This is a genomic window from Streptomyces niveiscabiei (assembly GCF_033794345.1).
Classification (GTDB): Bacteria; Actinomycetota; Actinomycetes; order Streptomycetales; family Streptomycetaceae; genus Streptomyces; species Streptomyces niveiscabiei.
In genome coordinates, this window is sequence record NZ_JARAYJ010000043.1 from 1 (window position 1) to 57671 (window position 57671).

Here is a 57671-nt window from a genome sequence, read left to right on the forward strand (position 1 = left end):
CAGACGGCGCAGGGTGTGGGGGTGCGGCACGGACACGGTCCCGAAGAGCGGGTCGGTGGGGAAGCCGAGAACCTGGCAGGCCCACGCGGGGACGTCGCCAATCCGTTCCGTGATCGCGGTGAGCGAGCGGGCACCGGCCAGGACACTCGCCGCGGCGACCAGGGCGGACAGCCGGTAGCAGCAGCCACGGACGCCTCGCGGGTCGGGCACCAGCTCCAGGAAACCGGACAGTGCGACCACGTCCGCCAGCGGGACCGGCGCGGCAGTCCGGCCCGGTTGGGCCAGCGCGGTGGGCATGGGCGGAAGATGCAGAAGCGGGCACGGACTCGCCAGGTGTTCATGGGACTTCGACACTCACATGATCACCGAGACCGTGCCTGCACTGCGTTCGCCCCCTGTCCGAACCGGGGTGCCCCCTCCAAGGGCGGGCCAGCACGGCACTCCGGACGAATCGTGATCATGCAACGGCCCCTGCCTTCACAGGGCGGAAGACCATGTCGGCCGTGCGGTGCACCTTCGGGAGCAGCTTTGCAGCCACGCGGTAACGGAGTCCAGCAGCGTGGACAAGCGAGCGGAGGAGCTGCTCGGGTGCGGTATCGCGATGCCGGCTGCCGAGCATGCTCCGCCGGTTGGCGGCCGACGACGCCCACGACCCTTCCGGAGGTGTCCACTGCTCCGCAGGTGCTCGCTCATCTCTCCGGCAGCTTAGGACTGCTTTCTCCCGGGCCATCCGGCTTGGCGAGAACCCGTTCCCGTCCGTCCAGCTCCACTCTCGGCGCCTCCCCTTGGATAGGCGGCCGCAAGCCTCGCACTGACCGAATCACCTGAGCCCAGTACGGGCAACCCACGTGCCTCAGCGATCCAGCAATGGAGTAGTACCACGCCGCCGCCCTCGGCAAAGCCGGATTCCCGCTGGGAGCCGACCTGCTCCCGAAACCCCCTCCATGCCGCCGGAGACCAACCAGCACCACCCACCTGACCTGGGCAAGTCAGCAACCGAACCTCATTCAGCGGCAGCAGACCCCATGCCAGAGAGAAGACGGCGCCGCAGTGACTGCGCTGCACGGTGAAAGCGTCCACGTCACCGGGACCGGCAGGCACGGAACCTGTGTCATCCCCTCACCATGACCCCCACCAGGCGCTCCATCTCTCCCCGGCCGACTCCACCCGGAAGGCTCCCGTCGATAGGGTGCGAAGCGCTGATGGCTGCCAAGCCACCGAACTGCGGAGGACACACGGGGGACAAGGGGTATGGGTTACACGATTCCTGGCTGGCTGGACGACGTTCTGGACTTCATCGGGATCAACTTCCCCAACGTGGACGAGGACGACTACCGCGAGATGGCCGAGGCCATGCGGGAGTTCGCGGACCAGTTCGAGGGCCAGGGCGGCAGCGCACACAAGGCGATCACCCGGATCCTGTCCTCCTCCGAGGGCTGGGCCGTGGACGCGTTCGAGAAGCACTGGTACCAGGTGAAGGCCAGTCACCTGGAGAAACTCCCGGAACTCGCACGGCTGTTCGCGGACGCCTGCGACATCCTCGCGGACATCATCTACGGGATGAAGACCAAGGCCGAGATCGAACTCGGGGTGATGGCGGCCTCGGTGGGCATCTCGGCGGGGCTTGCCGTCGTGACCGGCGGTCTGTCCGCCCTGATCGGCGCGGCCGAGGTCACGGCGATGCGGCAGGTGGTCAAGCGGATCATCGACGAGGCGGTGGACCGGATCGTCGACGAGGTCACCGCCAAGCTCACCGAGCCGGTCAACGCCAAGCTGGAGGCGATGGTCGAGGACATGGTGCTCGACCTGGCCGAGGGCGCGTTCTCCATGCCGGCCGGTGGCGGCCAGGGCGGGCACGGCAAGAGCGGGATGCAGCTCGCCTCGGCCGGCGGCGAGGGCAGCGGCGGCCCCGCGCCGGTCACCAGGATCGACCACGTCGAGTTCGAGGACGGCGCGGGGAAGGTCTCGCGGCACGGCAACGACCTGCACACCGCGGCGAGTTCACCGCTGGAAAGGGCCAGGAACGCGTTCGGCCGGAGCAAGGGCCGCGACCCGTTCACCCAAGCGTTCGACAGCGTGCTGCACGGCGCGCTCAAGGGCACGGACAGCGCGGTCGGCAAGATCGTCAAGCATGTCACCGAGACCGTTCCGGACCGGGTCAAAGCCACCTCCCGGCTGCACAAGGGCAACGACCACGGCGTCGGGGACAAGGCCAACAGCATCGACGTGGGAAAACACAGAGACGGCAGAGGCGGCGGTGACGGGCTGCCCGGCTCAGGCTCCCGGCTCACGATCGACGCGAACGCCAAGCACGATCCTGACCTGCCGCAGCGTGCCAAGGACGCCCGAGCCCTGGCGAACAAGGAGACCTGCGGCGACCCGATCGACATGGCCACCGGCCAGCTGGTCATGGCGCAGACCGACGTCGACCTGCCCGGCACCCTGTCGCTGACGCTGCGCCGCACCCACCTGACCGGCTACACGCACGGCATCTGCTTCGGCCCGTCCTGGGCCTCCACCCTCGACGAGCGGCTGGAGCACGCCCCCGGGGCCGACGGCGTGTGGTGGCGCAGGGAGGACGGCTCCAGCCTGTACTACCCGCGCACCCCGGACATCGTCGGCGACCGCGTCGACCCGGTGGCGGGTGCGCGCCTGCCGTTGACCTACCGGTCCGACGGCGCCCGGTACGTACTCGTGGTGCAGGACCAGCACTCCGGCCTGACCCGGTACTTCGAGCCCGCCGAGGCCGCCGTCGGCATCTGGTGGCTGACCAGGATCGAGGACCGCAACCACAACCACATCGTCTTCGAGCGCGACGCGGACGACACCCTGCGGGCGGTCTCCCACTCCGGCGGTTACCGTCTGACGCCGACCTGCGCCGAGGGCACCGGCCGGGTGACCGCCGTGCACGCCCTCACCGAGGACGGCTCGCTGCGCCTGCGCGGGTACCACTACGACGAGAGCGGTGATCTGACCGAGGTGGTCAACGCCGTCGACGCGGCCACCCACTTCACCTACGACGACGCCCACCGCATCACCGGCTGGCGCGACAGCAACGACACCGTCTTCACGTACACCTACGACGACCTGGGCCGGGTCATCGCCACCCACGGCAGTGGCGGGTTCCTCGACTCCCGGGTCACGTACAGCGGTCCGGACGCCGACGGCACCACCACCGCCACGTACACCGACTCCCTCGGCCACGACACCGTCTACCGGGCCAACCCGCGCGGCCAGATCGTCGCGATCACCGATCCGCTCGGGAACACCACCACCCAGACCTGGGACGACCGCGACCACCTCCTCAGCCGCACCGACCCGTTGGGCCACACCGTGGTCCACCGCTACGACGACGTGGGGCACCTCGTCGCGGTCGTACGCTCCGACGGCAGTGAGACCACCGCCGAGTACGGCGAATTCCCGCAGCCCCTCAGCGTCCGCACCCCCGACGGCAACGTCACCCGTCACACCTACGACGACCGCGGCAACCTCGCCTCCCTCACCACTCCCGCAGGCCACACCACCAGGTTCACCCACGACGAGGCGGGCCGCCCCACCGAGGTCGTCGATCCGCTCGGCAACGTCACCACCATCCGCTGCAACTCGGCAGGTCTGCCGCAGGAGATCACGGACCCGCTCGGCGCGGTCACCCGCCAGACCCACGACGCTCTCGGCCGTCCCGTCACGCGGACGGACCCGACGGGCGCCACGACTCGCCTGGAGTGGACGCCCGAGGGCCAGTTGGCCCGACGCGTCCGGCCGGACGGCACCAGTGAGTCCTGGACCTACGACGGCGAAGGGAACTGCACCACTCACGTCGACCCGCTCGGCGGCGAAACCCGTTTCGAGTACACCCACTTCGACCTGCTCACCGCCCGCACGACCCCCGACGGCGTACGCCATGAGTTCGGCCACGACACCGAGTTGCGTCTCGCCCAGGTCACCAACCCCCAAGGACTCACCTGGAGTTACACCCGCGACGCGGCGGGCCGTCCGGTGGCCGAGACCGACTTCGACGATCGCGTACTCACCTATCGGTACGACGCCGCAGGTCGCCTCGCCGCCCGCACGAACGGCCTGGGCGAGACCACCACCTTCGAGCGCGACGCACTGGGCCGACTCCTCCGTAAAGACGCCGCAGGCCAGGTCACCACCTGTACCTACGACGGCAACGGCCGACTCACCGAGGCCGTCAGCCCCGACGGCACCCGGCTGGCCGTGACGCGGGACCAGTACGGTCTCGTCCGCTCCGAGACCGTGGACGACCGGGAAATCACCTACAGCTACGACGAGTTGGGGCGCCGCAACGGGCGCACGACCCCTACCGGCGCGACGACCACGTGGTCGTACGACGCGGCGGGCCGCCGCACCCGACTGGTCGCCTCCGGTCGCTCCGTCGACATCGCGTACGACGCGGCGGGCCGCGAACTCACCCGCCATGTCGGCGACTTCCTCACTCTGCACAGCACCTACGACACTCAGGGCCGACTCGCCACCCAGTCCGCCGCCGGCCGGGACGGTTCCACCCTCCAGCGCCGCGCCTACACGTATCGCGACGACGGGTATCTCGCCCTCCTCGACGACCAGTTGAACGGCCCGCGTCACTTCGGCCTCGACGCTGTCGGCCGCGTCACCGCGGTCCACGCCGAGGACTGGACCGAGTCCTACGCCTACGACGCGGCCGGCAACCAGGCCCATGCCTCCTGGCCCGCCCCGCATCCCGGCCAGGAGGCCATCGGCGACCGTGCCTACACCGGTACCCGCATCACCCGCGCCGGCAGCGTCCGCTACGAGCACGACGCCCTCGGCCGGATCACTCTGCGTCAGAAGACCCGGCTCTCGCGCAAGCCGGAGACCTGGCGCTACGAGTGGGACACGGAGGACCGGCTCGTCCAGGTCACCACCCCGGACGGCACCCGCTGGCGGTACACCTACGACCCGCTGGGCCGCCGCGCCGCGAAGCTCCGTCTCGGCGCCGACGGTGAAACAGTCGTCGAACGCGTCGACTTCACCTGGGACGGCACCACGCTGTGCGAGCAGACGACGCGCTCCGCCGACCTGCCGAACCCGGTCACCCTCACCTGGGACCACCAAGGGCTGAAGCCCATCGCCCAGACCGAGCGCATCACCGCGGCCGAGGCACCCCAGCAGGAGATCGACTCCCGCTTCTTCGCGATCGTCACCGACCTCGTCGGCTCGCCCCGCGAACTCGTCGACGAGCAGGGCGACATCGCCTGGCGCACCCGCACCACCCTCTGGGGCTCGACCACCTGGAACACCGACGCCACCACCTACACCCCGCTGCGCTTCCCCGGCCAGTACAGCGACCCCGAGACCGGCCTGCACTACAACTGCTTCCGCCACTACGACCCGGAAACCGCCCGCTACCTCACCGCCGACCCCCTGGGCCTGGCGCCCGCGCCCAACCCCGCGTCGTACGTGCACAATCCGCACACGTGGGCGGACCCCCTGGGGCTCGCGCCCTGTGACGAGGACACGATCTCGGTCTACCGCAAGCAGACCGACCATCCGCTGAGCCAGCGCATTCACATCGGTGAGAACGGTGAGGTGACTCTCACCGGCAAGGGCAAGCTCTATGTGAACATGAGCGACGACATCAGGCACACCATCGAATACCGGGGTGACGGCGGCCAGATCGTCTCCTTCGACGTCTCCAGGGAATACCGGGACTGGATCAGAGAATCCGCTCTGCCGCAGAACAAGGACGATCACCCGGACGGCGACTCCTTCACCCGGGGAGAATGGAAGGAACTACTCAAGGAATACCCGGAGATCTCCGATCCGACCAAGGGAAGCGACCTCTACGGAATTCCGCACAAGCTCTTCGACGGCCTGCGTTCCGAGATCATCCGCAACTCCGGTCGCGTCGTGCAGGACGGGTAGGCTTGCGCCATGATCCATAGCGAGGAGAGCATCGCCGCCGAACGGGACCGAGTGCGGCAACGGCCTGGGATCGAAGCGGCTCCGCCTGTTCTGGCGGTCTTCACCGTCGATGTCGCCGAGGGCTCCGCAGAGGTGTATGTACAGCGGGTGCGTGATGTCCTTTCGGCGGCGCTCCAGCTGGCCTGTACGGCGGAGTTCGACGACGATGATCTACCGGTGGACGAATTCCCCGAATGGTTCACGGAGATCTCCACCCGGGACGGCGAGACTTCGCACGAATTCTCCCGGAACGGCCGTGCCGCTTTCCTGGCGACGAGCGGCGAAGCCAATCCCTGGCGCCTCCAGAACTGGATCTACCGGTTCGATCCGGACGAGGAGTCCCGCGGCTGGGAATTCTGGGACGCCATCTCCACGGGCCCTGCACGGGTCCATGTCTGGGTGGACAGTTGGGGAGAGTCCTTCTTCGGCTCCCTGGAGCTGCGGTGGCTCCTGTACGTGGCCGGCGCCGCGCACGTCGAAGGGCCGGAGGTCCACAAGGCGGGCAGGTGGGCGTCGGAGACGGGTGGCCTGTGACGGGGCAGAGCGGGTCGCGCGGAGGTCGCAGGCCCGCCTGGTCCGCCAGCCACTGCGAGGCCCTTCAGCACACGATTCCGGGTCACCGCACGCCGATACGCTCCCCAGCACACAGGGCACGTACAGGTCATGTTGGGCTGTTGGGGACACATCTGTCGAGGTCGAGGGATCCGGGGCCGGGTCATCGGCATCTGGCTGCTGTTTGTGGCATCAAGTCACAACAGGCACAGGACCTGTTCGACAGGAAGATGCCGGCCACCGCGGCAGGCGCCGCGCGTATCGTCATGGCCACTCCCGTCGACGGCAAGATCACCGCCGACGACGGGCAGGCCGCCGTCGGCCACGTCCAGTTCCGCCGGCCGGCAGGAGATGTCTCGGACGCGTCCAAGGACGTCCTGAAGGACGCGACGGCCCCGGCGCGCGGTGCCGGCTGACCGTCGCGTTCGACGGCTGCGTCAGGGATTCCGTACTCGAGGGGGGCGAGGCGGTCGGAATCGTCTTCGGCGTCCTTGCCTTGGACATCGGCGTCCTCATCGACGCGTTCGTCGTGCGGATGGCCTCGGTGCCGGACGCCGTGGCCCTCCTCCGCCGCCGCGCCTGGCACTCGACCGCATCAGTCCCGACGTAGACGTCGAAGGAGCACGGCTTCCCGAGGCCGGCCGCGGCAACACCCGCCGACGAGCCCTCCGCCCCCGCGGCGCCCCGCCGATAACCACCCCGCCCGGCCTCCGCGCACAACGGCCGGCCTGGCTGGGGCCTTCCAGGAGCCGGAAAGCCCGCCTCGCGCATACGGCGGACCGCCCCTTCCGCATCGCAGCCACCACCCCGCCGACCGGCGGCAGGCCGACGGGCCCCGGTACCTTGGCGGCCCCGAACGGCCCCGGAGCAGAGGAGCAGCCCCCATGACACTCCACATCGGACTGGCCTCGGCCGCCGAAGTCACCGTCTGCGCCCGCGTCATCGCCGAGGCCCTGCGCCAGGACCCCGTCCTGTACGCGGTCCTGCCCGGCGAGGAAGACCGCGTCGCCCGGCTGGCCGCGCTTTGCGCCACCGTGCTGCGCACCGGGCCGCTCCTGAACGGCGTCATCGATGTCGCCCGCGTACGACCGGGAGGGGAGATCATCGGGGTCGCTGCCTGGGAGGGGCCGGACCGCCGCAGCAGCCTGTGGGCCGGCCTGCGGGAACTTCCCCGCCAGATCCGCGCCGTCGGACTCGGCCACGTACCCTCCGTCCTCGCGCAGCTCAGGGCCTACGAGAAGGCGCGTCCGAAGCGACCGCACTGGTACCTCGCCGACATCGCCGTCAGCGACACCGCGCGCGGCCTCGGGGTGGGCTCCGCCCTGTTGGCGTACCGGCTGGCCGCCGTCGACGCGCAACAGCTCCCCTCCTACCTCGAAGCGACCGCGCAGGCCAACCAGCGGCTCTACGAACGATTCGGTTTCCGCCCCACCGCCCCCATCGAGACCGGCGGCGTGGCACCTATGGGGATGCTGCGCCCGGCGGATGGGCACCCCTGAGCCACCGGCCTCAGCGCGGCGTGACCGCTCGCGGGCGGTCGGGAGCGGGCGGGCCGGGAGCGGTCGGGCCGCGGGCCCTCGGTGCTCGCGGGGAGGGGCATCAGGCGTCGCGCGCGGCCGGGTTCGGTGCGTGCGGTTTTGCGCGGTGCGTGCAGTCGTGTGCGGTGCGTGCGGTCTCGCGCGGTGCGCGCGGTTTCGCGCGGCCTGAAGGCGGGACGACGGCAGGCCGAGGGCGAGCATCGTCGCGTACCCGTACGACAACGGCAGCACCCGCGAGGCGGTCTCGGGCGCGCCCAGCCCCAGATGCCTTGCGGCCTTCGGGTCCGGAGGGGGAGGTAACGCTCGAGGTCGCCGGGCCCGGAACCGTTCGACAAGGCCGGCGCGGGTTGTCGACGTAGTCACGGATGTGGCTGCGGCTCCTGCCGCAGGAACACCCTGAGGCAGACACGTCAGAGGAGCGCGAAGCCGCACGCAGCGTCGCCCCGCCCCGAGGGCGCCTCCCCACCGGGCGGTGCCGCCTGGGTGTCCGCCTTCCGCGACCGGCCACGCGACGCTCCGCTTTTCGCTTCGTCTATTTCCTGTTCTCGAGTACTGCCGCTCGGTCGATGGCTTCCTCGACCGCCGTAATACGCTCAGCCAGCAGCGCCAGGGCGGAAATGGCTTTATCCATCGGATCGGTTCCACCTGGCGGAACGTAAGCTGCTTTCACCGCTTCCCATCGCTCCGCAAGATCTCCGGAAAGCGTTCCCCTCAACCCGGCGAGTTTCAGAAGGTTAGCCTCGGCCCCGGTGGTCAATGTCTGGGCCTCGGCCAGGAAGTGGTCGTCTATCGTGGCGTCGAGTTCGCTGTCGTTCATGGCGGGGCGTATGCGTTGGGTGATGCGGTTCATGGTTCGGTAGGAGCCTTGGAGGCGGAACGGGGGTTCGGTTCGGGTTGTGGTGGATTGGGCGGCGGATTCGATGTATGCGGTGTTGACGGCCAGGACTGTTTCCCGGGTGCGTAGGACGTGGCGGATCACGGAGACGATCTCGTCGATCTCGGCGGTGGTGTAGGGGTGGCGCAGTCGGTCCGGGGTCGCTGAGGGGTCGTTCTGGGCAAGGCGGGTGAAGAGGGTGAGGTCGGCGCGGTCGCGGCCGGAGAGGGGGGCCAGGACGGGGTTCGAGGTGAGGGCGTTTTCGAGGAAGCTTTCGGCGAATGCGGCTTCTTTTCCGGTGAGGACGTCGCCGAGGTTCCATACGTCGGCCCGGTTCGCCAGCATGTCGGGTACGCGGAATTCCGTGCCGGACTCCGTGAAGGGGTTACCGGCCATGCAGACGGCGAAGCGTTTGCCCCGGAGGTCGAAGGTGCGGGGTTCTCCGTTCCATACTCCGTCCATGCGGCGGGTCGCGTCGCAGAGGGGGATGAATTTCTGGAGGAACTCGGGGGAGACGTGTTGGACGTCGTCCAGGTACAGGAGTGTGTTGTTTCCTGCGGCCAGGGCGAAGTTGACTTTTTCCACTTCCTGTCGGGCCGTTGCGTCGGGGGCCTCTGCGGGGTCCAGCGAAGTGACGTGGTGGCCCAGTGCCGGTCCGCTGATTTTCACCAGCATCAGGCCGAGCCGGTCCGCCACGTATTCCATGAGGGTCGTTTTCCCGTATCCCGGTGGGGAGATGAGGAGGAGAAGTCCGCCGGTGTCGGTGCGTCTCGTTTCTCCGGCGGTGCCGAGTTGCCGTGCGAAGCTGTCGCCGATCAGCGGCAGATACACCTCGTCGATCAGGCGGTTGCGGACGAAGGCCGTCATGGGGCGGGCCCGGTGCTCGGACAGGCGCAGGCGGGAGCGCTCGGCCGCCAGGAGTTCGCCGCGCCGCTGCTGGTAGGCGCGGAAGGCGGGTACGTCGTGCTGCTCGAACTCGGCGGTCCTGGCGAGGAATTCGTCGAGGCGGAGTGTCAATTTGCCGTCGGTGACGCGTGGATGGGCTGCGAGGAGGCCCTCGATCGTCACGGCGGGCGAGGCGTCCGTCGAGTACCGCGTCAACTCCGGGCACAGCTCGGCCGCCACGGCCTCGGCCAGCTCACCTTCCGTGAGTTCCAGGCCGCTTGAGGAGGCGTACGCCGACAGCCAGGACCCCACGAGCTGTCGGCGCTCCGACAGTGCGGGCAGGGCCGCGAAGTCGTCGTGGGCGGAACTCCCCACGGCGGAGCGGAACTTGTCGAGGAGGGTCCGGGCGGGCTCGCTCAGGACGAAGCCCTCGGGGCCGGAGGTCAGTTCCTCGAAGAGGTAGTCGGCGGCGGGGCGTGATCCTCCGAGGGCGGTGGCCAGCTCGTCGAGCAGGTCGGGGAGTCCGGGGGCCGTGCCGAACATCTGGCTGACGCGGGCGAGGGAGACGGCTCGTCGGGTCCAGGTCCGGCGGGCGTCGTCGCCGAGGCCGTGGGTCCAGGCGAGGTGGGCGGCGGCGCGGACGGCGGGTTCGTGGCGGAGCGTACCCACGTGGTCGTACACGGGTAGTACCGCGCGCAGGATCGCGGTCGCGTCGTGGTCGTGGACACCGCGCTCGTACCCCTCGTCGTACGACTCCTGGGCTACCCGGCGTACGAGGGCGGGGAGGTCGTCGGTCGTGGTGAGGGTGGTGGGGCCGGGGTCGCGCAGGAGCCGGGCGGCGAGGTGCTCGGCGCGGCTGACCTGCGGGGATTCGGAGGGGAGGGTGCGGTCCCAGTAGGGGCGGGCGGCGGTGAGGGCGGGGTCGGTGACGGGGGCGCGGTAGTCGGTGCCGGTGAGGGCGAAGGCGAGGCCGTCACCCTGGGGTACGAGGGTGAGGTCGAGGGGCTGGGCGGTGACGGTGAAGCGGTGGGCGCCCAGGCGCAGGGTGCGGCCGTCGTCGGCGTACAGGTCGGTGCGGTCGCGGAGGGCGCGGGTCGCTTCCTGGCGGGCGGCGCGCAGGCGGCCGTCCAGTTCCTCCGCCCGTACGGAGTCGCCGAGTCGGCGGAGTTCGTCGGCCGTGCGGCGGATCTTCGCGACCATCGGGTCGGAGGCGAAGTGGGTGCTGACGGCGTCCGCGTCGGGGAGGGTGGCGGCGCGGCGGGCGATGGTCTCCAGGATGCGGGCGGCTGAGGCGGCGAGGTGTTCGGCGCGGCGGGCGCGGGCGTCCAGGAGGCGCTGTCTGCGGGCGGCGAAGGCGTCGGACAACTCGGCGCGCTGGTCGTCGAGTTGGGTGAGGAAGTCGTCGAACTCGGCGAAGCGGGACTCCAGGTTCTCCAACCGGACGAGGACGCCCGCGAGTTGGGTGTCGCAGGCGTCCGGCGTGTCCGCCGCCGCGAGTGCGCCGGTGACGGTCTGGCCCAACAGGGCGAATTCGGCGGCGAATTCGGCACGGCCCTCGCTGTCGCGCAGGGTGCGGCGGCGGGCGTCGAGGACGGCGCGGGCGCGGTTGACCCCGCCGAGGACGTCGGCGACACGCTCCAGCACGGACGTCCGTACGGTCGCGTCCCCGATGTCGAGGCCCGCCACGACCTCGGTGACGGTGCGCAGTCCCTCCGCCAGGGCCTCGATGCGGTCGGCCACGGGGCCGGCCTCCGCGACGGTCGTGATGGCGCCCGCGTCGGCCGACAGCCTTTCCACGTCGGCCTGTTGGGCGTCGAAGGCGTCCGTTCGGGCCAGGAACTCGACGGCACGCCGCCCGAACCGGTCGAGGTCGGCGCCGGCCTCCTCGGACAGCGCGTCGATGCGGGGCAGGTCGGCGTACCGAAGCTCCTTCAGCGTCAGCAAGTGGCCCTGGGCGTGGCGGAGTTCGGTCAGTCCGGTCACCCAGCCGGCGGCCGTGCGCGGGGCCTCGCCGCGCAACCTCCGTACGACGGAGGCGAGTTGTCCGGCGGCATCGTCGAGGGCGTCGGCGGCCTGCCGGGTGAGGGCGCGGACGGTGCGGAACTCGGCGAGGACCTGTTCGGCGGTGGCCCGGACGTCCGCCAACCGGGCGCCGAGGCCGCCGAGTTCGTCGTCGGCGAGCCAGTGGTGGGCGTCAACCGCCTTGGCGCAGGCGGCGACCAGGGCCTCGTGCCCCTCGACCGTCGCGGTGGTCTCCCCCACCGACCGCGCGATCGAGAGGCAGTCGGCGATCCCCCGCACCAGGTCGGCGTTCCCCACCCGGCCCAGCGCCCCGCCCCCTCCCCCGGCCTGTGCGTGCAGGTCGGAGACGTACGGCGACGCCCAGCGCCGCACGGCGTGCACGTGCCCCGGCTCCTCGCCTGCCCGCAGGACGAGCAACTCGCCGTCGCTCCACCGCCCCCACCCCTGGCAGGGCAGCGGCGCGGCGAACTCCTCGCGGAGCATGTTGTACGACAGCAGCAGCGCACGGCCGTCGCCGGCGAAGGCGTAGAGGACGTCCTCTCCGTACGGCGAGCGCACCTCGCGCTCGAACTCCAGCCCCCCGGCGTCGAGTTCGAAGGTCTTGTGCGCGCCGGAGGCCAGGCAGTAGCCGCCGGGGAAGACGATGCCCTGGTCGTCGGGGAGGCGTCGGCAGGACTGCCCGATGCCGTCGAGGCGGACGACGGTCCGGGTCAGGGTGTTGACGACGAAGTACCGGTGGGCGGGCTCGCGGTAGGGGCGGACCCGGACGAGGATCAGGGGGCCTACGCGGGCGTGCGCGATGTCGGCGTCGGCGAGGGACTGGAGGGGTTCGGTGACGGGCTCGGTGTGGAGGGTGTCCCCCACGTCACCCTGGTCCCGCCGGTTCTGCCGGTCCCGCCTGTCCTGCCGGTTTTGCTGGTTCTGCCGGTCACCCCGGTCGACCGTCTCCCCCGCGTCACCCATGTGCTCCCCGTCGGCCGCGAGCGTGAGAACGCCCTCCGCCGTCGAGATCCGCAGCCCCTCCGGAAGCCGCGCGTACCGCCCCTGGACGTGGTCCTCCCGTACTACCTCCGTCCACCGGAAGTCGTACCTCTCAGGCCGTACGAGGTCCCGGTCGCCTCGTGCGTCGAGGAACTCCGGCCGGCCGGCCGGCGTGAGAGCCCACCGCAGGACGCGGATGTCGTCGGCCTTCTCGCCGGTCCGGAAGACGGCCAGCAGGCGGTCGTCGGTGAGGCGGAGGCGCAGGAGGCGGGCCTGGCGGTAGTAGCGGTGGAGGTCGGTGAACTCCCGCACGAAGTCCGGGGAGTCGAGGAGTCCGGGCAGGGCGTCGGCCGGGACGCGGGTCAACTCGCGGTCGTACAGGGCGAGTACGTCGGCGACCTGGCGTCCGGCGCGGTGGTCGCCGTCGGCTCCCGTGTCGTGTCCGGCGTCGTATCCGAACAGGAGGAAGTCGCCGATGCCGACGATGTCCCGGGGCAGGGCGGGGTGTTCGGTGCGCAGGGCGTCCGTGCCGGTGAGGGTGAGGGCGGTGGCGCCGAACTCCGTGACCCGGCGGGCGTTCAACTCCTCGGTGCACCCGGCGAGTTCGGCGGCCTGAGCGGCGAGTCGGTCGCGGAGGAGTTCGTAGGTGCCGGGGTCGACACCGTCGTACGCCTGTGAACTCAACGTCTCCCCCAGGGGTGTTGGCAGGTCGGTGGGTCGGGAAGGTGGGCGGGACGCCGGAGCTGCTGCCCCCCGCGCGGCAGCTGCGGCGTCCCGCCGGGGGTCAGGGCCTGGTGGCGCCGTTGAGTTCGGCGTGGCCCGACTCGGTCGCGGTGTCGAGGAGTTGGCGGAGCGGGGAGAGGTCGGCGCCGGACGTCATCAGCTTCGTCAGGAGCGCGGAGACGGTGAGGTTCTGGACGTCGGAGGTGGTGACCGAGCCGAGCATCCGGGTGAGGTCGTCGGTGAACGAGGCGCTGCCGTCGAGCCAGGGCTTCGTCAACGCCTGTGCGGTGTCGGAGTGTTGGACGAAGCCGTCGACGCCCTTGCCGAGTCCGATGGAGCCGACGAGGCGGTCGAGGAAGACCGAGTCGCCGCCGACGATGTCGATGTCGGCGTTCTCCAGGCCGGTCGCGAGGACGGTGGCCTGCGCCTCGGCGACCTGGCGCTGCACGTCGAGCCCGGCGAGGCGGATCTCCTTCTCCGCCGCGAGCCGCAGCCGGTACTCCTCGTGGGTGCGGGACGCCTCGTCGAGGGCGGCCATCGCGGCGGCCTTGTCGGTGAGCCCGGCGGCCTCCGCCTTGAGTTTCTCGCCGATGGCCTTCGCGTCGGCGAGGGCCTGCGCCTCGGCGCCCTCGGCACGGGCGAGGGCGGTGGCGCGGGTGCCCTCGGCCTCGGCGCGCAGCCTCGCCGCCACCGCTTCGGCCTCGGCTCGGCCGGCCTTCTCGATGACCTCGGCCTCCTTGTCGCGCACCTGCACGGCGGCGAGTCCTTCGGCGGCGGCCTCGGCCTGGATGCCCTCCGCGAGCCGTAGTCTGGCGCGCGCGTCGAGGTCGGCGCTCTTCAACCGGGCTTCGGCGAGGGTGAGTTCCTCGGCGGCGCGGTGAACTGCCGCCACCTCGGCGGCTTCCGCGGCCTTGATGTCCTTGACGAGCTTCTCCTGGGCCTGGGCCTCCGCGGCGATGACGACGGCCTGGCGGTCCCGCTCGGCCTCCTCGACGGCCCTCAACTTCTTGATGGCTTCTTCCTGTTCGGCGACCGTGCGGTCCACGGCGACGCGTTCGCGCACCACCTCGGCGATCTCCCGGCGTTCCGCCTCGACCTCCTTGTCGGCGGCGATCCGCGTCAGCTGGGTCTCCCGCTCGCGCGCGATGACCTCCAACAGCCGGTCCTTCTCGATGCGTTCGTTCTCGACGGCGATGACCCGCTCGCGGTTCTTCGCGGCGACGGCGACCTCGCGGGCCTGGTTCTCGCGCTGGACGCCGAGTTGTTCCTCGGTGCGCAGGAACGCGCCTTGGGAGCGCAGGCGTTCCTCCTCGACGACCCGCGCGGTCTCGGCCTCCTCACGCGCCCGGCTGGTCTCGATCTCGCGGCGCTGCTTGATCTCCGCGTCGGCCTGGCGGCGTTCGAGTTCGAGGATCGCCTCGCGCGCGTCGACGTTCTGGCGCGTGATCTCCTTCTCCTCGGTGCGCTGGGCCTCGTTGGTGCGGACGTGCTCGGTGGCGGTGAGTTCGGTGATCTTCCGAATGCCTTGCGCGTCAAGGACGTTGGCGGGGTCGAGCTGGGTGAGCGGCGTCTGCTCCAGGTAGTCGATCGCCGCGTCCTCCAGGTGGTAGCCGTTGAGGTCGACGCCGATGACCTCGATGATCCGGTACCTCAACTCCTCGCGCTTGGTGTAGAGATCGGTGAAGTCCAGTTGTTTTCCTACGGTCTTGAGCGCCTCGGAGAACTTCGCGTGGAAGAGTTCCTGGAGGGTCCTCTGGTCGCTGGCGCGGGCCGTGCCGACCGCCTGCGCGACCTTGACGACGTCCTCGGCCGTCTTGTTGACCTTGACGAAGAACGAGATGCGGATGTCGGCGCGGATGTTGTCCTTGCAGATCAGCCCTTCCTTGCCGGCGCGGGTGATCTCGATCGCCTTCACCGAGATGTCCATCGTCTCGGCCTTGTGCAGGACCGGCAGCACGATCTGCCCGGTGAACGTCACGTCCACCTTGCGCATCTTGGACACGATCAGCGCCTTGCCCTGCTCGACCTTGCGGAAGAGCCGGGAGACCAGGAAGAGCGCGAGCAGCAGCAGGATCAGGCCGACGGCTGCCAGCACGACGACGACATCCATGGAGTACGTCCTTCGGCCGTTGGGGTGGTGCCGTCATCGTGCCCGTGGCCTGGAACGTCGCGCATTGCCTGTTCTCGGCAGTGTTTTCAGGGGTGTTGGTTCCGACTGCCGTCAGGAATCCGTCAAGAAACCGTGAGGATCACGGAGTTGGGGGTTCGGACTCGTGCGGCCGTGTCACGAGGCGGAGGGGCGCAGGTGCTCCTCGGCGGGCCGTGCGGTGCTACTCCCGTTCAGGGCACTGCCGTTGACCCATGTGCGCCACGGCATGTTCCAGTCGCCCACGCCGTTGGAGAACGGCGTCATCTCCTGGCCGCGCGTGTGCACGGTCCGGGTGATGTCGCCCTCGCCGAGGATCAGGAACAGCCACGCGGCGTCCTTCTCGCTCATCCCGACGCAGCCGTGGCTGACGTCCCGGCGCCCGAACGACGAGGCCGCCCAGGGGGCCGCGTGGAGGTACTCGCCGCTGCGGGTGAGGCGGATCGCGTGCCGGACCGGCAGGTCGTACGCCTCGTCGGTGTCGGAGGGGATGCCGATGGTCGTGCTGCGCATCCTGAGGACGGCCTGCTTGTCGAGGACGACCTTGATGCCGGCGCGGGTGCGGTAGCCCTCCTTGCCCGTCGTGATGGGGATGACCCTCAGGGTCGTACCGTCGCGCAGGACGCTCATCCGGTGGGCGGAGGCGTCGATGACGGCCTCCACCCGGGGGCCGGTGGAGAACCTCAGGGGTACTACGGGGGCTACGCGCAGGTGGTCCGTGAGGCGTAGTCCGGCGAGGTCGTCGGCGGTGACGCGGATGTCGGCCCGGGCGGGCCAGTAGGTGCGGGGGCGGTAGTGCAGGGTGGTCGGGTCCAGCCAGTGCCAGGCGCCGGGGCCGGCGGCCGGGGTCGCGGTGACCTTGAGGTGGCTCTCCAGGAGGGCACGGCTCTCGGGGGGTACGGGGTGGCTGAGGTGGGCGGTGACGATCTGGCCCACGCCGTAGGTGCGGGCTCCCTCCGAGGTACTACGGGTATCACCGGCGGCGCCTGCCCCGGAGGTATCACGGGTATCACCGCCCGACGGTCCCAGGGTGACCGTGAGGAGGCCGCTGCGGGCGCGGGAGGTGGTGAACTCCGTGCGGTGGGGGGCATCGTGGGGCTGGGGGTCGGTGCGGACCTCGGCGACGTAGTGGGTGGCGGCGCGCAGGACGTGGGTACTGCGCCAGACGCGGGCCGAGGGGTCGAGGTGCCCGGCGACCCGGCGTCCCGCGTCGTCCTTGAGGGTTACGTCCGTGAGGTGACCCTGGCCCCGGAGGGTGACGGTGACGGGGGCGTCCGGGTCGACGGGAGCCGTCCGTCCCGGGGAGTGCGGTTCCTGGGAGTGCGTGCCGACCCGTACCTCGGGCCGCGGCGGGGCGGGTTTGCCGTCCGTGGCCGGGGTGTCGGCGTTCGGGTGGAGGGCGACGGTCAGGGCAACGGCCAGTACGGCGGCGGCGGTTGCGGCCGTACCGTACGTCTTGAGGGCCCTGCCGCCGGGGGTGCTCGGGGTACTGCTCGGCGCCAACCTGTGCTCCAGCGGGGGTGGGGGCGGGTGGGTCGGCTCGCATGTAACCGGCTCATACCTCGGAGCCACCCGTACGTCTGCGGCGTGTCCCGAGAACCACGGATGATCAGCATCCGATCAGACGAAACGGCGGCCTCCGAGCGGGGTGCCCGCATGGGCCGTACGTCCGCGCCGTACGCCTCCGGAGCCACGCGGCGGCCTCTCGGCCGCTCTTCGGGAACGCGCCCATCTCCCCTTGCGGGACCACCGATTGGCCCTCCGCCCCTCCTCCGGGCGCCCGCCAAAAGAACGGGGTGAATCCATGCGCCCATATGACGTCCGCCGCGCGTGCCGCCCCTCCCGCGCCCGCAACCATAATGATCAATACGTTCATGATCATCCGATTTCCCCTGTGCGACGAGCACACCGGCGCCCCGCCTCCCCGGGCCGCCAGCGCCCTGGCCCGGCGGGCTGTCCTGCCGCTGGTCCTGGCGTGCACGGCCCTCTCCCTCTGCTGGCCCACCCACGCGGCACCGGCCGCGGCCCCTGCGGACGGGACCGGCACGAAGGGGCTGGTCCTCCGGGTGATCGTCAACAAACGGCCCGGCACCGGCGCCGTCGACCCGGGCATCCGGACCGGCCACCCCGTGCTCAAGGAGTACCGCCTCACCAACAAGGGCGGCGCCGACCTGCACGACGTACACGTCTACGACCCAGGTATGAAGGGCGCCCGCATCGTCTGCGCGGGCGGCGAGGGCTCGGTCCGGCTGCTGCCCGGCCTGACCTCCACGACCTGCACGGCTCAGGGCGGCGCGCAGAAGGGCCGGCGGATCGCGCAGGCCACCGCCTCCGGCCGGATCCCGTCCCTGAACGCGCCGGTCAGGGCCACGGCCCGGTCCGGATACGCCGGGGTCGGCGGCGCCCTCGCGCTCAGCCAGCGCGCGACGGTCGCCGCGCCCGCCGGGCCCGACGACCTAGCGCGCGTCACTCTCAAGTACTCCCTCGTCAATACCGGCAACCTGCCCGTCCACGGCGTCCGCATCACCGACCGCAACCTGGCCCCCCAGGGGGTGAGTTGCGCGGAGGGCGCGTCGGTACTGCGCCGGGTGGCGCCGGGGCGGACCGCGCACTGCACCGTCCGGCTGCGCCTCGACCCCGGCGACCAGGTCAGCGAGGGGTTCGCCGAGGGCAGCGACCGCACCAGCACCCTGGACCGCAAGGGGCGGCTGATCGGCGCGCCGGTGCTGCGGGCGCACAGTTCGCTGCGGTTCGGGGTGCCGTACGAGCAGAGCGCGGGGGACGTCGTGACGCCGGTGCCGATGCCGCTCGGCGCGCAGGTCGGGCCGGAGCCGGCCGGCGCCGAGGACGAGGTGCCCTCGTCCGGTACGTCCGTGTCGGAGGACTCGGCCGCGTACGCCGCCGGGATCACCCCCGGAGAGGTACCCGTCACGGGGTACGACGACCTCCCCGCCGTGGTCCCCGGGTTCCTCCCCGGCGAGGTACCCGGGGGGTACCTCCCAGGTATCCCCTCCACGCATCCCTCCGGGAGCCAGGTCCCCGGTGAACTCCCCGCGTTCTCACTGGTCCCGCCCGCGCACCCGCACCCGCACGATCCCGGGAGCCACTACACCGGTTCCCCGGCCACCGGTACCCCCGGCTCGCACGACGCCGGCTCACCCGTGACCGGCTCGCATCCCCCAGCCTCGCACGACCCGGCCCGTAGTACTCGGGTACCTGACCCGTACGACCAGGGAGCCACCGCCTCCCAGGACCCCGGCGACGCCACCCCCAAGGGAGCGTCCAACCTGGGCTGGTTCGGCATTCCCCGGAACACCTTCCTCATCGGGGCGGTCCTCCTGGGGGCGTCCGCGGTGACGGGGGCCGCGTTGTTCCTGCGGCGGCGGAACGGCGGGCCGGACGACATGGCGTTCTGAATTCCGGGGGCGATTCCAGGGAATTCCGGATAATTCCAGGTGATTTCGGGTGGTTCAGCCGTTCCACGTCTCGTCGTAGGGGTCCTTCGGTTCGGCGACCGGAGCCGCCCGGGTCACCTGGATGAAGGGAATGGGGCCGCCGTTCACCGGGTCCGCCATGCGCTTCGGTGAATAGGTGCCGGTGACCATGAGCCAGGTGTCCGGCTGGAGGACCGGCGGAATGTCCCCGGTGAGCGCGACTTTCACTGGCTGGGCGTCGGCGGCGCAGCAACTCAGCGCCATCCGCACGAGATACGGGGTGCCGTCCTTTCCCAGTGCCAGGAATCCGGCGATCTGGATCTCACGGCCCTTTATGGTCTTGTTGTCGTAGATCGCCCGGCCCGCGTAATCGACAAGTGCCAGCTTCAGCGGGCCGGTGGCGGGGATCTTCCCGTAGACGACGGGTTCTTGCAGCGCTGTTCCGGTGCGGGTGGCGCTGTAGGAACCGAGGGCCGGCGGGGCGACGAGAATCAGCGCGAGAAGAGGAAGGACGAGGAGCCAGGAAATACGCGGTTCGGGGTGCGCGTGGCTTTCCTCACCGCCCGCCTGTTTCCGTTCGTACCACCACGTCGCCGCCGCCGCGACGACCAGTACCGCCCCCGCCGCCAGCAGCAGCGGCTGCAACCCGGCCTTGACGTACCGCAGATACAGGTCCGTGCTCCCCGCGTGCAGCAGGGCCGCGCCGAGGAGGAAGAGCACGGCCGACTGGGCCTGACGATTCACAGCAGCACCGCCCCGGTGAGCACGGACACCACGATGGCGAGGACGAAGGTCGCCGGGGCGAATCGCAGGGCGAAACTCCGGCCGAACGTCCCCGTCTGCATCGCGAACAATTTCAGGTCGATCATCGGCCCGACGACCAGGAAGGCCAGCCGGGCAGTCAAGGAGAACTGGGTCAGGGAAGCGGCGACAAAGGCGTCCGCCTCCGAGCAGATGGAGAGCACGACGGCGAGAACGGCCAGGGCCAGAACGGCGATCACCGGATTGTCGGCGGCGGTCCGCAGCCAGCTCTCCGGCGCCACCGCTTTCAGGGTCGCGGCGGCCATCGCGCCGACCACGAGGAATCCCCCGGCGTGCATGACGTCGTGCCGTACGGCACCCCAGAAAGCGGCGCCTTTCGTGCGCCCTTCATAAGCGGCGTGCGCGGGCGGTTTCAGCAGGTCCGTCCGCCCCAGCCGCAACCACAGCCACCCCATCAGACAGGCGACGACCAGGCTGGCGGCGAAACGCGCCACGACCATTTCCGGATTGCGCGGAAAGGCGACCGCGGTGGCCGTCAGCACAATGGGATTGATCGCCGGCGCGGACAGCAGAAAGGCGAGCGCGGCGGCCGGAGTCACGCCTCTGCGCACCAATGCCCCGGCCACGGGAACGGACGCGCATTCGCACCCCGGCAGCGCCACCCCGGCCACCCCGGCGACCGGCACCGCGAGCGCGGGCCGCTTGGGCAGGGCGCGCGCGAAGAACGACGGGGGGATGTACACGGCGATCGCCGCCGAGAGCAGTACCCCCAGTACCAGGAAGGGCAGCGCCTGGACGACGACGGCGACGAACACGGTCGTCCAGCTCTGCATGACCGGGGAGCCCAGCGCGCGCCGGATGGGCGACTGGAACAGCACCATCAGCAGCATGCCGAGGACGAGGACCAGCTGCGAGTTGAGCCGGGGAGGCCGCTCCTCCCTCTTGCGGCCTACCTCCTCGGAGCTACCCTCCTCGGCCCCCTGGCGGGTGACGGCAGCGGTCATGGCCGGGGCACCTCAGCACTCGTGGATCGCACTCACAGCCTCCGCTCTCTACGACCCGTACGCCCCCTACATCTCAAGTACGACCGAATCGTCCACTCCGTTCAGGCCGTCCCCGCCGGATCGTTGGTGGAACCACCTGTCTCGATGAGGCAGTCTTCTCCGTCGTGGGGACCGTTCCGAATCAGGCCAGACCGATCGACTCCGAGGCGCACATGGTGGTGTGCGGCGACGACGGTCTCGCACACCGTCTGGCCGCCGAACTCCGGGGCGTCTACAGCGAGCAGGTGACCCTCGTCGTCCCGCCCGCCCAGCGCACGGTACGCCCTCCCGTGGTGGGCCGGGCCCGCGCGGTCTCGGCGGCGCTGCTCGACCGCGTGGTGAGCGCGGCCGTCAACAGGGCCTCGGGCACCGGCGGTTCGGGTGCGCCGGACCCCGCTCCGGCCGGCAACGAACGGACGCTGGAGGCGGCCGAGCCCACCGAGGCGGTCCTCTCCGAGGCGGGCGTGACCCGCGCGGCGGCCCTCGCGCTGGTCTACGACGATGACGAGACCAACATCCGCGCCGCCCTCACCGCCCGCCGCCTCAACCCGCGCGTGCGCCTCGTACTGCGCCTGTACAACCGGAGGTTGGGCCAGCACATCGAGGAACTCCTCGACCAGGCCGCCCTGTTGGCCTCCGGCGAGGAGGACACCGTCGCCGGTACGACGACGGTCCTGTCCGACGCGGACACCGCGGCACCGGCCCTCGCCGCGACCGCGATCGCCGGTACCACCAAGGTCGTTCAGACCGACGGCCTGATGCTGCGGGCGGTCGAGCACCACGGCGAGGGCGCCGCGCCCGGCCTCGCCACCCTCGCGCTGCTCTCCTCGGAGACCGAGGGGAACGTCGAGCAGGGACCCCGGCTCCTGCCGGACGCCGAGGAGGTGAGGACGGCGACGGCCGCCTCGCCGGGGCGCGGGACCGTGGTCCTGGAACAGGTGTCGTACGCCTCCGAGGGCAACCTCTCCACAGGGCGCGGCGCCGGGCTCATCGCCCCGGTGGCCTCGCTCTTCTCCCGGCGGCTGCGCTGGTCGCTGGCGGGTGTCGTCACGTGCGTCCTCGCGCTGGCGGTCGCGCTGTGGCTGACGACCGGCATCCATCCGCTGGGCGCCCTGTACCTGACCCTGCTGGACCTCTTCGCCATCAACGACCCTGCCGTGGGCGACCCGTTGGCCCGGCAGATCCTCCAACTCCTGTCCGGCCTCATGGGGTTGCTGCTGCTGCCGGTGCTCCTGGCCGCCGTGCTCGAAGCGTTGGGCACGTTCCGCAGCGCGGGCGCCCTGCGCAAGCCGCCGCGCGGGATGAGCGGGCACGTCGTCCTGCTGGGCCTCGGCAAGATCGGCACCCGGGTGCTGATCCGGCTGCGCGAGCTGGACATCCCGGTGGTGTGCGTGGAGTCCGCGCCCGAGGCGCGAGGGCTCGCGGTGGCCCGGCGGCTGCGGGTACCCGTGGTACTCGGGGACGTCACCCAGGAAGGGGTCCTGGAGGCGGCGAAGATCCAGCGGGCGGGCGCCCTGCTGGCGGTCACCAGTTCCGACACCACCAACCTGGAGGCCGTCCTCTACGCCCGCTCCCTGCGCCAGGACCTCAACGCGGTACTACGGCTGTACGACGACGACTTCGCGACCGCCGTCTACCGCACCCTGCGCGCCGCGCACCCCTACGCGCGCACCCGCAGCCGCAGCGTCTCCCATCTGGCGGCCCCCTCCTTCGCCGGGGCGATGATGGGCCGCCAGATCCTGGGCGCGATCTCCGTGGAGCGCCGGGTGCTGCTGTTCGCGGCGCTGGAGGCGGGCGGGCACGCGCAGTTGGCGGGCCGCACGATGGGCGAGGCGTTCCGCTCCGGGCACTGGCGGGTCCTCGCCCTGGACACCGGTACGGGGCTGGCCTGGGACCTGCCGGCGGACCGGGTGCTGCGGCCGGCGGACCGGGTCATCCTGGCAGCGACCCGGCAGGGCATGGCGGACCTGCTGCGCAGGCACGGGCGAGCCGAGGGGTAGTACCGGAGGGTTGGTGCCGAAGGGGTAGTACCGGAGGGGTAGTACTCGAGAAGCAGCTCTTGAGTACTACCCCTGGAGAGCTACAGCCTCCCCAGATGCCGCTCCGCGAACTCCAGCTCCAGCCGCACCTGCTTGATCCGCTCGTCCACGACCAGCGACCCGTGCCCGGCGTCGTACCGGTACACCTCGTGGACGGCCTCCCTCGCCTCCAGCCGGCGCACGTAGTTGTCGACCTGCCGGATCGGGCAGCGCGGGTCGTTGACGCCGGCCGAGATGTAGACCGGCGCCTTCACCTGGTCGACGTATGTCAGCGGCGAGGACGCCTCGTACCTCTCGGGTACCTCCTCCGGGGTACCTCCGAGGAGGGTGCGGTCCATCGCCTTCAGCGCCTCCATCTCGTCGTGGTAGGCGGTGACGTAGTCCGCGACGGGTACGGCGGCGATGCCCAGCGCCCACGCGTCGGGCTGGGTGCCGAGGCCGAGGAGGGTGAGGTAGCCGCCCCAGGAGCCGCCCGTCAGCACGAGGCGGGCGGGGTCCGCGAGCCCGGAGGAGACGGCCCACTCGCGGACCGCGGCGATGTCCTCCAGCTCGATCAGGCCGACCCGGTGCTTGAGCGCGTCGGTCCAGGCGCGGCCGTACCCGGTGGAGCCCCGGTAGTTGACGCGGACGACCGCGTACCCGTGGTCGACCCAGGCGGCGGGCGCGGCGGCGAAGGCGTCGCTGTCGTGCCAGGTGGGACCGCCGTGGATGTCGAAGACGGTCGGCAGCGGGCCCTGCGCACCGGCCGGCTTCTGGACGAGCGCGTGGATACGGCCCCCGGGGCCCTCCACCCACACGTCCTCGACGGGCACCGAGCCCGGCGACCTCATACCCGGGGGGTCCAGTACTACCCCTCCGGTGGTGGAGCGCACGGTCGGCGGCTCGGCGGCGGAGGACCACAGGTACTCCGCGCTCCCGTCGGGCCGCGCCGAGGCGCCCGAGACGGTACCGGCGGGCGTGGGGATGCGCTCCAGCCCGCCCGACGCGAGGTCGTAGCGGAAGAGTTCGCTGCGGGCCTCGTGGCTGTGGGCGATCAGCAGCGACCCCCCGTCGGGGAACCACTCCGCGTTGACGTCTCCCGGCAGGTCGAGGGAGAGCTCGGTCTGCTCGCCGGAGACCACGTCCCACACCAGCGGCTCCCAGCGACCGCGCCGCTGGTGGCCGATGAGCAGGCGGGTGTCCCCCGCGACGGGCGCGAACCCGAGGACTTCCAGGCCGAGTTCCTCCGTGCCGCCCCGGGTGTCGTCGAGGTCGGCGACCGTCGCGCCGTCCAGCGCGAGCACCCGCAGCGCCGAGTGCATGGCGTCGCCGTGCTCGGTGTGCTCGACGGCGATCAGCGTCCCGTCGTACGACAGGTCGCCGACGCCCGCGGACTCGCGGTGGCGGTAGATCTCGCGGGGCGCCTCCCCCTGGAGTACTACGTGGATCGTGGTGCCGTCCTCGTCGGTGGAGCGTCCCACCACGGAGGTACGGCCGTCCCTCCCGAGAGCCAGTCCGGCCGGATAGGAGGGGTCGAGGCCGGGGGTGGCGGGCTCGTCGGGGCCGCCGGCGAAGGGCTGGCGGCGCCAGACGCCGAACTCGTCGCCGTCCTTGTCGTCGAACCACCAGATCCAGTCCCCGTCCGGGGACAGCCTGCCGTCCGTCGTCCCGTTGGCCCGGTCGGTCACCTGCCGCTGCTCGCCGCTCACGCGGTCCCAGGCGTACAGCTCGTACGTCCCGGTCGCGTTCGACGTGAACAGCGAGCGGTCGGGGGCGTCCTCCGCCCAGTCGGGCAGGGAGACCCGCGGCGCCCTGAACCGCTTCTCCCACTCGGGCATGGCCTCAGCGTCACTCATACGTCCATCAAACCTGATGAGGGGGGTCGCGTGGACATCGCTGCGCGAGGAGAAACGCGGCATCCGTCAGAAAGTGCGGGGCCGGTGAAGAAGCGGAGGTGATCCCCGGAAGTACGTCGGAGGTATGAGCCGGGTAGTACCTCACCTCTCCGCGCCCCGCCCTCACCTCACCGCGCCCGCCCTCACCGCGCCCCGCCCTCGCTCCACCCCGCCGCCCCCGCCGCCCACCCCGGCGCGTACGGTTGAAGGCGTGTACCGGTTTCTGCTGACGCCTCGCTGGTGGGGAATCAACGTCTTCGTGCTGCTGGCCATCCCGTTCTGCGTGTTCATGGGGTCCTGGCAGCTGAGCCGGTTCGAGTCGCGGATGGACGACCACCGCGCGCTCGGCCGGGCGGCGGAGACGGGGAAGTCGCAGCCCGCGCGGCCACTCGCCGAGATGCTGCCGGTGGACAAGGCGACCGTGGGCAAGCGGGTCACCGTCACCGGGCACTACGGGGAGCAACTCCTCGTCCCCGGGCGGGAGATCGAGCAGAAGAGCGGGTACTACGTCCTCACCCTGCTGCGGACCGGCTCCGGGAAGGCGCTGCCCGTCGTCCGCGGCTGGCTCCCCGGCAAGGCGGACGCCGCGAAGGCTCCCGCCGCGCCGCGCGGCAAGGTCAGCGTGACCGGTGCGCTCCAGGCGTCCGAGACGCCCGGGGACAACGGGGTCAGCGCGCGCGGCGGGCTGCCGGCCGGCCAGGTCGGCGCGATCAGCACCGCCTCGCTGGTCAACCTCGTGCCGTACGCGTTGTACGACGCGTGGGTGACGCTGGATAGCGCCGACCCGGGGATGACGACCGTGCCCGCCGAGGCGCCCGCCAACACCGGGCTCGACCTGAAGGCGTTCCAGAACCTCGGCTACACCGGCGAGTGGTTCGTCTTCGCCGGGTTCGTGGTGTTCATGTGGTTCCGGCTGCTGCGGCGCGAGGTGGAGGCCGCGCGGGACGCGGAGCTGGGGCTGACCGCCGAGGACGGCAAGGGCGACGAGGGCGACGAGGACGGCGGGAACGCCGAAGGTTCCGAACCCGGCCCTTCGGTACTAACCCGCTAATACCTCAGAGCCAGCTCCGCCTCACACCACCGGCCCCTCGGAGCCGGCCCCCCTACCGACCCCGCTCACCTCACCCCACCTCAGGACGACGCCAGCACACCCGTCCGGTAGATCGTCCCCGCGCACGCGCCCTGCACGGTCGCCGTGACCGACGGCGACCCCGCGTCGGCCGTGTAGGTCACCGACACACTGCCCTCGGCGGTCGTGGCCCCGTCCTCCCGCATCAGCTGCGGACTCGTACCCGTGGTACCGCTGCTGGTGCTGGTCGTCTGCTCGGAGGGCGACGGCGAGGGCGACGGGGAGGACCCGGTGTCTCCCCCTGTGGTACTCCCCCCGGTGGTCCCCCCGTCGGAGGGGCACGAGGCCGACGGCACCCACGCGAACTTCACGTCGTACGCGGACCCCGGCGCCAGCGCGAACTGCGTGACGTACAGGGACGGGTCCGGCAGAGCGGCGGCGGCGTCACCGGCGGTGTGCTCGGTGACGCCGACCTTCGCGGCGTCGGCGGCGCCCTGCACCGCGGGGGAGAGCGCGACGGACCCGGCGACCGTACAGCTCGTGGTGGAGACGTTGACGACGCGGAACGTGCCGTACACCACGCCCGTGGAATCCGGCCCGTCCACCGTCGAGGTCGCCGAGCCCAGCTGGTCGGCGGCGCAGGCGGGCGCGGTCGGACCCGGCGATGCGGAGGGCCCCGTACCGCTGGAGGCGGCGGCCCCCGGGGTCGGCTTGCCGGCGCCGGTCCCCTTGGACTCCCCGGACCCCGTACCCGTAGTACCTCCGGTGGACTCGCCGACCTTCCCGGCGGAGCCCCCGTCGGGGTTCTTGCCTCCCTCGGTGGAGCCACCGGTCTGGGACGCCTGGCCCGCGACGGCGGGGTGCGCGGTCTCGCCGACGCCGGAGACGGTCATCAGCGCGGGGACGGCGACCCCCGCGAACAGGGCCGCGGCGGCCACCCCCACGATCGCCTGCCGCTTGCGGGCCTTGCGCGCGGGGACCGCCCGGCGCAGGTGGTCGAGGGCGCCGTCGCGCGGCGCCATCTCGTCCACCGCCCGGTGCAGCATGCGGCGCAGCTCCAGCTCGTCCGAGTCGAGCCCGTCCGGGCCCTGGTCGTCGAGGTGGTGGTTCACAGTCCTGTTCCCAGCGTGTGGTTGCTTCGGTTCGGTCCCGTACGACGGCGGCGGTCCGCCCGTGTCGTACGGGGGGTGGCTACCTCCCAGGTAGTCCCCCCGTCCCTCCAGAGGGGTACCGTCCCGGTCCGGTTCCCCGCTCACGCCGACGCCTCCATCGCCGTACGCAGCGCCGCGATGCCGCGCGAGCCGTACGCCTTGACGGAGCCGAGGGATATGCCGAGGGTCTCGGCGACCTGGGCCTCGGTCATGTCGGCGAAGTAGCGCAGGACCAGGACCTCGCGCTGGCGGCGCTGGAGGCCCTTCATCGCCTTGATCAGGGAGTCGCGCTCCAGCTGGTCGTAGGCGCCCTCCTCCGCGCTGGCCATGTCCGGCATCGGCTTGGAGAGGAGCTTCAGGCCGAGGATGCGGCGGCGCAGGGCGGAGCGGGAGAGGTTGACGACGGTCTGGCGCAGGTAGGCCAGCGTCTTCTCGGGGTCGCGGACGCGTTTGCGCGCCGAGTGGACGCGGATGAACGCCTCCTGGACGACGTCCTCGCAGGAGGCGGTGTCGTCGAGGAGGAGCGCGGCGAGACCCAGGAGGGAGCGGTAGTGCGCCCGGTAGGTCTCGGTGAGGTGGTCGACGGTCGTACCGGCGGCCACGGTGTCGGCGGCGTCGGCACGCGGGCCGGGGATGCGGGTGGGCCGCGTCGCGGGCATGGGCGCGATCACCGGCAGGCCGCCGGGCGCCCCGGCGACGCGGGGGCGGGCGGTCCGGCGGGGCGGACGCAGCGCCGCGCCACCGGTCGCCGCTGTGAAGTCGAGTACCTCTGCCACGTCAGTTGGACACGTGTACCCCGGGCGGGGTTGTACGTGTCGGCCGTCACTTTTCCGCACGGCACGGAGCGCGTGTCGTACTCAGGTACGTCATACCCGTAGGACTCCCCCGTCCCCGGTGCCGCCGGCGGCATCGCCTGAATCGTTTCTCCACCGGCGCGCGCGCCGGTCCCGCCGGGTCGCGCGGTCGGCCGTCTGCCGGCCAGCGCCCCCTGATCTACCCTCATACGTCCCGCTCTTCCCCTATGTTCCCTATGTCCCATAGGAAGTGTCCCCATACGAAACGGGCGTCCCCACGCCCGTCCACAGGCTTACGACAGCTACAGCCCGTGGTCACACGCCTGCGCACCCGGGAAGGGTGACCGCAAAGACGCTCCCCGTACGCCGCTCGGTTGCGGTGTGCGGGGAGAAAAATCTTCGAACGCCGACCCGCCCGGGGACAAGGCGGCGCGACCGTCTTCCGGCTCACAGTCCTGACGTGGATCCTACAAAGCCGCCCCGCTCTGGCCAGCGGCTTTTCCCTCCGGGCCAGATCCCGGCGAGGTTCGGGGCGTCCACTCGGCCGCGATGAGCTCCGCGATCTGCGCGGTGTTGAGGGCCGCGCCCTTGCGGAGGTTGTCGCCGCAGACGAAGAGTTCGAGCGCGGTCGGGTCGTCGAGGGCACGTCGTACCCGTCCCACCCAGGTGGGATCCGTGCCGACCACGTCCGCCGGGGTGGGGAACTCGCCTGCCGCGGGGTCGTCGAACAGCACGACGCCCGGCGCGGTCGCGAGGATCTCGCGGGCACCGGCGACCGTGACCTCGTCCTGGAAGCGGGCGTGCACGGTGAGCGAGTGGGTGGTGACGACGGGGACGCGTACGCAGGTGACGGCGACCGGCAGCTTCGGCAGCCCGAGGATCTTGCGGGACTCGTCCCGCACCTTGCGCTCCTCGGAGGACCAGCCGTCCTCGGTGAGCGACCCGGCCCACGGGACGACGTTCAGCGCGATCGGCGCCGCGAACGGCCCGGTGTCGTCCCCCACCACCCGGCGTACATCTCCAGGGGTAGTACCCAGGTCTCCCCCTGCCCCGGAGCCACCCACGACCTGCGCCAGCTGCCGGCGCAGCGTCTCGACGCCCTCCCGGCCCGCCCCGCTGACCGCCTGGTACGACGAGACCACCAGCTCCCGCAGCCCGAACTCGGCGTGCAGCGCGCCGAGGGCGACGATCATCGACAGCGTCGTGCAGTTGGGGTTGGAGACGATGCCGCGCGGGCGGACCCGGGCGGCGTGCGGGTTCACCTCGGGTACGACGAGGGGTACGTCGGGCTCCATCCGGAAGGCGCCGGAGTTGTCGACGACGACCGCGCCCTTCGCGACGGCGACCGGCGCCCAGCGCGCGGCGACCTCGTCGGGGACGTCGAACATCGCGACGTCGACCCCGTCGAACGCCTCCTCCGAAAGGGCTACGACCTCGGTCTCCTCCCCGCGCACGGTCAGCTTGCGGCCGGCCGAGCGCGGGGAGGCGACGAGACGGATCTCGCCCCAGACGTCGGCGCGCTGGGAGAGGATCGTGAGCATGACCGAGCCGACGGCCCCGGTCGCTCCCACGACCGCGAGCGTCGGTCGCACGGTCATCGGACAGAGCCTCCGCTCATCGTCCGGTGCCGCCGTAGACCACGGCCTCGTCGCTGTCGGAGTCGAGACCGAACGCCGAGTGGACGGCGCGGACGGCCTCGTTCACGTCGTCGGCGCGGGTGACGACCGAGATGCGGATCTCGGATGTCGAGATCAGCTCGATGTTCACGCCCGCGTCGGACAGCGCGGTGAAGAAGTCGGCGGTGACGCCGGGGTTGGTCTTCATCCCCGCGCCGACCAGCGAGATCTTGCCGATCTGGTCGTCGTAGCGCAGGGATTCGAAGCCGATCCCGGCGCGGTTCTTCTCCAGCGCGTCGATCGCCTTGCGGCCCTCGGACTTGGGGAGGGTGAAGGAGATGTCCGTCAGCCCGGTCGCGGCGGCGGAGACGTTCTGCACGATCATGTCGATGTTGATCTCGGCATCCGAGATCGTCCGGAAGATCGCGGCGGCCTCGCCCGGCTTGTCCGGCACGCCGACGACCGTGATCTTGGCCTCGGAGGTGTCGTGCGCGACACCGGAGATGATGGCCTGCTCCACCTTCTGGTCCCCTTGCTGTGTCTTCGCAGCGAGCGGCTCGCTGCTGACCCACGTGCCCTGCAAACCGCTGAAGCTGGAGCGGACGTGGATCGGGATGTCATACCTGCGGGCGTACTCCACACACCGATGGAGCAATACCTTGGAGCCGGACGACGCGAGCTCCAGCATGTCCTGGAAGTGGATCCAGTCGATCTTGCGGGCCTTCTTCACCACGCGCGGGTCGGCGGTGAACACGCCGTCGACGTCGGTGTAGATCTCGCAGACCTCGGCCTGGAGCGCGGCGGCGAGGGCGACGGCCGTGGTGTCGGAGCCACCCCGGCCGAGCGTGGTGATGTCCTTCTTGTCCTGGCTGACGCCCTGGAATCCGGCGACGATCGCGATGTTGCCCCTGTCGAGCGACTCGCGGATGCGGCCGGGCGTGACGTCGATGATCCGGGCTTTGTTGTGGACGGAGTCGGTGATGACGCCTGCCTGGCTGCCGGTGAAGGACTGGGCCTCGTGGCCCAGGTTCTTGATCGCCATCGCCAGCAGGGCCATGGAGATCCGCTCTCCGGCGGTCAGCAGCATGTCGAACTCACGCCCGGCGGGCATCGGAGACACCTGCTCGGCGAGATCGATCAGCTCGTCCGTCGTGTCGCCCATCGCGGAAACGACGACGACCACCTGGTGGCCGTTCTTCTTCGCTTCCACGACCCGCTTGGCGACGCGCTTGATGCCCTCGGCATCGGCTACGGATGAGCCTCCGTACTTCTGCACGACAAGGCCCACGTGCGCTCCTCGCTCAGTTGGTCGATTGCACCGGTCAGTCTAACGAGCGTCCGAATTCCCCCTCCGGGGTATCGCATGGTGAGATATCCGACGCTCGTTTCCGGTCTGGTCCGTTCTGGTCCGTGAGAGCTAGTACCCAGGTACTACGCGTTACGCGCGTGATTGCTGTGAATTAAGTTTCAAGCACTAGGGTGCCGCTGTGCGCGTACTTCTGGTGGAAGACGACGAGCCCGTCGCGGAATCCCTGCGGCGCGGGCTGAAGCGGTACGGCTTCGAGGTGGACTGGGTGATGACCGGCGCCGCCGCGCTCGCCCACTCCGACCCCCACGACGTCGTCCTCCTCGACCTCGGGCTGCCCGACACCGACGGACTCGACGTCTGCAAGGCGCTGCGCGCCCGCAGCGACGTACCGATCATCGTCATCAGCGCCCGCAGCGACGAGACGGACCGGGTCGTCGGGCTCGAACTCGGCGCCGACGACTACGTCTCCAAGCCGTTCGGGGTGCGGGAGGTCATCGCGCGGATAAGGGCCGTCATGCGGCGGGTCCAGCCGCGTACGCCCGCCGAGGCGGGGCCCGACCGGTACGGTCCCGGCCTCACCGTCGACCGCAAGGCGGCGCGGGTCCGGCTCAACGGGGAGGAGGTGTCGCTGGCTCCCAAGGAGTACGACCTGCTCGCCTTCCTCACCGAGGAGCCGGGGGCGCTGATGACCCGGGAGCAGATCATGGAGGCCGTCTGGGACGCGAACTGGTTCGGGCCGACGAAGACGCTGGACGTCCATGTGGCGGCGCTGCGCAGGAAACTGGCGGGAGCCATCACCATCGAGGCGGTACGCGGGGTGGGGTTCCGGCTGGAGATCGTCGGTGGTACGGGTACTACAGGTAGTGCGGGTACTACAGGTACTACGGGCACGGGTACGGGTGCCCCGGGGGATACCTCGGTATGATCCGCCAGCTCATCCTCAGCTACGTACTCCTCGTCGCCGGCGCGATCGGCCTGTTCACCTTCCCCGTCGCCTTCACCCTCACCAACCAGCTCCGGGACGACACCGAGCTGTCCGTGAAGCGGGAGGCGACGACGATGGCGGTGCTGCTCAGCAACGGCGACACCGCGTCCTGCCAGGCGCTGACCCAGCTCGCCCGCGCGTACGCCAAGGAGACCGAGGACGACGTCCAGGTCACGGCGACCGCCGACTGCGCGGCCCCGCTGCCCCGCCCGGAGGCCGGCGCGGCCCTGGAGCGGGCGCTCGACCGGGGCAAGGACACCACCGACTGGGGTTCGGACTTCATCTGGGGCGACGAACTGACGATCACCGTCCCCGCGAAGGCGCGCGGCGAGGTCGTCGGCGCCGTACGGATCGTCTACTCGACGCACGGCATGACCAACCGCCTGTGGAACATCTGGGGTTTCCGGGCCGGACTCGCCGCCGCCGTCCTCGGTGTGGCCGCCGTGATCGGCGCCGTGGTGGCCCGCCGGCTCACCCGGCCGCTGCGCCAACTCAACGACATGGCAACCAAGTTCAGCGACGGCGACCTGACGGCCCGTACCCCTGAGACGGGCCCCCAGGAGACCCGGACGCTCGCCCGCACCCTGAACCAGGCGGGCGAGCGGCTCGACACGCTGATCGCCTCGCAGCGCATCTTCGTCGCGGACGCCTCGCACCAACTCCGCACACCACTCACGGCGTTGAGGCTTTCGCTCGACAACATCGCCGACGGCGTCGACGACGAATTCGTCCGCGAGGACGTCGAGCAGGCGACCGCGGAAGTCGTCCGCATGAGCCGCCTGGTCAACGGTCTGCTGGTGCTCGCGCGGGCCGAGGCGAAGGTAACTGCCGCGGAACCGCTGCCACTTGCCGAGATCGTGAACGAACGACTGGCGGTGTGGAGGCCGGCCGCCGACGAGCGCGGAGTCACCATCGCGCTCGTGGGGGGAAGTGTCGACGACCGGCCGCTCGTGTTGGCCGCCCCCGGTCACCTGGACCAGGTGCTGGACAACGTGCTCTCCAACGCCCTGGAGGTCTCGCCGGACGGTGGCACCATCACCGTCAAGTGGGGCACCGCCCGCTGGGATTCGGGCCAGCGGACGGTGGTCCTGTCGGTCCTGGACGAGGGACCGGGCATGTCGGACCAGGAGAAGTCGAGGGCGTTCGACCGCTTCTGGCGGGGCCAGGGGCTCACCGGCCGGGGCGGTTCGGGGCTCGGCCTCGCCGTCGTCAAGCAACTCGTGACGGACGACGGAGGCACGGTGGCCCTGAACGACGCTCCCGGTGGTGGCCTGTGCGTCTCGATCAGCCTTCGGGCATCTTCGAGGAGTGGTGGTTGACGATCTTCCAGTCGCCGTCCCGCTGCTTCTCGTACTCGTAGGTGTAGCGGGCCTTGACGACGCTCTTCGCGCCCGTCTTCGGGTCGGTGAGCGTGAACTGGTAAATGCCGGTGTCTATCGCGGAGTTGTCGTCGAGCACGTTCACGATCGTCGTGAGCTTCTTGCCGACGGGCTTGTTGGCGAGGAAGTGCTCGAAGTAGTCGACGATGCCGGCGTGGTCGGTGCGGATCTTGTTCGACACGGTCGGCAGCAGGACCGCGTTCTTCGCGTAGAGGTCGGCGACCTTCTCCGGGTCACCGGTCCTCAGCGTGGCGTTCCAGGTGGTGAACAGACCCGCGATCTGCGCCTTCGTCGCCCTCTTGGGCTGGGGCTTGTGCTCGGGACCGGCGAAGCTGACGCCGGCGCCGATGGTCCCGGCGACGACGAGCGAGGCCGTACCGATGACGAGGGCTCTCTTGCTGACGGGGCGAGGACGGCGACGGTTCATCACAACTCCAGTGCGTCTGGGGCTAGTTCACTTCCTTCCGGTTCTCCTGTGGAGGAAGTGACTCCAGACTCCCGTTTCACCGGTTAGCGCCCGTGCAGCCGTCGTACAGGAGAGATCCAGGACCTCTCCAAAACTCGATCACCCTCACGCTGTGTGCTTGCCGGAGCGGTCGCGGACCAGGCTGACGCCGGCGCCGAGGGAGACGACACCCATGCCCACGGCCGTCATCACCCCCTGCGTGCCGTCGACCACGAAGGGTGCGGCAGCGGCTACGACCAGGTTGAACAGGAAGAGGAACCACAGGACGGGGCGGGAGGAGAGCAGCGACTTCATGGAAAATCCCTCGTTCCGGAATCTCGGGTGGGGTTGACCTTGCGTGATCGACGATCCCGTCTTCCGGGGCGCGGAACGAGAGAGCCCACACCCCTACCTGGGGTGTAGCGGGCTACACCCCAGGTAGGGGGTCCGGGTACGGTCGCCGCATGGATGTTCTGCGCTACGTGGCTTTCGGCACCGGTCCCTCGGGCGGCAACCCCGCCGGAGTGGTCCTCGACGCGACCGGGCTGGACGACGCGGCCATGCTGGCCATCGCCGCCGAAGTCGGTTACTCCGAGACGGCGTTCGCGGTGCCCTCGGCCGAAAGGGCCCTGGACGTGCGGTACTTCAGCCCGCTCGCCGAGGTGCCGTTCTGCGGGCACGCGACGATCGCACTGGCCGTCGCACACGCCGACCGGCACGGGACGGGGCTGCTGCGGCTGCGCACCCCGGCGGGCGAAGTGCCCGTCAACACCTCGGTGGACGAGGGGGGTTCGACCGTGGCGACGCTGGAGAGCGTGCCGCCGCGCACCGCCGAGCTGGCGCCGGACGACCTCTCCGAACTGCTTGCGGCGCTGCGCTGGAAGGCCGACGACCTCGACCCCGCGCTACCGCCGCGCGTGGCGTACGGCGGCGCCTGGCACCCCGTCGTCGCCGTCGCCGAGCGGGGCCGGCTCGCCGATCTGGACTACGACATGGGGGCGCTCGGCGACCTCATGGCCCGCCGCTCGTGGACGACCGTCGCGCTGGTGTGGCGGGAGTCGGAGACCGTGTTCCACGCGCGGAACCCCTTCCCGCCGGGCGGAGTTGTGGAGGATCCGGCGACGGGCGCGGCGGCTGCCGCGTTCGGGGGGTATCTGCGGGAACTCGAACTGGTCGACGTGCCCGCGACGTTGACGATCCATCAGGGGGTGGACATGGGACGGCCCAGCAGGCTCACGGTGACGGTTCCCCGCGACCTGGGCAGCGGGATCGGGGTGACGGGGACGGCGGTCTCCATCTGAGTTCCGCCCGGGTTCCGCCCGGGTGTGCCGAGGGGTGGGCGCGGGCGGTCCGCCCGGGCCCACCCCTCGATGTCCCTCCGGAGTACCCCCGGTACCCCCTACTTCGGGTCCTTCAGGCCCAGCGGCTGCGCGATCTCCTCCGTCATCACGCGGCCCGCCTCGATCTCCAGGGTCTCGTCGCCCATGGCCTGGTCGGTGTCGAGGCCGTCCAGCTCGGCGAGGGGCTGGTCGAGGCGGATGTGCGCGAGGACCGAGTGCAGGGCGCGCAGGGTCGCCGAGGCCGTCGTACCCCAGTTGGAGAAGTACGAGAACTGCCACCACCACAGCGCCTCGGTCGTACGGCCCGCGCGGTAGTGGGCCATGCCGTGGCGCAGGTCGGTGATGACGTCGGCGAGGTCGTCGGAGATGCGGGCCGGGACCGGGGCCTTGCGGGGCTCGTACGGGTCGAAGACCTCGGAGTAGACGTCGACCGGCTCCAGGAGGCGGGCGAGGTTCTCGCGGAGTTCGTCGACGTCGGCGTCCGGGCCCGCGTCGGGCTCGTACCGCTCGTCCGGGACGATGTCCTCGTGGGCGCCCAACCGGCCGCCGGCCAGCAGGAGTTGGCTGACCTCCAGGAGGAGGAACGGGACCGCGGAACCGGGTTCGTCGCCCTTGGCGACCTCGGTGACCGCGACCAGGAAACTCTCCACCTGGTCGGCGATCTGGACCGCGAAGTCGTCCGGGCTGCGGCCGGTCGCGTGCAGCGTGGCGTCGGGCATCGTGACGTCAGACATCTAGGAGTCGTCTCCCCTCGAAGGCGCGGCCGAGGGTCACCTCGTCCGCGTATTCCAGGTCGCCACCCACCGGGAGGCCGCTGGCCAGGCGGGTGACCTTCAGGCCCATGGGCTTGATCATGCGGGCGAGGTACGTCGCCGTCGCCTCACCCTCGAGGTTGGGGTCGGTCGCGAGGATGAGCTCGGTGACCGTGCCGTCCGCGAGGCGGGCCAGGAGCTCCCTGATCCTCAGGTCGTCGGGTCCTACGCCCTCGATGGGGCTGATCGCGCCGCCCAGGACGTGGTACTTGCCGCGGAACTCCCGCGTGCGCTCGATCGCGACGACGTCCTTCGGCTCCTCGACCACGCAGATCACCGTGGCGTCGCGGCGGGGGTCGCGGCAGATGCCGCACAGCTCTTCCTGCGCGACGTTTCCGCAGGTCGCGCAGAAGCGGACCTTCGCCTTGACCTCCAGCAGGGCGTGCGCGAGGCGGCGTACGTCCGTCGGTTCCGCCTGGAGGATGTGGAAGGCGATCCGCTGCGCGCTCTTGGGACCGACGCCGGGCAGCCGACCCAGCTCGTCGATGAGGTCCTGGACCACGCCTTCGTACAACGGACTGCCGTCCTTCCTGGGGTTCCTTCAGTGCGTACGGTAGTTGCCGGGTGCCCCTCCCAGAAAGGCGACCGGCGTGAACAGACCGGTCGGGTCCCGGGGAAGTAGTCCCCGGGTAGTACCTGGGTAGGGGGCGGGGGCGGGAGGGGCGGGGGCGGGAGGGGCGGGGGTCGAGGGTGGGTGAGTCGGGGCGGGTCAGAAGGGCAGGCCCGGGATTCCGCCGCCGCCCAGGCCCTGGGCCAGCGGGCCGAGCTTCTGCTGCTGGAGGGTCTGCGCGTTCTGGTTGGCCGCCTGGACGGCCGCGACGATCAGGTCCGCGAGGGTCTCCGTGTCCTCCGGGTCCACGGCCTTCGGGTCGATGTGCAGGGCGCGCAGTTCGCCGGAGCCGGTGACCGTGGCCTTCACGAGGCCGCCGCCGGCCTGGCCGTCGACCTCCGTGTTCGCCAGTTCCTCCTGGGCTGCCTGGAGATCCTGCTGCATCTTCTGGGCCTGCTGGAGCAACTGCTGCATGTTGGGCTGGCCACCACCGGGAAACATCATCGGCTCCTGTGTCGGACGACGTCGGGGGCGGGGGGTTTCCCGCTCGGCACGAGCCTACGTGGTCTGTGCGGACGCTGCCCCGGCACTCTTTCGAGTGAGTCTTCTCCACGGCCTATACCTGATCAAGGCCCACTTCCGGGCGTAAAACCGGCGAAACCTTCCTCTTCGCCACCCATTGGGAGGTAGGAAGGGTCAGACGCACGGACAACGGGCGTCACGGCACACACGGGGTGCCGTCCGGCGGTATACGGCGACGCGGCCGGCCGGGGGCCACTTCGCGGGCACCGGCTTCGGCCAGGGTCGGGGGTGGGTCCTGGGGGTGGGCCTTGGGAGGTAGCTCCCGAGGCGTAACTCTCGGGGCGTAGCTCTTCCGGCGCGATTCGTCGGGCGTGGCTCTTCAGGGCGCGGCTCGCCGGGCGTGGCTCTTCAGGGGTAGTCCTGAAGGCCGACTCCGGGGCAGCGCCTCCGGGGCTCGGTCCCGTGGCGCCGGGGCCGTGGCGGCGGAGCCCGTCGCGGCGGGCCCCGTTGCGTGCCCGGTGTGTCAGTCAGGCAGTGGGAACGGGGTTCAGGAGGGAGTGCCGGGTGGGTCAGCAGCCGGAGATGCAGCCCGAGGGTCCGCCTCAGGACGGACGGGACGAGGGGGCGGCCGGGCTGCGGCCGGGCGATCTGACCGGGCGGACGTTCCCGCACGGCGACTGGGGTGAGCCTGCCGTACGGCTCGACGAGCTCTACCGGTGGGTGGAGCAGGGGGCGCTGGAGACGGCCGCCTGGTACCTCGCCGACCGCGGGTGGAAGCGGCGCGGCGCGCGCGCCCTGCGGGGTACGGCGGCGGGGTCCGCGGTCGTCGGCGCCGCGCTGCCGCTGCTCGACCTGACCGGGCTGCTGTCCGGCGCGTCCCCCTGGGGGTACCTCGCCCTGCTGATCGCCGTCTCCTGCGTCGCCGTGGACCGGTCGTTCGGGCTGACCTCGGGGTGGATGCGGGACGTCGCCACCGCGCAGGCCGTCCAGCGGCGGCTCCAGGTGCTCCAGTTCGACTGGGCCTCGGAGAGCGTCCGCGAGGTGCTCGGCCCGGCCGAGGGGACCGCCGGGGAGGCGGCCGAGCGGTGCCTGGGGGTGCTGCGCCGGTTCTCGGAGGACGTCACGGACCTGGTCCGTACGGAGACGGCGGACTGGATGATCGAGTTCCGTACGGCGTCCACGTCGCTGGCGCTCCAGACGACCGCGCCCTCCGTACCCCGCCAGGAGGCACCCGGCCCGCACCTGGGACGGTTCTCCCCGCCGCCGGTGAACGGGAACCGGCCGAACATGCCGAGGCAGAGGCCGCCGGAGCCGCGGTGAGGTGAGGGCGCGGGGGCGGGGGCGGGGCCGTGGCGGGGCCGTGGCTCTGCGGTACTACACGGGGACTACGAGGTTCCGGCAGCTCGCGGCGCCGTGGCTCTCCGGTACTACACGGGGACTACGGCGCCTGTGTCCCCGTACCCGTGCCCCGTCGCCGTATCCCCCGTCGTCATACCCCCTCCCCGTACCCCTCCCCCATACCCCCCGCCGGCAGGTACAGGGTCGCCTCCGCGCCGCCCTCCGGGTGGTTGCGCAGGACGAGGCGGGCGCCGAGGAGGCGGGTCTGGCCTGCGGCGATGCTGAGGCCGAGGCCCGTGCCGGTGGAGGTGCGGGCCGTGCGGAAGCGCTGGGGGCCGGAGGTCGTGAGGACGGCGAGGGTGTCGGGCGGGAAGCCGGGGCCGTGGTCGCGGACGCGCAGGAGGGGGCCGTCGGGGCCGCGGTCGGCGGTGACCGTCACGGGCGCCGCGCCGTGCCGCAGCGCGTTGGTGACGAGGTTGGTGAGGATACGTTCCACCCGGCGCGGGTCGGTCTCCACGAGCGTGTCCGAGACGATGCGCACCGCGACCCCGTCGAGCCCGGCGACCGCGCGCCGCGCCATCGCGCTGACCTGCCGGTGCTCGGTCTCGACTACGGCGACCCGCGCGTCGAGCCGCGCGATCTCCAGGACGTCCTCGACGAGCCCGTGCAGCTTGCGGACCCCGCCCGCGACCAGGTCGGCGGCCGGCCCGGGCGGCAGCAGCCCGGCCGCGGTGACCATGACGGAGACCGGCGTACGCAGCTCGTGCGCGATGTCGGCGGTGACGCGCCGCTCGGCCTCCAGGCGGGCGCCGAGCGCGTCGGCCATGGCGTTCATGGACTCGGCGAGCCGGGTGATCTCGTCGCGCCCGCGGGGGCGGACGCGGGCGTCGAGGTCGCCTTGGGCGATACGTTCCGCCGTCCGGGCGGCGGCCGTGGCCCGGCGGCCCATCCGTACGCCGAGGGCGAGGCCGAGCAGCGCCACGGCGCCGGTCGCGGCGACGCCCGCGGTGGCGAGCGTCCGGTCGAGAGCGGCGAGCGCGTCCGCCTCGCGGTCGTACGGCCGCGACAGCGCGAGGACGGTGCGGTCGGAGACCCGGGTCGCCGCCCACAGCTCGGGGTGCCTACCGCTGCGGAGGTACGTCGCACGTACCCCCTTCGCGATCAGCCGGGTGAGGGGCGCGGGCAGGTCGGGCGGGTCGAGGCGGGCCTCGGTCTCGCGGCCGGCGGCGTGGTCGTAGGCGGCGGCGACCAGCCGGCGGTCCAGGTCGGCGCGGGCGGTGGTGAGCTGGTCGGCGGCGGTGATGCGGTGGACCAGCACGCCGACGGCGCCCGCGACGCAGACGGCCGCGGCGGCGACGGCCAGCGCGACCTTCGTACCGATGTTCATGGCGTTCCTCTGCATCCCCCAGGTCGTAGAGCCGTAGTACTTCAGGGGCGCAGCTTGTAGCCGAAGCCGCGGACCGTCTCGATGCGGTCGTGGCCGATCTTGGCGCGCAGGCGGCGGATGTGGACGTCGACGACGCGGGTGTCGCCGGTCCAGGCGTAGTCCCAGACCCTCTCCAGGAGGAGGTCGCGGGTGAGGACCGTGCCGGGGGAGGAGGTGAACTCCTGGAGGAGGCGGAGTTCGGTGGTGGTGAGGGAGAGGGGCTCGCCGCGGCGGTGGGCGGTGAGGGAGACAGGGCAGAACTCGAGGTCGCCGAAGGTGAGGCGGGCGGTGCGGGGGGCCGCGGGGGCGGCGCGGCGCAGGAGGCAGCGGATGCGGGCGGCGAGGACCAGTCCGTCGAAGGGTTTCGTGACGTAGTCGTCGGCGCCGGCCTCCAGGCCCATCACCACGTCGACGGGGTCGTTGCGGGCGGAGATCAGCAGGACCGGTACGCGGGACTCGTCGCGGATGCGGCCGGCCAGGCTGACCCCGTTCAGGCCGGGGAGCATGATGTCCAGGACGGCCACGTCGGGGCGGTGCTCGCGGAAGAGGGCGAGGCCGGTGGCGCCGTCGGCGGCGGTCCGTACGGCGTACCCGCTGGACTCCAGGGCGAGGCGGGTGGCCTCCCGGATCAACGCGTCGTCCTCTACGAGCAGGACCTCGTGCATGGGGCTCTCCAGGGGTGGGGGGGAGGGAGAGGGCCTCTCCTTCGTGGCCCTCGGGAGCTACGGGTATGACGGACGTCGGAGGAGCTAGGGGTATTACGCCGCCTGCGCCGCCTCACGCCTTGGGCACCCTGAGGCGTACGGGTCCTACGTCCAGGGCCCAGTCGGGGGCGGGCGGGTGGTCCGGGGTGAGGACGGCGTGGCTGTAGTACGCGGCGTACTCGCGTCTGACCAGGCCGGTGAGGACGAGGCCGGCCGGGAAGGAGGGGGGATCGCCGTGGGGGCAGCCGGAGACGCAGGCGAAGTCGACGACGAGGCCGGTCGCGACGGCGCGGGGCGTGCCCCAGCCGCGCCACTTCAGGCCGTACAGGGTGGTGGTGTCGGTGAGGTCCACGACGTCGGGGCTCTGCCGGGGGACCGAGCGCGCGTCGTCGACGTAGGCCGGGCCGGTCCAGGGGATCGCGGTCGGTGCCGGGCCCTCGGCCCGCGCGCCGCCGGAGACCGTGCCGCACCCCGCGAGTCCGAGGACGAGCAGCGCCGACAGCGCGGGTATGACATACCGCATGCCGCGCTCCTCTCCGCACCTCCGGTGGTCTGGACCACCTTTACAGGAAGAGCACCACTTTGACCCGTTCCGGGTAAACGGACCATGTCCTCGCCTTAAGGATCAGGCAAAACGTGGAAACGCTCCCACATTCCGGTGACAGCGGGCCGTCTTTTCCGACCCCCGGCTGTGATCCGGCCGCCGGACCGCTGTCACGCCGGGCTGGTTCCTTGTGCCGCACCGGGGCCGTCGGCCTCGGGAACCCGGAACGAATCGAGGAGCACGAGGTGTCGACTTCCCCTGCCCCGGTGTGCGCGCCTGACGCGGAACGCCGCAAGAAGCCCCGGCTGCGTGGCCGCCGGGCCCTGACCGTCGCGGGCGTCCTGCTCGCCCTCGTCGGCGGCACGGCCGGTACGGCGATCGCGCAGCCGCCGCCCGGCGCCTGCCGCCAGTGGTGCAACAACCCGCCCGGCGGCACCCCGGTCATCACCAACCAGCAGTGGGACGACGCCGAACGGGCCGCCGACTTCTGGGCGAACCACCAGGTCGATCCCCATTTCACCTGGGGCGTGGGCCGGTTGAACCACGCGGACCAGCACGGCTGGCCCGGCCAGGCGCAGGGCGGACGCTGGTTCGACTTCTGGGACAGCACCGCGCACGCCTGGCGGAACATCTACTACGGCGGCACGTTCAACGACCGCGGCGGCGACCTCGCCTCGTTCGAGCAGCAGGGCCGCCACGAATCGCCGTCGCGCGCCTTCTCGACGGGCAACGGCCGTACGGCTCCTTACGTCGAGTACGACATCGACGAGCACACCTCGACGCGTTCGCAGGACCGCGGGCTGCGCCGCATCATCCGCAACCCGCTGACCGGGAACGTCTTCGCGACCTGGGACCACTACCAGACGTTCGCCTGGCTGGGTAAGTACTGACAGCCCCGGGGGCGCGGCGTCGGCCGCGCCCCCCTTCAACTCGAAAGACAGGTACGTCCGTTGACCCGCACGACCGACTGGATCCGCCCCCTGGCCGAGGCACCGGCCTCCGCGAAGGAGGTGAGCGGCGCGCACAGCCGTACCCGCCAGGACCTGTTCACGGAGTGGAGCGCCGCACTCGGCTTCCCCGGCCACTTCGGCCGCAACTGGGACGCGTTCACCGACTGCCTGCGCGACATCGTGCCGACGGCGGTCGTCGTACGGGACGCGGGCGCCCTGCTCGCCGACGCGCCGCAGCTCGAACTCGCCGTCCTGCTCGACGTGTTGGCCGAGGCCGCGGGCGACGACAGCGCCGCCCCGCGTCTCCTCCTCTTCCTGGACGACACCCCGGACCGGCTCGCGGCTCTCAACGCCCGTCTGGCGAAGGGCAGTTGATCAACTCCCCTGCTACGACTGGGGAGAAGGGAACGCCACCGGCCCGCGCAGCCCCGCCCGGTTCACGGCCCGTACCCCGAAGAACACGTTGTCCTTCGACAGATCCACCTCGTACGACGTCACGTCCCCGGCCTCGACGACGTGCGTCCACTCGGGCGCCGTCGTCTCGCGCCAGACCACCTCGTAGCCGGCGAGGTCGGGTTCGGTGCCCCGACTCCACACCAGGCGCGTCGAGTTGGTGAGCGCCGAGGTCACGATCCGCGTCCCGCGCGGCGCACCCGGCGCCTGGGCGAGCGTCCACAGCGCGGCGGCGTTCACGCGCGCGACGCGGGCGATGTAGGCGAAGTCGCAGAACTCCGGCAGGTCCCCGAACTGCCGGCCGTTCTCGACGCGGACGTCCTGGTGCTGGTGGGCGAAGTCCTCGGCGGGCTCGGTGAACCGGAGCGCGGGGTAGCCGTTCTCCAGGAACGGGATGTGGTCGCCGCCGCGCAGATAGCGGTCCCGGCGGTAGATCACCCGGACGCGCATATCGGTGGCGTCGTTGTCGGCAACGTCCCTGACGAATCTGGCGAGTTGGCGGGTGTCCGAGTCGTTCTCACCGCCCACAGAGCGCCGCACGGCGGCCTGTGCGGGCGTCTCGGAGGTGGGTACACCCTCCGCGAAGAGCCGGATCGTGTACGGGTCGCGGCTTCCGTTGTCGGCGGTCGGGCTGCCCACGATGTCGTTGGTGAACATCGCCCGTACGTCCGCCCCGGCGCCCTTCAACTGCCGCGCCAGGTAACCCGATCCGTACAGTCCCTGTTCCTCCCCGGCGACCGCCGCGAACACGATCGTGGCCGCCGGGCGGCGCCGCGCGAACACCCGCGCCAGCTCCAGCACGACGGCCACGCCGGACGCGTCGTCGTCGGCGCCCGGCGCGTCGGACACGGCGTCCATGACGTCGCTGACACGCGAGTCGTAGTGCCCGGAGACGACGTGCACACGCTCGGGGGTGACCGAACCCCGCAGCGTGGCAAGGACGTTGGTGATCCGGGTGGGGACGGGGATCCTGGCCGCCGGTTCCTGGACGTACGACTGGAGCTCGACCGTCATCCGGCCGCCCGACTCGGCGGCGTAGGACCGGAGCCGGTCGTGGATCCAGTCGCGGGCGGCGCCGATGCCGCGGGCCGGGTCGTCCTGCGTCGACAGGGTGTGGCGGGTGCCGAAGGAGACGAGGGCGCGGATCGTCTCCTCGATGCGGTTGGGGTCCAACTCCTTGAGCAGGGACCTGAGTTCACGGCTCGGGGGTTGGGCGGTCGCAGGCCGGCCGGTGGCGGTCGCTTCGGTGGCGGCGGCCTCCGCGGCCGTCGTGCCGAGGGTCGCGGCGGTGGCCGCTGTCGCGGTGAGGACGGTGCGCCTGGTGGGGGTGGGGGGCATGGCTCCTCCTGGGGCGGTGTCCTGTCGATGCTCCTGGACACCGTCGACGGGCGGCAAGAGGGCCTGGTTCAGGGCGAGTTGGCGGACAGGCCGGTCTCCGCGCAGAGTTGCAGGCCCTGCGGGCTCCAGCAGGGCAGGTGGCCGTGGGAGCGGATCGTCGTCTGGCCCGAGCCCCGGACGAGGTAGGTCAGGAAGTTCGCGGCGAGGGAGCCGGCGGGCGGGTTGCCGTACGTGTAGGCGTACTCGATCTCGCGGTACGGGTAGGCGCTGGTGCCCTGTTCGATGGCCTTGAGGTCGGGCGCGTCGCCGTCGAGCCTGAGGGGGTGCAGGCCCTTCGTGCGTTCGGCGACGTTGAGTTCGCTGTAGCCGATCGCGCCGGAGGTCCTCCGGATCTGCGCCAACACCTGGGCGGTGGAGTCGAGTTCGCAGCGGACCGGGCCCGTGCGCGGTGCGTAGTCGCGCCGCACGCAGTCGGAGGAGGTGTTCTCCGTCTCGCTGCGGTTCAGCACGCGGCGCTGGAAGACCTGCCGGGTACCGGAGTTGGCGTCCCGGCTGACCATGCGCACCGGCAGGTCGGGGCCGCCGACCTGGCGCCAGTTGGTGATCTCGCCGCGGTAGATCCGCCGTACGGAGTCGGTGGAGAGGTTCGTGAGCGGCACGTCGTCGTTCACGACGAGCGCGAAGACCGAGAGCGCCGCGCGGTCCTCGCCGAGGGCGTCCATGCCCGCGAGCCGGGGGCCGTCGGAGAGGGCGATCAACGACGGGAAGCCCTGTCTGCCGCCCGCCGACATCAGGTCGCGCAGCCCGGCGGTCGAGCCGTGCGCGTCGACCTCGATCGTCGCGCCCTCGCAGTCGTGCTGGAAGCGGTCGGCGACGTCCCGGACGACCGGCGCGAAGGCGGTCGAGCCGCTGACCGTGAGTTTTCCCTCCGCGCACTCGACGGGCGGCGGGGTGTCGTCGCGGACCACGACGATCGCGGCCAGCGTCACCACGCAGACCGTCAGCATCACCGAGATCGCCCGCGCGGCCCGGCTGAACAGCGGGGGTACGTCGTCCGGCGTAGCACTGCGGTTGGGGTGGACCTCACCCTCACGTATGCCGCCGTACAGGCGTATGGGGCTGCCGACGTCGCCGCCGGAGAGCAGGACGAGGAGCTTGTAGTGGTCGCCCCGGTTGAGGGGGACGCGCGGGATGCGCAGCGTGTGGCCGTCGTAGCCGAAGCCGCGCGCCTCGGTGAAGTGGTCCATCAGGTGGTCGGTGTCGGTCGGCTGGGTGACGGTGACGCCCTTGACGGTGCGGTCGGTGAACACAGCGGTGAGGCCGTGGACTTCGGGCGAGGTGTAGTCGTCGCGGTCGATGCCCTGCGAGCCGTCGTTCTCGATCCGCAGCAGGACCAGCGTCGCGTCGGTCATCCCCGGGGTCTCCTCGAAGAGGCCGAGCCGCCGGTTGGCGCGGCCCGAACGGGCGTCGTCGCCAATGGGGTTGTCCATCTGTACGCGGTAGCCGACTCTCCTGCGGCGCGGCACCCGGCGCTCGTACCAGACCATCACGCCGGAGGCGACGATGCCGAGCATCGCCGTGCCCACGGCCACCACGTTCTCCGCGTTCAGCCACTCCACTGGGCTCCCCCGCCACTGCCGATCCCCGGATCGTGCGGTCACGGTACGTGCGCGCGGGGGGCGTGCGCCCGGACAAAGCGGGCCAACTCCCTTATGTTCTCCGGACGTTCACCCCTTGGTGTAAGTCAGCTTCTCCCCGGTGGAGGTGTTGACCCGTTCCAGGGCGCCGCCGGGCAGGAGCGCGACCTCGGTGGCCGCGCCCGGCGTGCAGGAGGAGAGGGGGCGGCCGGTGGTGACCCGGGAGGGGCCGTACGCCAGCGGGCCGACGCCGCCGGCCGGGCCGCGGGTCAGCGTCGCCGTGAACTCGCAGTGGTAGCCGGGGCCTTCGGCGACGAGGGTGAGCGCCGCGGTCCCCGGTTCGCCCTGGGCGATGGTGAGTTCGCGGGTGCTCGTGGTGTCGATCGTCGCCTTCCAGGTGCCCAAGTAGGAGGCGGGGACGGCCCCTTCGCCCCCGGCGGACTGTGAGGCGGAGGGCTCCGGGGCGGGCCCTGCGGTGTCCGGGGCGGCGCCGGTGGCCGTCGGGGCGGGGTCGGGGTCCTTCGCCCGGGAGGTGCCGTCGCCGTTCAGCAGCGCGTAGACGGAGGCGCCCGCCGCGACGGCCACGACCAGGGCGACGGTTATCAGGAAGGCGGTGGCGCGGTTGTTGCGGCGGGGGGCGGGCTCCTCCGGGGGGTACGGGGAGTAGGGGTGGGGGGCGTACGGGGTGTACGCGGTGGGGGGCAGGTGCGGGGGCAGGCCGTAGGGGGTGGTGGGGGACGTCGTACCCGTAGCACCCGTAGTACTTCCGGGGTACGGGGGGCCGCTGCCGTACGGGGGCTGCCCGTAGCCCGGCGCGGGCTGCGGGTGCTGCTGGGGACGGCCGTACGCGGGGTGGTCCGGCGCGGGGGTGCCGAGCGCGGCGGACGGCGACGGCGGGCCGGGCGGGTGGGCGGCCGGACGGGTGGGCGGGAGGCGGTCCGCGTCAGGCCCCTGCGCCCTGCCTTCCGCACCTCGGAGGCCCTCCGTGCCGCGGGCTCCTTCCGTGCCGCGGGTGCCCTCCGCCGCGCGGGCGCCCTCCGTGCTGCGCGGGCCGGAGTGCTCGGGCGCCGCCTCGGTCTCGCCGTCGCCCTCGCCGGGCCCTTCGATGTCGAGCAACTGGACGGCATGCCGCCCGAGTTGGGCGACCAGGCCGCTCGGCAGCCAGGGGTCGCGGGAGCGTCCGCCGGACACGGTGTCCTCGGCGCCGATGCCCTCCAGGACGGCGTCCAGGGAGGGCCGGGCGGCGGGGTCCTTGCGCAGGCAGGCGAGGACCAGGTCGGCGATGCCCTCGGGGACGCCGGTGAGGTCGGGCTCGTCCTCGGATATGCGGAACATGAGCGCCGGTATCCCGTGGTCGGCGTTGCCGAAGGGCAGCGCCCCGGTCGCCGCGTACGCGAGGACGGAGCCGAGGCAGAACACGTCGGAGGCGGGGGTGATCCGGTCACCCCGTACCTGCTCGGGCGCCATGAAACCGGGCGACCCGATCATGACCCCCGTAAGAGTTAGCTCTGGAGTATCACCCTCCAGCGCGCGGGCGATCCCGAAGTCGATGACCCGGGGGCCGTCGATGGTCACCATCACGTTGGACGGTTTGAGGTCGCGGTGGACGATGCCCGCCGCGTGGACGTCCTGGAGCGCGTGCGCGAGCCCGGCGGCGAGGATGCGGACGGACCGCTCGGGCAGCGGACCGTGGTCGCGGCCGACCACCTGCTGGAGGCTCGGCCCCGCGACGTACCCGGTGGCCACCCATGGCATCCCGGCCTCGGTGTCGGCGTCCAGGACGGGCGCGGTCCAGGGGCCGCCGACCCGGCGCGCGGCGGCGACCTCCTGCCGGAAGCGCTGGCGGAACTCCTCGCGCGCGGCGAGTTCGGCGCGGACCAGCTTCACGGCGACGGTGCGGCCCCGGTCCGACCGCGCGAGGTAGACGTGGCCCATGCCACCGCCCCCGAGGCGCGCGACCAGCCGGTACTCCCCGGTCCGCCCCCGAAGCCGAAACCCCGGCGAGATCCCCATCGGGTCCCCCGCGCCCAGCTTCTCCATCGCCGCCGCCCGCCTTCCCCCCGTACACGTGAACGGGCCGAGAATAATCGGGCGGTAGGAGGAGTCGTACGGTGCGGGGTCGACGGTTCCGTAACAGGGGGCACCGGGGTACCCGGGTAGTACTCACGCACCCCTCCCGCTGCGGGAACCCGCAGAATGTCATGCACCCGACAGTCTTGCCATGCGGACGCGGCATCAGAAGGATGGCGAACGCCCCGCTGAGACCTTCCGATCTCCCCCACAAGGAGCGTCCATGGACATGCGCAGGCGAATGGCGGCCGGGCTTCTGCTGGCCGTCGTGGCGAGCGGAGCGGCGGCGACGAGCGCGGCGGCGGTCACCTCCTCCACTCCCGCCACCTCCTCCACCGTCTCCGCGCCGACCGCGAAGATCCTCAAGAGCGGCCCCAGGGAGTGGACCGCGAGCTCCGCGGAGTGTTCCGCGCGGGCCACGTTCTGGACGGAGCGGACGAGGTTCTACCACTTCTGTAGGTACAAGGACGGCTCGGACGGGTTCAAGGCCGGCTGGTGGGTCTGGGAGTACTGAGCGAGGTCCGGCACCGGGCGCGCGGGTAGTACCTCTGTACTACGCGGGTACTACCCCCGCTCCTGGCCCCTCCCCGCCCCTCACCCCCGACAACCTGTCGCGGATTCCTCACCCCCACAGCACAGGACGCCGATACCTTTCCGCATCGCGGACATTTACGCTCACTCCCATGACCCTTGAGACCGACCCCCAGGCAGGCGCCGCAGTGAAGGCGGCGGACCGTGCGCACGTCTTCCACTCCTGGTCCGCCCAGGACCTCATCGACCCGCTCGCCGTGGCCGGCGCGCAGGGGTCGTACTTCTGGGACTACGACGGGAACCGGTACCTCGACTTCACGAGCGGCCTCGTCTTCACGAACATCGGCTACCAACACCCGAAGGTCGTCGCGGCGATCCAGGAGCAGGCGGCCCGGCTCACCACGTTCGCACCGGCGTTCGCGGTCGAGGCCCGCTCGGAGGCGGCCCGGCTGATCGCCGAGCGGACCCCCGGCGACCTGTACAAGATCTTCTTCACCAACGCGGGCGCGGACGCGGTCGAGCACGCCGTCCGCATGGCGCGGGTGCACACCGGCCGGACCAAGGTCCTCTCGGCGTACCGCTCGTACCACGGGGGTACGCAGCAGGCCGTCAACCTCACGGGGGACCCCCGCCGCTGGGCCTCGGACAGCGCCTCCGCCGGGGTCGTCCACTTCTGGGCCCCCTACCTCTACCGCACCCGGTTCTACGCGGAGACCGAGGAACAGGAGACCGCGCGCGCCCTGGAGCACCTGGAGACGACGATCGCCTTCGAGGGCCCGGCGACGATCGCCGCCCTGATCCTGGAGACGATCCCCGGCACCGCCGGCATCATGGTCCCCCCTCCGGGCTACCTCTCGGGAGTGAGGGAGCTGTGCGACAAGTACGGCATCGTCTTCATCCTGGACGAGGTCATGGCCGGGTTCGGGCGGACCGGCGAGTGGTTCGCCGCCGACCTCTTCGGCGTCGTACCGGACCTGATGACCTTCGCGAAGGGCGTCAACTCGGGGTACGTCCCGCTCGGGGGCGTGGCCATCTCGGGGGAGATCGCGGAGACGTTCGCCAAGCGGCCGTACCCCGGAGGTCTGACGTACTCGGGTCACCCTCTGGCGTGTGCGGCGGCGGTCGCGACGATCAACGTGATGGCCGAGGAGGGCGTCGTCGAGAACGCGAAGCGGCTCGGCGCGGACGTCGTGGGCCCGGCGCTGCGGGAGCTGGCCGCGCGGCACCCGAGCGTCGGCGAGGTCCGCGGGGCCGGCATGTTCTGGGCGCTGGAGCTGGTGAAGGACCAGGAGACGCGCGAGCCGCTGGTGCCGTACAACGCGGCCGGCGAGGCGAACGCGCCGATGGCCGCCTTCGCCGCCGCCGCGAAGAAGAACGGCCTGTGGCCCTTCGTCAACATGAACCGCACCCACGTCGTCCCGCCGTGCAACGTCACCGAGGAGGAACTGAAGGAGGGCTTCGCCGCGCTGGACGCGGCACTCTCCGTGGCCGACGAGCACACGACCGGGTACTCGGCCGGGCACTCCGCGTAGTCCTGGGGTCGTAGCGGGGTACCCCTGAGGGGGTATCGCGCGATTAGGCCTTCTTGCGATTCGAACGCGTAAGGTGGCGTGCTCGTAGGTATAGGCGAGTACGTCACCCCACGGGCTCCGGCGACACCCCGCCGGCCGGCCGCGCGTCGAACGTGACGAAGGACGAAGGAGGCCCCCGACCATGTCCGCCGGCAGTGGCAACGGCGCCGTGACCCGCAGCACTCTGCGGCAGCAGATCGCCGAGGCCCTTCGCGACGAGGTGCTGGGGGGCCGGCTCCAGCCGGGCCAGGAGTTCACGGTCAAGGAGATCGCCGAACAGTACGGGGTCTCCGCGACCCCGGTCCGCGAGGCGCTCGTGGACCTCTCCGCGCAGGGGCTGCTGGAGGCCGACCAGCACCGGGGGTTCCGGGTCCACGAGTACTCGGCGGCGGACTACCGGGAGATGGTCGAGGCCCGCGCACTCGTGATGGGGGGCATGTTCCTGGCCGCCGAGAGGGACCGGGACAAGCTGCGCGATCCGGGGGACCCGGGGGTGGCCGCGGCGATCGCCGGGGTACGCCGCAGGGGTGAGGAGGCGCAGCGGGCCGCCGCGGCGGGTGACCTCACGGTACTCATCGGGTACGACCTGCGGTTCTGGCGGGAGCTGAGCATCCTCTTCGGCAACCCCTACCTCGCGGACTTCCTCAACCGGCTGCGCGTGCAGTCCTGGGTGTGCGCCGTCCAGCACCTGCGCCGCCTCACCGATCTGCGCGGCCACCTCTGGGCCCGCCACACCGACCTCATCGACGCCCTCGCCGGCCACGACACGGCCACGGCGCGGGCGCTCCTCGACGCGTACAACAGGGACTCGGTGGCGCTGATCGAGCGACTGGCCACCGCCGGATGAGCCGGACGGAAACGGGTGAGAAAACGGTTACAGAAAACGTCGACCTCTCCGTCGTCGTCCCCGCCTACAACGAGGAGCACCGCCTCGCCCCCACCCTCGACGCCGTCACCGCCCACCTCGACCGGCCCCCCTCCCGTTCCTGGGAGTTGATCGTCGTCGACGACGGCTCGACCGACGCCACCGCCGCCCTCGTCACCGAGCGCGCGGCGGCCGATCCCCGCGTCCGTCTCCTCAACTCCCCCCAGAACAAGGGCAAAGGGCACGCCCTCCGGCTCGGGGTCGCCGCCTCCCGGGGCCGCCGCGTCCTCGTCACGGACGCCGATCTCGCCACTCCCGTCGAGGAGTTGGAGCACCTGGAGAAGGAACTGACGGACGGCGGCGCGGCGATAGCCTCCCGCTCCGCACCCGGTGCCACGGTCGAGGCCCGCCCCGACCGGCTGCGTCAACTCCTGGGCAGCGCGGGCAACTTCCTCATCCGCCGCACCACCCTCCCCGGCATCCGCGACACCCAGTGCGGCTTCAAGCTGTACGACGGCGAGGCCGCCCGCGACGCGTACGCCGGCTCCCGCCTCGACGGCTGGGCGACCGACGTCGAGGTCCTGCGCCGGCTGCGCCGAGACGGCCGTACGGTCACCGAGGTCCCGGTGCGCTGGGCCCACCAACCGGGTTCGAAACTCCGCCCGTTGGACTACCCGCGCTTCCTCGCCGACCTGATACGCCTGAACCGCTCCGGCGTCCTGACCGCGCTGCTGTTCCTCGCGTTCTCGGTGATCCTGTACTCCGGCCGCCTCTTCGACCCGGACGGCCGCTACCTCACCGACTCCCTCCAGGACCAGAACCAGTGGGAGTGGTTCTTCTCGGTGACGGCGGACAACGTCGCGCACCTGCGCAACCCCCTCTTCACCGACCTCCAGGGCTACCCCGACGGCGTCAACCTCATGGCGAACACCGTCATGTTGGGCCTGTCGGTGCCCCTGACCCCGGTAACTCTCCTGCTGGGCCCGGCGGTTGCGCTCAGCCTCTGCATGACGCTGGGCCTCGCGGCCACGGCGATCGCCTGGTACCGCCTGCTGGTCGAGCGAGTTGTGCGCCACCGACCGGCCGCGTTCCTCGGCGCGGCCCTCGCCGCGTTCGCGCCGCCGATGGTGAGCCACGCCAACGCGCACCCCAACTTCGTCGTCCTGTTCATGATCCCGCCGATCATCGAACGCGCTCTGCGGCTGTGCGCGGGCACCCGGCCGACGCGGAACGCCATAGCGCTCGGCCTGATGGCGGCGTACCAGTGCCTCCTGGGCGAAGAGGCCCTGCTGCTCGCCGCGTTGGGGATGACCGTCTTCGCCGTCGGGTACGCCGTCGTACGGCCGGACGTCGCGCGGCGGGCGGCGCCGGGGCTGCTGCGGGGGCTCGCGGTCGCGGCGTCGGTGTGCCTGCCGCTCGTCTGCTACCCGCTGCTGTGGCAGTTCCACGGGCCGCAGAGCTACACGGGGATCGACCACGGCACGAACGCCGGCAACAGCCCGCTCGCGCTGCTGTCGTTCGCCGAGCGGTCGCTGCTCGCCGGGGACGCGACGCGGGCCGACGCGCTCTCCCTCAACCCGACCGAGCAGAACGCCTTCTACGGCTTTCCGCTGGTGCTGCTGGCGCTCGCGGTCACGGTGCTGCTGTGGCGTAGTACTCCGGTGGTACGGGTCCTGGGGGCCACCGCGTCCGTCGCCGCGCTGCTGTCCCTCGGTCCCCGGATCGGCGTACCTCTCACGGATGTGGTCCTCCCTGGTCCCTGGGCGCTGTTCGGGCGGCTCCCGCTGCTCGACTCCGTGATCGAGGGGCGGGTGGCGATGGTCTGCGCGCCCGTCCTCGGGATGCTGGTCGCGATCACCGTCGAGCGGCTGGCCCGGCGGCCCCGCCGGGAGCGGTACGCCGGGCTCGCGGCGGTCTGCGTCGCGCTGCTGCCGCTGGTCCCGGCACCCCTCAAGTCCGAACCCCGGGCCGCCGTACCCGCGTTCTTCACGGACGGCGCCTGGAAGGCGTACGTACGGGGCGGAGAGACCCTCGTACCCGTACCCCTGGCGGACCCGCAGGACGCCGGGGCGCTGCGCTGGCAGGTCGTCGCGGGGCTGGGCTTCCGGATGCCGGGCGGGTACTTCAACGGGCCGTACGGCGACGGGGACCGGACCGGGGTGTACGGGGTTCCGCTGAACTTCACCTCGGCGCTGTTCTCCGACGTCCGCGTAAGCGGTGTAGTACCTGTGGTGGACGCGGCGGCGCGGCGGCAGGCACGGGCCGATCTCGCCGGGTGGCGGGCGGGGGCGCTGGTCGTACCCCCAGGGAGGTACGCCGAGCAGCTGCGTGAGACCGTGGAGAAGCTGGTGGGGCGGCCCGGTGAGCGGGTGGGCGGCGTATGGGTATGGGACCTGCACGAGGGGAGCTGACGGAAGCGGCAGCGACTACCCTTCCCTGACCGGACGAGTGCGCTGGGTGACTTCGGAAGAGGAGTACTTCTTTGGCCTGTGACCTGTGGCTGGTACCGCTCGTGGACGTGTTGTGCCACACCCCCGACAACCCGTTCGCGGACGAACTCGCGCAGTACAACAACGTGCTCGCCGAGAGCGGGCTCCCGCCGGTGCCGGTGTACCAGTACATGCCGGGCCTGTCCGGAGAGGTCGCGCCGGTGGCGGGGTTCGACTACGACGCGCTGCATTTCCTGCGGCGCGTCTACCTGTTGCAGGTGTGCGGTCTCCCGGTGACGCCGGTCGGTGAACTCGGCGGGGACTACGAGCAGTTGCTGGAGATGTTCGAGGGGACCGCGCAGCAGTCGCACCTGGTGTGGCACTACGACCACGCGGGCGCGTACGTGCCGGTGGACTTCCCGGCGCCGCTGTCCAACGACGAACTCCTCGCCGGGGGCGGCCCGTTGGGCTCCTCGCAGGCGCTGCTGCGGGAGCTGGAGTACGTCGCCCCCGCGATCGGCATCGATCCGGCCAACCCGCCGGCGCCGCCGCAACCCCCGTCCGCGCCGACGGAGTTGGAGGAGCCCGCCGGACCGGCGCCGTACGATCCCAGCCCTTTCGCCCGCGAGCGGCACGTGTGGCTGGGGCTGCACGCGGCGGCGACGCGGAGCCTGGCGCAGGGGTCGATGATCGTGTTCAGTTGAGCGGGGTCACGTGAGCTGGGAGAGGCCCCTCGCGAGGTCCTCCCGGTTCATGACGGGGGTCACGTCGATCTCGGCGCCGAAGTCGAGGAAGAAGGACTCGCCGATCTTCGGCATCTCGGAGCTGTCCTGGATGTCGAGGACGAGGTAGGCCGTGCGGCGGCCGTGGTCGAGGGTGAAGTAGGCGGCCTCCGGGTCGAGTTGACCGAGCGCCTCCTCCATCAGCTGGGGCATCTTGCCGGTGCGGATCGCCTCGTTGGCCCGTTCGGTGTCGAGTGACGCCTTGAGAAGTACACGCATGACACTCACCTTCTCGGTCAGAAGTATTATATGCCCGAAAAGGTTTATTTGTGAGGTCGAGAGGGCACGGGGAGCCGCCCGTCCGGACGGCCCCCTACCTGAGAGGTAGCTCTCCGGTACGGCTCAGAACACCGGCGTCCCGCCCTGCGTCAGCTTCCAGTTGACGTCCGCGAAGTCCGCCGGGTCCAGCGTCTTCTTCGTGGTCACATAGTCGATCATCAGCTGCCGGATCTCGTTCGTGGAGCTGTACGCGATCTCGGCGGCGGCGATATGCGGGTACCCGGAACCGCCGTTCGCCCGGTAGTTGTTGACCGCGACGACGAACACCTGGTCGTCGGCGACCGGCTTCCCCGCGTACGAGAGGTTCTTGATCCGGGACCCCTCCGGCTGCGCGATGTCGATCTCGTAGTCCACGCCGGCCGCCGTGTCGTACATGTAGTCCCAGAAGCTGTTGGCGTTGGTGAGGGCAGCGGTGTCCACCTTCGTCCCGCTCGGCACCTGGTGGTAGTACTTCGCCGCGTACTCCAGGTAGTCCTTGAGCTGTGCGCCGGTGAGCTTCTTCCCGTACAGGGTGTTGTCGTAGATGTAGAGCCCGGCGATGTCCTTGATGGTGACCGAGCCCTGCGGAATGTCGGCGGTGCGGCTGAAAGGCGCGGCGACGGAAATCAGCGGGAGCGCGGCATCCGCGGCGGAAAGTCCCGCTTTCACGCTGTCGATCTGGACCTGGTGGATGAAGTCCATGATCGGGACGTCCTTCCAGCAGGAATCGGCGGCCGAGAGGTCGGCGGTGCAGGTTCCCACCGCGGTGTTGACGTACTTCACGACCAATTCGTGGTCCGCTTCGAGGAGTTTCCTGATCTCCGGGTCCTCCTCGACGTTCTTCGGGTCGAGCGTGGTGGCGGTCTTCTTCGCGACCTTCCACTGTCCGCGCACCAACTCGACCTCGAAGTCGAAGACGCTGAGCCGGTATCCCCAGCAATAGGGTTCCGAGAGGAGGACGTCCTCGCCGGTCTCCTCGTTCTTCACGGTGTACGACGGCACCTCGACGTGCGTGTGGCCGACGAGGATCGCGTCGATGCCGGGCACCTGCTGGGCGACCAGGTTGGAGGCGTTCTCCACGTACGGCAGCTCGTCGCCGTACGACGACGAGCCGTCCAGACCGGAGTGGTCGGTCAGGAAGACGACGTCGCAGCCGAGGGCGCGCAGCCGGGGCACGAATTTCTTCGCCTGCTCCACCAGGCCGGGGAACACCATTTTCCCGCTGACGTTGTCCTTGTCCCACAGGGCGATTCCGGGATTCGTCAGACCGAGAATGCCGACCTTGATGTCCGGGGCGCCGGGGACGCGGATGCGCTTCACCGCGTACGGCTGGAAAGCGGGCTTGAGGGTCTTCGCGTCGAGCGCGTTCGCGCCGAGCAGCGGGAAACGGCACTGCTTCTCGAACTTGCGCAGGGTGTCGATTCCGTAGTTGAACTCGTGGTTGCCGAGCGCGGCGGCGTCGTACCGCATGTGGTTCATCGCGACGGCCATCGGGTGCTTCGGGCCGCCCTTCTCGGTGATCGGCGCGACACGGGCGAAATAATAGGCGAGCGATGTTCCCTGGATGATGTCACCCGCGTCGACGAGGAGAACTCTCTCCTCGCCTTTCGCTTTCCGCTGCTCCTTGATGAGGGTGGCCACCCGGGCCACCCCTACGGAATTTCCCTTGCTGTCGCTGTACGCGGCATCCTTGTAGTAGTCCCAGTCGAATACGTGGCTGTGCAGGTCCGTCGTGCCGAGAATCGAGAACGACCATTTCTTCGTCCGGCACTTCTCGGGCTGCGCCGCCTGCGCGGCCGGTGCGCCCACCGCGCTCGCGGCGGCGACCGCGGCACCGGTGACGGCCGACTTCTGCATGAACTGACGTCGGTTCCAAGGGGACTTGGACATGAGGGGGCTCCTGGAGCGCGCGAGGGGGTACGGGTATGACTACCCGCGTAGATGCTTGCGGCCCTTGAGTTCGAGGCGGAACCAGGAGATGGCCATGGGCGGGTCAAGGATGGGATACGGGGGCGTAATTGGCCGGATACTCTGAGTGGTGACTGGTCTGTGTGGGCAGGGCGGGAGGGGCGCATCGTGGTGCCGATGACAGTGCGAGCGACGACGAGCGACATCGAGCCGCACGACTTCGAGGCGTTCCTGACGACCCTCGACGGGTTGGACGTACCCGGCTACCGGGCCGAGATCGTCCAGGGGAGCATCACCTTGTCGCCGTGGCCGAAGGGGTATTACGTCAAGATCGCGCAGACCATCTGCGAACAGTTGGAACCGCATCTCCCCGAGAGCCATCTCCTCACCACGTCCCCGGCCCTGTACGTCTTCCCGGGAGACCGGCGCGCGTACGGCCCCGACGTCCACGCGACCGGAGTGCCGGTGTACCTCCTTCTCGACATGCCGGAGGAGGAGGCCACCGTCTTCTGGATGCCCTGGCCCAAGGGGTACCAGTCGCGCTGTACGAAGCCCTTCGGGGAGAAACTCCACATCCCCGCCCCCTTCGACTGCGAACTCGACACCGCAGGCTTCCGCCGTACCTGAGTCGTCCCCCGCTACGCCCCAGGTACGACCACCCCCAGCGCCCCCTCCCGCACCCGCCACGTCCGCGTCCGCACCGGCCCCGCCACCCCCGCGTCGGCGCCGTACAGGAAGTCGCCCCCCGACACGGTCACCACGCCCCCCTGTGCGACCAGCGGCGACGCCTCCGCCCCCACGGACACGGGCCGCACCTCGACCAGCGCCGCGCCCGAGGCGCCCGGGGTCACGGAGACCGCCTCCAGCGGCTGGTCGAGGCCGACGAGGACCTTGCCGTCGACCTCGACGCGCAGCCGGAAGGGCCCGGGCGGCGAGGGGGCGGGACCCTCCCGGTGGGGGACCAGGGCCCGTACCAGGGAGCTACAGGTACGACGCCAGCGCCGGGCACCGGAGAGGCCGTCCGGGGCCGCCGTAGTACCCGTAGACCCCGTCGTACCCCGGCCCCACGGCCCCTGCCCTACTCCCGGCGTACCACCACCCCCCTCCCCCGGCGGGATCCGCAGGACCCCCAGCACCACCCCGTCGCTCTCGTCCACCAGCACGTCCACCCGCCGCTCCACCCCGTCGAGCACGGCCCGCGCCGCGGCGACGGTGTCGGTCGGCACCCCGAGGGCCCGCGCGACGGCCACCGCACCCCCCACCGGTACGACGGACAGTACACACGCGTCCAGCTCCCGGCGCCGGTGCAGCAGGGACACCGCGCGCACGAGAGCCAGGTCGTCCCCTACCACCACAGGTCTACGGGCCCCCCTGCGCACCAGCGCGCGGGCGAATTCCTCATGATCGTCGGGAAGGCAGACCTTCGTCGCCGCCCCGGCGCTCAGGACATCTTTCACGATGCGCACGGATTCACCGTCGGTCTTCCGGGCTACCGGGTCGATGACCACCAGCAGTTGATCGGACGCCGCGAAATCGGAAGTCGCGAAAGTCGCCACCTCGGTCCTGCCTCGCTTCCTCGGGTAGCATCTTTGTGCAAGAGCCCCTTGCGCTATTGCGCCAGGGGCTTCGTCTATTCCGGGGCATCCGGGTCCGACGGGTACGGCCGTACGACGGCTGCCGGCGGCCGCAGTGCGGTCGTCGGGGTACGAGGCACAGGGCCGTGCCGCGTACGCCCCTGACCTTGGGTCTGCCCCGCCCGGAAGGGGTGTACGCGCGTGCCCGCACTTGTGCTGCTCGGTGCTCAGTGGGGTGACGAAGGCAAGGGAAAGGCGACGGACCTGCTCGGCGGCTCCGTCGACTACGTGGTCCGTTACCAGGGTGGTAACAACGCCGGCCACACGGTGGTCGTGGGCGATCAGAAGTACGCCCTGCACCTCCTCCCTTCCGGAATCCTCTCCCCCGGCTGTACGCCGGTCATCGGCAACGGCGTCGTCGTCGACCCGTCGGTCCTGCTCTCCGAGCTGAGCGGTCTGAACGAGCGCGGCGTCGACACGTCCAAGCTCCTGATCAGCGGCAACG

Annotated in this window: 45 protein-coding genes and 1 pseudogene (1 of these 46 running past the window's edge); 20 read left to right on the forward strand and 26 right to left on the reverse strand. The window is 71.2% G+C overall.

Features of this window, described 5'->3' with window-relative positions; translation table 11 throughout:
* Together PV682_RS37475 and PV682_RS37480 are read right to left on the reverse strand one after the other, a co-directional pair.
* Positions 1-297: transposase family protein (locus PV682_RS37475; RefSeq protein ID WP_319736208.1), on the reverse strand; the 297-nt coding region annotated here is incomplete at its 3' end.
* Positions 298-475: 178 nt separating this feature from the next.
* Positions 476-619: pseudogene (locus tag PV682_RS37480) on the reverse strand (very short patch repair endonuclease); the annotation flags it as partial.
* Positions 620-1251: 632 nt separating this feature from the next.
* Between PV682_RS37480 and PV682_RS37485 the strand changes: the two are divergent.
* The 4 genes from PV682_RS37485 to PV682_RS37500 all read left to right on the forward strand — a co-directional run bounded on the left by PV682_RS37485 (position 1252) and on the right by PV682_RS37500 (position 7994).
* Positions 1252-5904: an RHS repeat-associated core domain-containing protein gene (locus tag PV682_RS37485; protein WP_319736209.1), complete on the forward strand. Its 4653-nt coding sequence runs from the start codon at positions 1252-1254 to the stop codon at positions 5902-5904.
* 9 nt (positions 5905-5913) lie between these two features.
* The gene (locus tag PV682_RS37490; RefSeq protein ID WP_319736210.1) at positions 5914-6477 is read left to right on the forward strand and encodes a hypothetical protein; all 564 of its coding nucleotides are present in this window, start codon (positions 5914-5916) and stop codon (positions 6475-6477) included.
* Between the two features lie 284 nt (positions 6478-6761).
* Positions 6762-6911, forward strand: coding sequence for a hypothetical protein (locus tag PV682_RS37495; RefSeq protein ID WP_319736211.1), 150 nt, complete (start codon positions 6762-6764; stop codon positions 6909-6911).
* Positions 6912-7379: 468 nt separating this feature from the next.
* A complete protein-coding gene (locus tag PV682_RS37500) occupies positions 7380-7994 on the forward strand; it encodes a GNAT family N-acetyltransferase (protein ID WP_319736213.1) in 615 nt (204 codons plus the stop codon).
* A gap of 571 nt (positions 7995-8565) precedes the next feature.
* Here PV682_RS37500 and PV682_RS37505 read toward each other — a convergent pair.
* The 3 genes from PV682_RS37505 to PV682_RS37515 all read right to left on the reverse strand — a co-directional run bounded on the left by PV682_RS37505 (position 8566) and on the right by PV682_RS37515 (position 17167).
* Positions 8566-13479, reverse strand: coding sequence for a DNA repair ATPase (locus tag PV682_RS37505; RefSeq protein ID WP_319736214.1), 4914 nt, complete (start codon positions 13477-13479; stop codon positions 8566-8568).
* Positions 13480-13579: 100 nt separating this feature from the next.
* Positions 13580-15628 (reverse strand): flotillin family protein, encoded by a 2049-nt coding sequence (locus tag PV682_RS37510; protein ID WP_319736215.1) that lies wholly within the window; start codon positions 15626-15628, stop codon positions 13580-13582.
* 174 nt (positions 15629-15802) lie between these two features.
* Positions 15803-17167 (reverse strand): L,D-transpeptidase, encoded by a 1365-nt coding sequence (locus PV682_RS37515; protein ID WP_319736217.1) that lies wholly within the window; start codon positions 17165-17167, stop codon positions 15803-15805.
* A gap of 371 nt (positions 17168-17538) precedes the next feature.
* Here PV682_RS37515 and PV682_RS37520 point away from each other — a divergent pair, with 371 nt between their 5' ends.
* The gene (locus PV682_RS37520; protein ID WP_319736218.1) at positions 17539-19080 is read left to right on the forward strand and encodes a hypothetical protein; all 1542 of its coding nucleotides are present in this window, start codon (positions 17539-17541) and stop codon (positions 19078-19080) included.
* A gap of 54 nt (positions 19081-19134) precedes the next feature.
* On the opposite strand, the gene PV682_RS37525 is transcribed toward PV682_RS37520, so the two are convergent.
* Complete coding sequence (locus PV682_RS37525; RefSeq protein ID WP_319736219.1) at positions 19135-19842, reverse strand: TIGR03943 family putative permease subunit; 708 nt, start codon at positions 19840-19842, stop codon at positions 19135-19137.
* On the reverse strand, positions 19839-20864 hold the full coding sequence (locus PV682_RS37530) for a permease (protein WP_319736221.1): 1026 nt from the start codon (positions 20862-20864) through the stop codon (positions 19839-19841). The genes PV682_RS37525 and PV682_RS37530 overlap by 4 nt, the downstream gene beginning before the upstream one ends.
* 212 nt (positions 20865-21076) lie before the next feature.
* Between PV682_RS37530 and PV682_RS37535 the strand changes: the two genes are divergently transcribed.
* Complete coding sequence (locus PV682_RS37535) at positions 21077-22903, forward strand: NAD-binding protein (protein ID WP_319736311.1); 1827 nt, start codon at positions 21077-21079, stop codon at positions 22901-22903.
* Positions 22904-22983: 80 nt separating this feature from the next.
* Here PV682_RS37535 and PV682_RS37540 read toward each other — a convergent pair whose 3' ends face one another.
* A complete protein-coding gene (locus PV682_RS37540; protein ID WP_319736222.1) occupies positions 22984-24777 on the reverse strand; it encodes a S9 family peptidase in 1794 nt (597 codons plus the stop codon).
* 250 nt (positions 24778-25027) lie between these two features.
* Between PV682_RS37540 and PV682_RS37545 the strand changes: the two genes are divergently transcribed.
* Positions 25028-25867: an SURF1 family protein gene (locus tag PV682_RS37545; RefSeq protein ID WP_319736224.1), complete on the forward strand. Its 840-nt coding sequence runs from the start codon at positions 25028-25030 to the stop codon at positions 25865-25867.
* An 80-nt stretch (positions 25868-25947) separates the two neighbouring features.
* Here PV682_RS37545 and PV682_RS37550 read toward each other — a convergent pair whose 3' ends face one another.
* The 4 genes from PV682_RS37550 to PV682_RS37565 form a co-directional block, all read right to left on the reverse strand.
* Positions 25948-26997 (reverse strand): hypothetical protein, encoded by a 1050-nt coding sequence (locus PV682_RS37550; RefSeq protein WP_319736225.1) that lies wholly within the window; start codon positions 26995-26997, stop codon positions 25948-25950.
* A 140-nt stretch (positions 26998-27137) separates the two neighbouring features.
* Positions 27138-27812 carry a SigE family RNA polymerase sigma factor gene (locus tag PV682_RS37555; RefSeq protein WP_206301558.1) on the reverse strand — a complete coding sequence of 225 codons (675 nt, stop codon included), beginning with the start codon at positions 27810-27812 and terminating at the stop codon, positions 27138-27140.
* Positions 27813-28297: 485 nt separating this feature from the next.
* A complete protein-coding gene (locus PV682_RS37560; RefSeq protein WP_319736227.1) occupies positions 28298-29428 on the reverse strand; it encodes an aspartate-semialdehyde dehydrogenase in 1131 nt (376 codons plus the stop codon).
* Between the two features lie 16 nt (positions 29429-29444).
* Positions 29445-30734 carry an aspartate kinase gene (locus PV682_RS37565; protein WP_055724480.1) on the reverse strand — a complete coding sequence of 430 codons (1290 nt, stop codon included), beginning with the start codon at positions 30732-30734 and terminating at the stop codon, positions 29445-29447.
* A gap of 199 nt (positions 30735-30933) precedes the next feature.
* Here PV682_RS37565 and PV682_RS37570 point away from each other — a divergent pair, with 199 nt between their 5' ends.
* The gene (locus PV682_RS37570) at positions 30934-31680 is read left to right on the forward strand and encodes a response regulator transcription factor (RefSeq protein ID WP_319736229.1); all 747 of its coding nucleotides are present in this window, start codon (positions 30934-30936) and stop codon (positions 31678-31680) included.
* On the forward strand, positions 31677-33059 hold the full coding sequence (locus tag PV682_RS37575) for a HAMP domain-containing sensor histidine kinase (RefSeq protein ID WP_319736230.1): 1383 nt from the start codon (positions 31677-31679) through the stop codon (positions 33057-33059). The genes PV682_RS37570 and PV682_RS37575 overlap by 4 nt, the downstream gene beginning before the upstream one ends.
* On the opposite strand, the gene PV682_RS37580 is transcribed toward PV682_RS37575, so the two are convergent.
* The gene (locus PV682_RS37580) at positions 33025-33546 is read right to left on the reverse strand and encodes an SgcJ/EcaC family oxidoreductase (protein ID WP_319736232.1); all 522 of its coding nucleotides are present in this window, start codon (positions 33544-33546) and stop codon (positions 33025-33027) included. The two genes, PV682_RS37575 and PV682_RS37580, sit on opposite strands and share 35 nt — an antisense overlap.
* 144 nt (positions 33547-33690) lie before the next feature.
* Positions 33691-33879, reverse strand: coding sequence for a hypothetical protein (locus PV682_RS37585; protein ID WP_319736233.1), 189 nt, complete (start codon positions 33877-33879; stop codon positions 33691-33693).
* 149 nt (positions 33880-34028) lie between these two features.
* On the opposite strand from PV682_RS37585, the gene PV682_RS37590 reads away from it, so the two are divergent.
* Positions 34029-34865, forward strand: coding sequence for a PhzF family phenazine biosynthesis protein (locus PV682_RS37590; RefSeq protein WP_319736238.1), 837 nt, complete (start codon positions 34029-34031; stop codon positions 34863-34865).
* Positions 34866-34963: 98 nt separating this feature from the next.
* On the opposite strand, the gene PV682_RS37595 is transcribed toward PV682_RS37590, so the two are convergent.
* The 3 genes from PV682_RS37595 to PV682_RS37605 all read right to left on the reverse strand — a co-directional run bounded on the left by PV682_RS37595 (position 34964) and on the right by PV682_RS37605 (position 36767).
* Positions 34964-35623 (reverse strand): DUF5063 domain-containing protein, encoded by a 660-nt coding sequence (locus tag PV682_RS37595; RefSeq protein WP_319736312.1) that lies wholly within the window; start codon positions 35621-35623, stop codon positions 34964-34966.
* 7 nt (positions 35624-35630) lie between these two features.
* Positions 35631-36230, reverse strand: coding sequence for a recombination mediator RecR (gene recR / locus PV682_RS37600; protein WP_055724474.1), 600 nt, complete (start codon positions 36228-36230; stop codon positions 35631-35633).
* A 195-nt stretch (positions 36231-36425) separates the two neighbouring features.
* Positions 36426-36767: a YbaB/EbfC family nucleoid-associated protein gene (locus PV682_RS37605; protein WP_319736249.1), complete on the reverse strand. Its 342-nt coding sequence runs from the start codon at positions 36765-36767 to the stop codon at positions 36426-36428.
* A 603-nt stretch (positions 36768-37370) separates the two neighbouring features.
* Between PV682_RS37605 and PV682_RS37610 the strand changes: the two genes are divergently transcribed.
* Complete coding sequence (locus PV682_RS37610; RefSeq protein ID WP_407705810.1) at positions 37371-38108, forward strand: SLATT domain-containing protein; 738 nt, start codon at positions 37371-37373, stop codon at positions 38106-38108.
* Between the two features lie 169 nt (positions 38109-38277).
* On the opposite strand, the gene PV682_RS37615 is transcribed toward PV682_RS37610, so the two are convergent.
* From PV682_RS37615 to PV682_RS37625, 3 genes are all read right to left on the reverse strand, one after another.
* Positions 38278-39513: a HAMP domain-containing sensor histidine kinase gene (locus tag PV682_RS37615; RefSeq protein WP_319736262.1), complete on the reverse strand. Its 1236-nt coding sequence runs from the start codon at positions 39511-39513 to the stop codon at positions 38278-38280.
* Positions 39514-39554: 41 nt separating this feature from the next.
* The gene (locus tag PV682_RS37620) at positions 39555-40217 is read right to left on the reverse strand and encodes a response regulator transcription factor (protein ID WP_319736266.1); all 663 of its coding nucleotides are present in this window, start codon (positions 40215-40217) and stop codon (positions 39555-39557) included.
* A gap of 112 nt (positions 40218-40329) precedes the next feature.
* Entirely contained in the window at positions 40330-40779 is a 450-nt protein-coding gene (locus tag PV682_RS37625) for a hypothetical protein (RefSeq protein WP_319736269.1), read from the reverse strand.
* 266 nt (positions 40780-41045) lie between these two features.
* On the opposite strand from PV682_RS37625, the gene PV682_RS37630 reads away from it, so the two are divergent.
* Entirely contained in the window at positions 41046-41690 is a 645-nt protein-coding gene (locus PV682_RS37630; RefSeq protein ID WP_319736272.1) for a ribonuclease domain-containing protein, read from the forward strand.
* Between the two features lie 60 nt (positions 41691-41750).
* Positions 41751-42125, forward strand: coding sequence for a barstar family protein (locus tag PV682_RS37635; RefSeq protein ID WP_319736274.1), 375 nt, complete (start codon positions 41751-41753; stop codon positions 42123-42125).
* Positions 42126-42137: 12 nt separating this feature from the next.
* Here PV682_RS37635 and PV682_RS37640 read toward each other — a convergent pair whose 3' ends face one another.
* The 3 genes from PV682_RS37640 to PV682_RS37650 all read right to left on the reverse strand — a co-directional run bounded on the left by PV682_RS37640 (position 42138) and on the right by PV682_RS37650 (position 47218).
* The gene (locus PV682_RS37640; protein WP_319736277.1) at positions 42138-43541 is read right to left on the reverse strand and encodes a M20/M25/M40 family metallo-hydrolase; all 1404 of its coding nucleotides are present in this window, start codon (positions 43539-43541) and stop codon (positions 42138-42140) included.
* Positions 43542-43609: 68 nt separating this feature from the next.
* A complete protein-coding gene (locus PV682_RS37645; protein ID WP_319736280.1) occupies positions 43610-45160 on the reverse strand; it encodes a substrate-binding domain-containing protein in 1551 nt (516 codons plus the stop codon).
* 108 nt (positions 45161-45268) lie between these two features.
* Positions 45269-47218, reverse strand: a complete 1950-nt coding sequence (locus PV682_RS37650; RefSeq protein WP_319736282.1) for a serine/threonine-protein kinase — start codon at positions 47216-47218, stop codon at positions 45269-45271.
* 259 nt (positions 47219-47477) lie between these two features.
* Here PV682_RS37650 and PV682_RS37655 point away from each other — a divergent pair, with 259 nt between their 5' ends.
* The 5 genes from PV682_RS37655 to PV682_RS37675 all read left to right on the forward strand — a co-directional run bounded on the left by PV682_RS37655 (position 47478) and on the right by PV682_RS37675 (position 53348).
* A complete protein-coding gene (locus PV682_RS37655) occupies positions 47478-47762 on the forward strand; it encodes a hypothetical protein (RefSeq protein WP_319736283.1) in 285 nt (94 codons plus the stop codon).
* A gap of 169 nt (positions 47763-47931) precedes the next feature.
* Positions 47932-49311 carry an aspartate aminotransferase family protein gene (locus tag PV682_RS37660; RefSeq protein WP_319736285.1) on the forward strand — a complete coding sequence of 460 codons (1380 nt, stop codon included), beginning with the start codon at positions 47932-47934 and terminating at the stop codon, positions 49309-49311.
* A gap of 181 nt (positions 49312-49492) precedes the next feature.
* On the forward strand, positions 49493-50197 hold the full coding sequence (locus PV682_RS37665) for a GntR family transcriptional regulator (RefSeq protein WP_319736287.1): 705 nt from the start codon (positions 49493-49495) through the stop codon (positions 50195-50197).
* On the forward strand, positions 50194-52626 hold the full coding sequence (locus PV682_RS37670) for a glycosyltransferase family 2 protein (protein WP_319736290.1): 2433 nt from the start codon (positions 50194-50196) through the stop codon (positions 52624-52626). The genes PV682_RS37665 and PV682_RS37670 overlap by 4 nt, the downstream gene beginning before the upstream one ends.
* Positions 52627-52697: 71 nt before the next feature.
* Positions 52698-53348 (forward strand): hypothetical protein, encoded by a 651-nt coding sequence (locus PV682_RS37675; RefSeq protein WP_055723778.1) that lies wholly within the window; start codon positions 52698-52700, stop codon positions 53346-53348.
* A 6-nt stretch (positions 53349-53354) separates the two neighbouring features.
* On the opposite strand, the gene PV682_RS37680 is transcribed toward PV682_RS37675, so the two are convergent.
* Both PV682_RS37680 and PV682_RS37685 read right to left on the reverse strand, forming a co-directional pair.
* Positions 53355-53645, reverse strand: a complete 291-nt coding sequence (locus tag PV682_RS37680; RefSeq protein ID WP_319736293.1) for a hypothetical protein — start codon at positions 53643-53645, stop codon at positions 53355-53357.
* 123 nt (positions 53646-53768) lie between these two features.
* Entirely contained in the window at positions 53769-55574 is a 1806-nt protein-coding gene (locus PV682_RS37685; protein ID WP_319736296.1) for a bifunctional metallophosphatase/5'-nucleotidase, read from the reverse strand.
* 195 nt (positions 55575-55769) lie between these two features.
* Here PV682_RS37685 and PV682_RS37690 point away from each other — a divergent pair, with 195 nt between their 5' ends.
* Positions 55770-56219, forward strand: a complete 450-nt coding sequence (locus tag PV682_RS37690; RefSeq protein WP_319736298.1) for a Uma2 family endonuclease — start codon at positions 55770-55772, stop codon at positions 56217-56219.
* 11 nt (positions 56220-56230) lie between these two features.
* On the opposite strand, the gene PV682_RS37695 is transcribed toward PV682_RS37690, so the two are convergent.
* A complete protein-coding gene (locus PV682_RS37695) occupies positions 56231-57148 on the reverse strand; it encodes a diacylglycerol kinase family protein (RefSeq protein ID WP_319736300.1) in 918 nt (305 codons plus the stop codon).
* 219 nt (positions 57149-57367) lie between these two features.
* Between PV682_RS37695 and PV682_RS37700 the strand changes: the two genes are divergently transcribed.
* A protein-coding gene (locus PV682_RS37700; protein ID WP_055718521.1) for an adenylosuccinate synthase crosses the window boundary here: on the forward strand, positions 57368-57671 show its start. The gene runs 980 nt beyond the window's last position; 304 of the gene's 1284 nt are visible here — the first part of the coding sequence; its start codon is at positions 57368-57370; the stop codon falls past the right edge of the window.

Bases quoted from the DNA above. Each gene is read 5' to 3' on its own strand.
- PV682_RS37605 (WP_319736249.1), bottom strand. From the start codon at position 36,767: ATGTTTCCCGGTGGTGGCCAGCCCAACATGCAGCAGTTGCTCCAGCAG.
- PV682_RS37490 (WP_319736210.1), top strand. From the start codon at position 5,914: ATGATCCATAGCGAGGAGAGCATCGCCGCCGAACGGGACCGAGTGCGG.
- PV682_RS37680 (WP_319736293.1), bottom strand. From the start codon at position 53,645: ATGCGTGTACTTCTCAAGGCGTCACTCGACACCGAACGGGCCAACGAG.
- PV682_RS37510 (WP_319736215.1), bottom strand. From the start codon at position 15,628: ATGGATGTCGTCGTCGTGCTGGCAGCCGTCGGCCTGATCCTGCTGCTG.
- PV682_RS37500 (WP_319736213.1), top strand. From the start codon at position 7,380: ATGACACTCCACATCGGACTGGCCTCGGCCGCCGAAGTCACCGTCTGC.
- PV682_RS37650 (WP_319736282.1), bottom strand. From the start codon at position 47,218: ATGGAGAAGCTGGGCGCGGGGGACCCGATGGGGATCTCGCCGGGGTTT.
- PV682_RS37620 (WP_319736266.1), bottom strand. From the start codon at position 40,217: ATGCACGAGGTCCTGCTCGTAGAGGACGACGCGTTGATCCGGGAGGCC.
- PV682_RS37530 (WP_319736221.1), bottom strand. From the start codon at position 20,864: ATGACCGCTGCCGTCACCCGCCAGGGGGCCGAGGAGGGTAGCTCCGAG.
- PV682_RS37560 (WP_319736227.1), bottom strand. From the start codon at position 29,428: ATGACCGTGCGACCGACGCTCGCGGTCGTGGGAGCGACCGGGGCCGTC.
- PV682_RS37660 (WP_319736285.1), top strand. From the start codon at position 47,932: ATGACCCTTGAGACCGACCCCCAGGCAGGCGCCGCAGTGAAGGCGGCG.
- PV682_RS37485 (WP_319736209.1), top strand. From the start codon at position 1,252: ATGGGTTACACGATTCCTGGCTGGCTGGACGACGTTCTGGACTTCATC.
- PV682_RS37665 (WP_319736287.1), top strand. From the start codon at position 49,493: ATGTCCGCCGGCAGTGGCAACGGCGCCGTGACCCGCAGCACTCTGCGG.
- PV682_RS37610 (WP_407705810.1), top strand. From the start codon at position 37,371: ATGCAGCCCGAGGGTCCGCCTCAGGACGGACGGGACGAGGGGGCGGCC.
- PV682_RS37535 (WP_319736311.1), top strand. From the start codon at position 21,077: ATGGTGGTGTGCGGCGACGACGGTCTCGCACACCGTCTGGCCGCCGAA.
- PV682_RS37625 (WP_319736269.1), bottom strand. From the start codon at position 40,779: ATGCGGTATGTCATACCCGCGCTGTCGGCGCTGCTCGTCCTCGGACTC.
- PV682_RS37655 (WP_319736283.1), top strand. From the start codon at position 47,478: ATGCGCAGGCGAATGGCGGCCGGGCTTCTGCTGGCCGTCGTGGCGAGC.
- PV682_RS37640 (WP_319736277.1), bottom strand. From the start codon at position 43,541: ATGCCCCCCACCCCCACCAGGCGCACCGTCCTCACCGCGACAGCGGCC.
- PV682_RS37690 (WP_319736298.1), top strand. From the start codon at position 55,770: ATGACAGTGCGAGCGACGACGAGCGACATCGAGCCGCACGACTTCGAG.
- PV682_RS37540 (WP_319736222.1), bottom strand. From the start codon at position 24,777: ATGAGTGACGCTGAGGCCATGCCCGAGTGGGAGAAGCGGTTCAGGGCG.
- PV682_RS37615 (WP_319736262.1), bottom strand. From the start codon at position 39,513: ATGAACATCGGTACGAAGGTCGCGCTGGCCGTCGCCGCCGCGGCCGTC.
- PV682_RS37595 (WP_319736312.1), bottom strand. From the start codon at position 35,623: ATGCCCGACGCCACGCTGCACGCGACCGGCCGCAGCCCGGACGACTTC.
- PV682_RS37495 (WP_319736211.1), top strand. From the start codon at position 6,762: ATGGCCACTCCCGTCGACGGCAAGATCACCGCCGACGACGGGCAGGCC.
- PV682_RS37520 (WP_319736218.1), top strand. From the start codon at position 17,539: ATGATCATCCGATTTCCCCTGTGCGACGAGCACACCGGCGCCCCGCCT.
- PV682_RS37670 (WP_319736290.1), top strand. From the start codon at position 50,194: ATGAGCCGGACGGAAACGGGTGAGAAAACGGTTACAGAAAACGTCGAC.
- PV682_RS37685 (WP_319736296.1), bottom strand. From the start codon at position 55,574: ATGTCCAAGTCCCCTTGGAACCGACGTCAGTTCATGCAGAAGTCGGCC.
- PV682_RS37575 (WP_319736230.1), top strand. From the start codon at position 31,677: ATGATCCGCCAGCTCATCCTCAGCTACGTACTCCTCGTCGCCGGCGCG.
- PV682_RS37585 (WP_319736233.1), bottom strand. From the start codon at position 33,879: ATGAAGTCGCTGCTCTCCTCCCGCCCCGTCCTGTGGTTCCTCTTCCTG.
- PV682_RS37590 (WP_319736238.1), top strand. From the start codon at position 34,029: ATGGATGTTCTGCGCTACGTGGCTTTCGGCACCGGTCCCTCGGGCGGC.
- PV682_RS37580 (WP_319736232.1), bottom strand. From the start codon at position 33,546: ATGAACCGTCGCCGTCCTCGCCCCGTCAGCAAGAGAGCCCTCGTCATC.